Origin of the sequence: Streptomyces orinoci (assembly GCF_003121295.1) — a bacterium.
Taxonomy (GTDB): domain Bacteria; phylum Actinomycetota; class Actinomycetes; order Streptomycetales; family Streptomycetaceae; genus Streptomyces; species Streptomyces orinoci.
Genome location: NZ_PHNC01000029.1, coordinates 112,534 through 168,585 on the forward strand (window position 1 = coordinate 112,534; position 56,052 = coordinate 168,585).

The following is a 56,052-nucleotide window of genomic DNA, read 5'->3' on the forward strand; positions in this document are numbered from 1 at the left end:
TTCGTCCGCAGGGACCTTGACCACCCGGCTACCGCGCCACCCGCCGGTCAAACACCTTGGGGGCAAGGGAACTTGAGCAACCCGCCGGTAAATCGCTAGAGCAGTCCGCGCAGCCGCTCCGCCAACAGGTCCCAGCGCCACCGCTGTTCGACCCATTCCCGGCCGCGCTCGCCCATCCGCCGCCGCAGCGCGGGGTCGTTGAGCAGGGTGACGATCCGCTCCGCGCACTCCTCCGCCGAGCCGCCGCGCACCACATAGCCGGTCTCGCCCTCCAGCACCGCGTCCGGTGCGCCCCCGGAGTCACCGGCCACCACCGGCAGCCCGGTCGCCGAGGCCTCCAGATAGACGATGCCGAGCCCTTCCACATCCAGCCCGCCGCGCCGGGTGCGGCAGGGCATGGCGAAGACATCGCCCGCGCCATAGTGGGCGGGCAGTTCCTCCCACCGCACCGCGCCGGTGAAGCGGACCGCGTCCGCCACGCCCGTCTCCCCGGCCAGCCGCCGCAGGTCCTTCTCATACGGTCCGCCGCCGACGATCAGCAGCACCGCCTCCGGCACCGCGGCCAGCACCGCCGGCATGGCCTTGATCAGGGTGTCCTGGCCCTTGCGCGGCACCAGCCGGGAGACGCACACCACCACCGGCCGGCCGGCCAGCCCCAGCCGGGCCCGGGTCTCGGCGCCGCCGGAGTCGGGGTGGAAGGTCTTCTCATCGACACCGGGCGGGAGTTGGACCATCCGGGCCGCCGCCTCCTCCGTGAGGGCGGTGGCGATCCGGGACCGGGTGTACTCCCCCAGATAGGTGATGGTGTCGGTGCCCTCGCCGATGCGCCGCAGCAGTTGGCGGGCGGCCGGCAGCTGGGCCCAGCCCGCCTCATGGCCATGGGTGGTGGCCACCAGCCGGCGCGCCCCGGCCCGGCGCAGTGCCGGCGCCATCAGCCCCAGCGGCGCGGCGGCCCCGAACCACACCGAGGTACAGCCGTGCCGGCGCAGCAGTTCCACGGCCCGGCGGGTCACCCGGGGGGTGGGCAGCAGCATGGTGGTGCGGTCGCGGACCACGGTGAAGGGCTGCTCGGCGTCGAAGCGCTCGGTGGCCTGACGGCCCTCCGCTCCGCGCTTCCAGGTGGAGGCGTAGACGACGACCTTCTCCGGGTCCAGCCGCAGCGCCATATTGTGCAGAAATGCCTGGATGCCCCCGGGGCGTGGCGGGAAGTCATTGGTGACTATCAGGGTCTTGTGCATCGCCGCCGACAGTACCCGCTCGCTCCGGGCGCCTGGGCGCCACGTACCGCAAGTGCCGCATGCGGGCCGGCCGGCCAGGCATCATGCCTTCCAGTGACGTCCTGGATACGGCGAGTACAGGCTGGTGAGGTCTCGATGATGGCGAGCTCCCCGACGGGCTCTCGGCTGCGGCTGCCGATCGTGGTGTGGGCCCTCACCAGGGCCTTTCTCCTGCTGTGTGTCTTCCGGGTACTGGTGATGCCGGGGTCGGACGTCTCGGTGGACATCAAGGTGATCTACCAGGGCTGGTACGGGGTGCTGAGCACCGGTGTCTTCCCCTTCGACGATGTGACCTGGCAGTATCCGCCGGCCGCCGCGCTGGCGGTGCTGGCCCCGGGCCTGCTGCCGTTCCTGGACTACGCCCCGGCCTTCTTCGTGGTCTGCTTCGCCGCCGACGCGGCCGCCTTCGGGATGCTGCTGTACGCGGCGCGCGGCGGCCGGCGCAGTGTGCACGGGGTGTGGGTGTGGGTGGCCGGGGTGCCGCTGCTGGGCCCGATCGTCTACGCCCGCTATGACGTGATGGTCACCGCGGTGGCGGTGGCGGGCCTGCTGGCCCTGGGCCGACGGGCCCGGCTGGCCGGGGCGCTGGCCGGTTTCGGGGCGCTGCTGAAGATCTGGCCGGTGCTGCTGCTGGTGGGCGTGGAGCGCGGCCCGCGCACCCGTACGGCCTGGACTTCGGCGCTGGTCACGGCGGTGGTGATGGCCATGATGTTCGCGGTGGCCATGCCGGGGGCGCTGGCCTTCCTGACCTTCCAGCGGGACCGGGGCACGGAGGTGGAGTCGCTGGGTTCGCTGGTCTTCCACCTGGGCCGGCACTTCGGCTGGCATGGCCGGGCGCGGCTGCACTACGGGTCGGTGGAGTTCCTGGGGCGCCATGTGCACGCGGTGAGCGCGCTGGCTCTGCTGCTGAGCCTGGTGGCCTTCGGCTGGCTGGTGTTCTGGCGGATGCGGGCCCGCCGGTTCACCGCCTGTACGCCCTCGGACGCCGCCTTCACGGCGGTGCTGCTGTTCACCACCACCAGCCGCGTGATCAGCCCGCAGTATGTGATCTGGCTGATCGGCCTGGGGGCGGTGTGTGTGACCATGCGCGGCAGCCGCCAGCGGCTGCCGGTGCTGCTGATGCTGCTGGCGGCGCCGCTGACCCAGCTGGAGTTCCCCATCTGGTTCCACCATGTGGTGGCCAGCGACAAGCTGGGCGTGGCCACGCTGACGCTGCGCAATGCGCTGCTGGTGGCGGCGACGGTGGTGTCCTGTGCCCGCCTGTGGCGGGAGACGGTCACGGAGGCGGAGCGCACCGATGAGCCCGAGCCTCCGGCGGAGCGGGCGTCTGCTTTGGTGACGCCGTAACGGCGTGTCCGGGTGCGCGCGTGTCCGGGTGCGCGCGTGTCCGGGTGCGCGCGTGTCCGGGTGCGCGCGTGTCCGGGTGCGTTGTCGGCCGCGGGCCGTCGCTGGCTGGTCGCGCAGTTCCCCGCGCCCCTAAAAAGCACCGCGGAACGCTGCCCGCACATAACCGCGCCACCGAGCCGTGAACTCGTCCTCACTCACGCCAAGTACGCTCCGCACGGCAGCCGCCGAACCCCGCGCCCGGTAGAACGCGACCAGCGCAGCCTCCCCCCACCGCTCCGCGATCATCCGGCACGCGAGCCAGCCCCCCTCATAAGCCCGCGCCAGCGTCCCGGAGTCCCCGGTGAACCGGAAATCCCCGTCGGCGGGCAGCTGTTGCGGCACGGCACCCGAACGCACCGAGCGCCCCAGCTCGGGCGCGACCTCCGCAGCCGTACGCCCCGTACCCCGGTACGCCGCCCAGTCCGCGAACCCCTCCGACAGCCACAGCGGCGTGGCCGCCGAAGTCCGCTCCCGGGTGGCCACATGGGCCGTCTCATGGGTGAGGACAATCTGCCGCCCGAAGTCCGAGAGGCTGCCATACGCCTCCGGGTTGACCACGATCCGGTCGGCGGGGGCGGCCCCCGAGTTGCCCACCTCCCCGCTGGTGACCGCCGCGATGCCCCGGTAGTTCGCGGCCGGCGCCCCCAGCAGCTGCCCCATCCGCTCCAGCGAGGCGGGCAGCTCCACCACCACCCGTCCCGGCCAGTCCCGGGCCTTCCAGGCGTCGGCCACCCGTGGCACCGCCCGGTCCGCCATCCCGGCCAGGGCGCGCAGCCGGGTGTCGTCCTGGCCGACGCCCAGCACCAGGCTGTGGTCGCCGCGCACCACGGTGACCGGGCCCTGGTCCCACAGCTGCCGGGCGCCCTGGCCCGCGTCCTGCCCGGCCAGGTACCAGTGCCCGTCCCGCCGTACCGCGGTCAGCCGCACCGCCGCGGCGACCGGGGCGGTGTCATAGCCGGCCAGCCGGTAGCGCAGCTCGGCCTCGACGGCCACCCGGTGTCCGTCCCCGGGCAGCGGGGCGAAGCCCCCGGTGCGCAGCAGCCGGTAGTCCCAGGAGGACAGCGGGACATGGGCCAGGTTGGCGAAGACCCGGGCCTGCTCGGTCCGGTAGCCGGTGGCCCGGGGATCCACGGCGGCCAGATAGCGGTGCCGGTCGCGGTCCCGTACCGCCGCGGCCCAGCCGTCCAGCAGGCTCCGTACCGCGGTCCGTTCGCCGCCGGTGCCCCCGCCGGAGCCCAGGGAGCCGCCCGCCCCGCAGCCCGCGCAGGCGAGCAGCACAAGCAGCGCCGCCAGCAGGCGGCCGCACCGCATCCGGCCGTTCACGCCCCGCATGCTACGAGGCGGCCGGACGGACCGCCGTCGTCAGGGTCGGGTGACGGAGGAGATGGGCATCATGTCCGCCCGGTCGTAGCGCACCCGGGCGCCCGGGTAGGGGGCGTGCACCACCTGGCCGTTGCCGACGTACATGCCCACATGGCTGGCGTCGTCCCGGTAGATCACCAGGTCACCGGGGCGGGCCTCGGCCAGCGGCACATGGCGTCCGGCGTTGCGCTGGGCCTGGGAGGTGCGCGGCAGGCCCACTCCGGCCCGGCCGTAGGCCCACTGCATCAGCCCGGAGCAGTCGAAGGCACCGGGACCGGTGGCGCCCCAGGAGTAGGGGGAGCCCACGGCGGAGCGGGCGGCCCGCACGGCGGCGGCGCCCCGGGCCGAGGCGGCCAGGTCGGCCAGGCCGGAGCGGCCCGGCCGGTCCAGGTCGGGCCGGTAGGACGAGCCGGAGCGGGAGGCCCGCCCGTACTCCTCGCGCTCCGGCTCGGGCAGCGCGTTCAACAGCCGCTGGGCGGCGGCCAGTTTGCGCTCCACCTCGCGCTTGTGCCGCTGCACCGCCCGCCGGTTGTCCTCCAGTTCGCCCAGCGAGCGGGCGGCCTCCGCACGCTCCTGGCGCAGGGTGCGCTGGGCGGCCTGGAGCCGGCGCAGCTGCTCGGCCTGCCGGCCGCTGACCCGGTCCAGGGCGGCGGCCCGGTCGAGGTAGCCGTCCGGGTCCGAGGAGAGCAGCAGCCCGATGACCGGGTCCACGGCCCCGGACCGGTACTGGGCGGCGGCGAACATGCCCAGGGCGTTGCGCATCCGGTTGACCCTCTCCTGGCCGCGGGCGACCCGGTCGGCGGCCTCCTCCACCTTCCGCCGCAGGGCCGTGGCCCGTTCGTCGGCGGCGTTGAACTTCTCGGTGGCCCGCTCCGCCTCCTCGTAGAGCCGGTCGATCCGCGCCCTTACCGCGCCGGCCGGGTCGCCGGGGGCGGCGCCCGCCGGGCCCGCCGTGAGGGCGGCGGCCGCGGTGGCCATGGCGGCGGACAGAACGGTGACCCGGACGGTCTGGCCGAGACTCCGGCCGAGGCCATGGCCCGGACTGTGGCCGGGGCTCCGGCCGGGACCGGACCGGGCGGGACGGCGATGGAACGCCACGGGCTGCCGCACTCCTTCCTGCTGGTGCGGCGCCCTGCCGCCCCGGAGGGACGGATCGCTGAGCGGGGCACCGCGCGCCGCAGACAGTAGCGGTGCGCTCACCGCGGGTTCAAAGACCGTCTGACCGGGGGTTCCGCGGGAAAGCCGGACGCCCCGCCGACAGACGCAGGTCATCGGCGGGGCGTGCGGTCAGGACGGTGCCCTGGGATTCCCCCGATCGGGCGGGTGTGGCAGCGCGAGGAGGGGGTCAGCCCACCCGGACGCCGAACTGGAACGGCATATTGCCCATGGCCTCGTAGCGCACAAAGGCCCCGGTGTGCGGGGCGTGCAGCACCATGCCATTGCCCGCGTAGAGGCCGACGTGGTGCAGGTCGCCATAGAACAGCACCAGGTCACCGGGCTGCAGCTGGCTGGGGTCGGAGATGCGGGTGCCGTAGTTGGCCTGCTCCTCGGAGGTGCGCGGGATGTCCACGCCGGCCTGGGCGTACGCCCAGGAGGTCAGCCCGGAGCAGTCATAGGAGTCGGGGCCGGTGGCGCCATAGACATAGGGGCTGCCGATCTTGGACTGGGCGGCGGCCAGCGCGGCGGCGGCCCGGCCCGAGCTGGGCACCTGCTTGCCCAGGTCCGGCTTGCTCTGGCCGTCGGAGCCATTGCTGCCGTTCTTGCCGTTCTCCTGCTGCTCGATCGCGGCGCGGTCCTGTGCGTCAAGGGAATTGAGCAGGTCGCGGGCGTCCGAGAGCTTGCCCTGGACCTCGGTCTTGTGGTCGGCCAGCGCCTTGCGGGTGGACTCCAGGTCGGCCAGCTTGCCGGCGGCCTCCGCCCGCTGCTGCTTGAGCGCGCGCTGCTTGGCGGATATCAGCTTGAGCGTCTCCGCCTGCTTGCCGGTGACCTGGTCCAGGGTGGAGACCTTGTCCAGGTAGCTGGCCGGGTCGGAGGAGAGCAGCAGTTGCAGCGAGGGGTCCACCGAGCCGGAGCGGTACTGGGCGGTGGCCACCGAACCCAGGCTGTCGCGCAGCTTGTTGAGCTCGTCCTGGCCGCGGGCCACCTGGTCCTGGATCTCGCCGACCTGCTTCTCCAGCTTGGCCTGCTTCTCCTTGGCGCCGTTGTACTTCTCGGTCGCCTGCTCGGCCTCATCGTAGAGCTTGTCTACCTTGGCCTTGACTTCGCTCCTGGAAGGCTTGGGGTCGGCGTGCGCGGCCTGCGAGGAGAGGGCGACGGCCGCGGCGGCGGTCGCGGTGAGCACGGTCACCCGAGTACGGCCCGGCTGCTTGGGACGACGGTGGGACGCCACGGAGTCGAGCTCCTTCACTCTCAAAGCACTCTCAAAGAACGGCACCCGCGCGGCATTCAGCGAGGCATGGCCAGGGCATTCCCGGGCATTCCGAATGGGTGATCACCGTTTGCGGGTTCGAGGCCCGACCTTAGTGACCTCTCAGTGATCGGTTCAAATCCCTCTGCAAAAAAAGCGCCTCAGCAGTACATCCTTTACCAACGCGAAACGGTCAGTAATGGCCAGTTGACGCTTAGGTACGAGCAAGTCGCTTGAGCAGCAAGGCCGATGCCACCGGCCGCGCCCCCGCCTTGGCCACCCCGTCCGCCACCTCGCGGTCGGTGGAGACCACCACCACCGGACGGCCCGGCGGCTCCGCGCGCACCAGTTGACGGATCAGCTCGTCCGCGGTCACCCCCGGCTTGCTGAACAGCACCCGCACCCCGCGCGGCGGCGCCAGCAGCACCGGCGCCGCCAGCTCCGCGCCGTCGAAGACACAGGTGACCTCCGCACCGCTCTGCGCCGCCAGCATGGCCAGCCCGCCCAGCAGCCGCAGCCGCTGCTTGTCCAGCGGCATGGTGGGATAGCCGGTCTTGGTCACGTTGTAGCCGTCCACCACCAGATGCGCCTGGGGCAGCGCCAACAGCTGGTCCAGCAGCGCCGGATCGGTCTCCGAAAGCGCCCGGGCCGCGATGTCCTTGGGCGACATCCGCCCCGGCTCCACCGCGTCCACCAGATCCGCCGGGTGCACCGAGGCGGGCGGCAGGGCCAGCTCCCGGCGCAGGCCCTGCGCCGCGTCCAGCACCGTGTCCAGCAGCAGCCGCAGCCGCATGTCCTCCACGCTGCGCCCCTCGCGCACCGCCCGCCGGCTCGACTCCAGCGCCGACTCGGCCTCCGCCAGCCGCGCCTTGACCCGCCGGGTCTCCCCCAGCGCCGCCGCCAGCTCCGCGGACGCCTCCGAACGCAGCGCCTCCAGCTCCTCCCGCGCCTTGCGCAACGCCGCCTCGCCGCGCCGCACATCGCTCTGCGCACTGCGCAGCTTGCGCTGCTGGGCCTCCGACTCCCGCCGCGCGGCGTCCAGTTCGGCGCGCAGGCGCTCCACCTCGCCACGGGCCTGGGCGCGCGCCTCGGCCAACTCCTCGCGCAGCCTGCGCAACTCGCGCTGCGCCTCCTCACCGGCCCGCTCCGCGCCGGCCCGCTGCGCCTCCTCACCGGCGGCGGTGACCAGCTTCACCCAGCCCGGCGGGCGCAGTACAAAGGCCATGGCCGCCACGTCCTCCGGGTCCGCGGCGGCCGGCGCCGTACCGGCGTCCAGCGCCTCGGCCAGCTCCGAGCCCATCTCCCGCAGCCGGGCGGAGATCCGCTGTCTGAAAGCGGTGTCGCTCTCCACCGCGGTGGCCATGGCATTGCCCGCGAACTTGGCCCGGCGGCTGGGGGTGAAACGGGCGTACTGCCGCAGCGAGGCGGGCAGTTCGGACACGGTCAGCCCGCCGAAGGCGTCGGCGACCAGGGCGATGACCCGCCGCCGGATGCCCTCGGGCAGCGGACGCTCCAGCACCTCGGCGGCACCGCCGGCGTCACCGGCCGCCGCGGAAGGATCCGGCGCGCCGGCCCCACCCGTCGGCTGGGAAACGCTCATGGTGTCGTCCGTCCTGTTCATGGGCTACGGGGTGCTTTCCGTAACCCTACGGCCTGGTGTCCCCACGGCGGGGCGCCTACCGGACCACCCGGCGAGGCACTCCGCCCGGCTTGCCCCGGTAAGCCATCATCTGCCCATGATCGCAAAAGCAGGCCGGGCGGGACGAGCCGGGCCCCCGTGGATCACCTACGCCCTCCTCACCATCTGCTGCGCGGTCTTCCTCCTCGGCCCGGCCTCCGGCCTCGATCCCGGCTACGGTGCCGGAACCCGGCTGCTCACCGCGCAGACCGCCTACTTCGCCCGCTGGGGAGTGGTGCCGGCCGAGCTGTGGCACGGCCCGGCCACGGCCTGGCTCACCCCGCTGACCGCCCTGTTCGTCCATGGCAACTGGCTGCATCTGCTGGGCAATATGCTCTTTCTCCATGTCTTCGGCGCCATGACCGAGGAGCGCCTGGGCCGGCTCGCCTTCGCCCTGTGCTACCTGGCCACCGGCTATCTGGCCCTGCTCGGCTACGCGGCCGCGCACACCGGCTCCGGCCAGCCGCTGGTCGGCGCCTCCGGGGCCATCTCCGGGGTGCTCGGCGCATTCCTGCGGCTCTTCCCCCGAGCCAGGGTGACCAGCCTCTTCCCCTTCCTCTTCTTCGTCCCGCTGCGTTTTCCCGCCTGGGCGGTGCTGCTGTTCTGGTTCGCCCTCCAGTGGCCGGGCGCGGGCGCCTCCGCGGACCGGCCCGGGGTGGCCTATCTGGCCCATGTGATCGGCTTCTCGCTGGGCTTCGGGCTCGCCTGGGGGTGCGGGGCCCCTGCGGTTAGAGTGAGGGACGCAGCCCGGTCCACCGAAGGAGACGACCCCTCATGATCACCTCGATCGTGCTCATCAAGACGGACGTGGACCGGATCCCGGAGATCGCCGAGCGGATCGCCGCGATCGAGGGCGTCAGCGAGGTGTACTCGGTGACCGGCGTCTACGACCTGATCGCCCTGGTGCGGGTGGCCCGGCACGACGATCTGGCGGAGGTCATCCCGGGCCGCATCAGCAAGGTGGAGGGTGTCGCCTCCACCGAGACGCATATCGCGTTCCGCACGTACTCCCAGCACGACCTGGAAGCGGCTTTCGCCATCGGCCTGGAGAGCTGAGCGCTCCGCGGGTTACGGGGTTCTTCGTCTGCGGGTTGGCTTGGGGTTGCTCACGGGGTTGGCTTGGGGTTGCTCGCGCAGTTCCCCGCGCCCCTTACGGGGCGGCCCCTACGGGGCCAACTCCCTTACCGCTCGCAGGAAGCGCTCAATGTGCTCATCCGGCGTGCCAACGCCAAAGCTGACGCGTACCGCGTTGAGGGAACCCCCACACTCCTCGGGCTCACGCCCCAGCAGCACCCGCACCAGCGGATGAGCGCAGAACAACCCGTCCCGCACCCCGATCCCGTACCCCTCCGACAGCGCCGCCGCGAAGCGACCGCTGTCCCACCCCTCCACCACAAAGGAGATCACCCCCACCCGGGGCGCCCCCTCCCCGAACAGCGAGAGCACCCGGACCCGCGGCAGCTCCGCGAGTTCCGCCCGTACCCGGTCCACCAGCGCCCGCTCGCGCTCCACCAGTGCATCGAACCCCGCCTCGGTCAGCGCCTTGCACGCGGCGGCGATCGCATGGACCCCGATCACATTGGGCGAGCCCGCCTCATGCCGGGCGGCGCCCTCCTGCCACTCCACCCGCACCAGGCCCCGCCCATCCCGCACCACCCGGCGGCTCGCCCCGCCCCCGGCCAGATAGGGCTCCGCCTCCCCCAGCCAGTCCGCCCGCCCGGCCAGTACCCCCGCCCCGAAAGGGGCGTACAGCTTGTGCCCGGAGAAGGCCACCCAGTCCACGTCCAACTCGCTTATGTCCACCGGGTGATGGGGCGCCAGCTGGGCCGCGTCCAGCACGATCCGCGCACCATGCGCATGGGCTGCGGCGGCCAACTCCCTTACCGGCCACAGCTCTCCGGTCACATTGGACGCGCCGGTGACACAGACCAGGGCGGGACCATGGGGGTCGCGGGCGGCCAACGCACGCTCCAGGATGTCCACGGCCTCACCCGGGGCGCGCGGCGCGTCCAGCCAGGTGACCCGGACATCGTCCCGCCGCCCCCAGGGCAGCAGCGCGGCATGGTGCTCGGTCTCGAAGACAAACACCCGGGTGCGCCAAGGCAGCGCGCCGGCCAGCAGGTTGAGCGAGTCGGTGGTGGAGCGGGTGAAGACCACCTGGTCGTCCGGGCGGCAGCCGAGGAACTCCGCGACGGTGCGGCGGCTGTTCTCGAACAGTTCGGTGGACAGCCTGGAGAGGTAGCCCGCACCCCGGTGCACACTGCCGTAGTACGGCGCGTACGCGGCGACTTCGTCCCATACCCGTTGCAGGGCCGGTGCGCTGGCCGCGTAGTCCAGCGCCGCGTAGGTCACCTCGCTTCCATCGGCCAGCGGCACCAGGACATCTCGCCCCAGAACGGGCAGCGGGGCGGAAACGGCAGCGGACAGCGGCATGGTGAACTCCCGTAAGGGGCAAGCGAAGCGGGTGCGTTGGTGAAGGGGGTGCGGAATAGGGCTTGCAAGGGGCTTGCAGCCCTAGCGCATTCGCTGGTTCACGGAAGGATCTCCCTCGACGACCAGGATCCCTGGCGAGGGATCCGCGCTTGCCGCAGACCTCGCTGCCTGCGGCCCGGTCATCACCCGGGGCACCCCGCCACGGACGGAGGGTTGCCGGACAGCGGGCCGGGGCCTGTGTCGCTGTCACTCGTGACCTGGCCGGGAGTATGCCATACGCTTCGCCGGGTTCGCCAAAGAGCTGTCCGCATAGTGGGCTTGGGGTTCCCCCGTCGCCTTGCGGGTGCGGCCCGCCCGTGGTTGCTCGCGCAGTTCCCCGCGCCCCTGACGGGGCGCACCCGTCGCGTTCTGGGTGCGGCCCGCCCGTGGTTGCTCGCGCAGTTCCCCGCGCCCCTGACGGGGCGCGCCCGTGCTACGCGTTGCTGGCCGTTACCCAGCGGTCCAGGACGCGGCGGGCCGCGCCCGAGTCCAGGGAGTGGGCCGCGCGGTCGAGGGCCGCCGCGATCTGCTCGGTCAGCGGTGCGTCCGCCGGCGACAGAGCCACCAGCGCCGCCGCCGAGTTGAGCAGCACCGCGTCCCGTACCGGACCCCGCTCCCCGGCCAGCAGCCGGCGGGCCACATCCGCGTTGTACGAGGCGTCCGCACCGCGCAGCGCCTCCACCGGCACCAGGTCGATGCCCACCTCGCGCGGGTCGAAGGGCTCCTCGTGGACGCGGCCATCGCGGACCACCCAGACCCGGGAGGTGGCGGTGGTGGTCAGCTCGTCCAGCCCGTCGTCACCCCGGAACACCAGCGCAGAGGAGCCCCGTTCGGCCAGCACCCCGGCCAGGATGGGTGCCATCCGGGCGTCCGCCACCCCGGTGGCCTGGGCCTTCACCCGGGCCGGGTTGGTCAGCGGACCGAGCACATTGAAGGTGGTGCGCACCCCCAACTCCCGCCGGGCCGCCGCCACATGGCGCAGCGCGGGGTGGAAGTTCACCGCGAAGCAGAAGGTGATCCCGGCCTCCCGGGCCACCTCGGCCACCCGCCGCGGACTCAGGTCCAGGTTGACGCCCAGCTTCTCCAGGACGTCCGAGGCGCCGCTGGCGGAGGAGGCCGCCCGGCTGCCGTGCTTGACCACCGTGGCGCCGGTACCGGCCACCACGATGGCGGACATGGTGGAGATATTGACGGTCTTGGCGCCGTCGCCGCCGGTGCCCACGATGTCCACGCTGGGCCCGGGCACCTCGATCAGCCGGGCGTGCTGGTACATCGCCCGGACCAGCCCGCTGATCTCGGCCACCGTCTCACCCTTGGCCCGCAGCGCCATGGCGAACCCGGCGATCTGGGCGTCGGTGGCCTGGCCGCGCATGATGCGGTCCATCGCCCAGGCGGTGCTGTCCGCGTCCAGGTCCACCCGGTTGAGCAGGGCCTCCAGCACGCCCGGCCAGGAAAGGGCCACCGCGCGCTCGCCGCCTGCCGGGGTCGCAACGTTCATGGTCCACACTCCTGGTTTCGGGCACGCGCCTCGGGTGCCGTTCCGTGCCGTCCAGCCTATCCAGCCCGGGAACGGCGAAGAGCCCCGTCCATACAGTGGACGGGGCTCTTCGCTGTGGCGGTCAGCGGGGTCGGATCAGTCGATCAGTGGTGGCCGTGGCCGCTGGTGATCTCCTGGTATTCCTCCGCGGTGGGCTTGGGGATCTGCGATCCCTCGCCGTAGAAGCCCCGGGACAGCTTGACCCGCAGCTTCTGGCCGGCGCCCGCCTTGCGGGCGACGCCGTTCTCATCCACCTCGGGCTCCAGCTCGAGCGGCCTGGGCTGCTCATGCGCGGTGAGGGTGTGCAGCTGGTCCTGGCTGAGCGGCTCGTGCACCTCGATGAACTCACCGTGCGGCAGGCGCTTGATGATGCCGGTCTCGCGACCGTGCAGCACCTTGTCCCGGTCACGCCGCTGCAGGCCCAGGCAGACCCGCTTGGTGGCGATGAAGACCAGCACCGGCACCACGAAGAACGCGATCCGGACGAACCAGGTGATCGAGTTGATCGACAGGTGGAAGTGGGTGGCCCACAGGTCGTTGCCACCACCGATCAGCAGCACAAAGTACTCGGCGATCCAGGCGGCGCCGAACGCGGTGCGGGTCGGGGCGTTGCGCGGGCGGTCCAGCAGGTGGTGCTCCCGCTTGTCGCCGGTGACCCAGGACTCGATGAAGGGGTAGATGCCGATGGCGATCAGCACCAGCGGGAAGATCACGATCGGGATGAACACACCCAGGACCAGGGTGTGGCCCGCGACATTGATCTCCCAGCCCGGCATCACACGGACCAGGCCCTCGGCGAAGCCCATGTACCAGTCGGGCTGGGCGCCGGTGGACACATGGTCCGGCCGGTACGGGCCGAAGTCCCAGATCGGGTTGATGGTGGCCAGTGCCGCCACCGCCGCGATCACACCGAAGACCAGGAAGAAGAAGCCTCCGGCCTTGGCCATGTAGACCGGCAGCAGCGGCATGCCGACCACGTTCTTCTCGGTCCGGCCGGGGCCGGGGAACTGCGTGTGCTTGTGGTAGATGACCAGGATCAGGTGGGCCACCACAAGGCCGAGCATGATGCCCGGCAGCAGCAGGATGTGGATCGAGTAGAACCGCGGCACGATGTCCGCGCCGGGGAACTCGCCGCCGAAGAGGAACATCGAGATGTACGTGCCGACCACCGGCACGGACAGGATGGCGCCCTCGGTGAAGCGGACACCGGTGCCGGAGAGCAGGTCGTCCGGGAGCGAGTAGCCGGTGAAGCCGGTGAACACGCCGAGGACGAACAGCAGGAAGCCGAACAGCCAGTTGATCTCACGCGGCTTGCGGAAGGCGCCGGTGAAGAAGACGCGCATCATGTGCACGAACATGCCGGCCAGGAAGACCAGCGCGGCCCAGTGGTGGATCTGACGGATCAGCAGACCACCGCGCACATCGAAGCTGATGTGCATGGTGGAGTTGAACGCCTCCGAGACCCGCACGCCCTGCAGGGGCACATAGGAGCCGTGGTAGACGACCTCTTCCATGCTGGGGTGGAAGAACAGCGTCAGATACACACCCGTGAGGATGATGATCAGGAAGCTGTAGAGGCAGACCTCGCCCAGCATAAAGGACCAGTGGTCCGGGAAGATCTTGCGCATATTGGCCTTGGCCAGGCTGTAGATGCCCAGTCGGCCATCCGCCCAGTCGGCCACCCGCTCGCCGGCGGGCGCCTTGCGGCGCTGCTCTGTAGTACTCATCCGCGCTCCCAGAAGGCAGGACCGACGGGCTCCGGGAAGTCGCCCATCGCCTCGAGGTAGCCCTTGTCGTTGACCTTGATCTGCAACTGCGGCAGCGGGTGTCCGGCAGGGCCGAAGATCACGCGTCCGCCGTCCGAGAGGTCGAAGGTGGACTGGTGACACGGGCACAGCACATGGTGCGTCTGCTGCTCGTAGAGGCTGATCGGGCAGCCCACATGGGTGCAGATCTTGGAGAAGGCGACAATGCCGTCCACCGACCAGTCCAGCTCACGCTTGTCCTTGATGTTCTCCGGACGGAGCCGGACGATCATCAGGGCCGCCTTGGCGATCTCCTGCTGGAAGTCGTGGTCCTCCTCCGACATGCCCTCGGGCATGGCGAAGGTCAGCGAACCGACCTGGACGTCCTCCGGACGCAGCGGCTGCATGGTGTTCTGGTTGATCAGCATCTTGCCCGCGGACCACTTGGTCTTGCGGAGCTTGGTGCCCGGCTTGGGGCCGAGACCGCCCAGCAGGAACACGCCGGAGAGCGGGAACATGGCCAGCGCACCGAACATGGTGTTGCGGATCAGCTTGCGACGGCCCAGCGCCGACTCCCGGGCGCCGTCCGCGAAGTCGGCCAGAACCTTGGCCTTGACCTCGGGCGAAGCCTCGATCGGGTGACGCTCGTCGGCGACCTCGACATCGGACATCAGGGTGCGCGCCCAGTGGACGGCGCCCGCGCCGATGCAGAACAGCGCCACGCCCAGGGACAGGCCCAGGGAGAAGTTCAGCGCGCTGATGTGGCCGATCGGGAACACATAGATGTTCTTGTCGACCGGGATGGCCAGGTAGGCGACGATAAAGCCGACCGTGGCCAGCATGGACAGGGTGAACAGGAACGCGACCACGCGCTCGGAGCGCTTGGCGGCCCGTTCGTCGATGTCCTGGATGCGGTGCTCGTGCGGCGGCAGGCCCGGGTCGGCGAAGGGGTCTTCGCCACTGACCACGGCACCTTGGTGCGCGGCGCCCTGCGTGCTGGGCAGGGACTCTTCTGGAATGTCTTGGCTACTCATGACTTCTTGGCCTTTGCGGTCCGGGCGGCGACCCAGATGGCGACGGCGACCAGAGCACCCAGGCCGAAGATCCACGCGAACAGACCCTCACTGACCGGGCCGAGACCGCCCAGTTCGAGACCGCCCGGGTTCTCCGACTTCTTGGTGTCTACCGCGTCGAGGTACGCGATGATGTCCTTCTTGTTCTTCTCCGACATGGTCGTGTCGGGGAAGGAGGGCATGTTCTGCGGGCCGGTCTGCATGGCCTCGTAGATGTGCTTGGGGTCGACGTCCTCAAGGCTCGGCGCAAACTTGCCGTTCGAGAGGGCGCCACCCTTGCCGGTGGCGTTGTGGCACTGCGCGCAGTTGGTACGGAAGAGCTCCCCGCCCTTGGCGATGTCCGCACCGTTCGGGCTGTACTGGTCCTTGGTCGGAACCGAGGGACCGGCGCCCAGGGAGGCGATGTACGCGGCCAGCTGGTCGATCTCGGCCTGCGAGTAGATCTTCTTCTTGCGCGGCACCTGGGCACCGGGCTGCTGGGCCGGCATACGGCCGGTGCCCACCTGGAAGTCCACGGCCGCGGAGCCCACACCGACCAGGCTGGGGCCGTCAGAGGTGCCCTGACCGCCGATGCCGTGGCAGGTGGCGCACCCCGTCGAGTAGAGCTTCTTGCCCTCCTCGATGGCGAGGGACTGGGCGGAATCATCGGCCTTGGCCGTGCTGGCCGGCGCGAACGCGGCGTACAGCCCCCCGGTTACCGCCAGCGCGAAGAGTAGGACGACGACCGCCGCCAGCGGATGGCGTCGTCGTGCGGAGAGCTTTTTCACGGATTACCCCGGTGTCAGGATCTTCTGCGTCGATGCGGGTCTGGTTGGTCCGGTGACGGGACCGATTACTTGATCAAGTAGATCGTGGCGAAGAGGCCGATCCAGACCACGTCGACGAAGTGCCAGTAGTAGGACACGACGATGGCCGCCGTCGCCTGGTGGTGCGTAAACCTCTTGGCCGCGTACGTCCTGCCCAGGACCAGCAGGAAGGCGATGAGGCCGCCGGTCACATGCAGTCCGTGGAAGCCGGTCGTCAGATAGAACGCCGAGCCGTACGGGTCGGAGGAGAGCGAGAGCCCGTCCTTCTTGACCAGGTCGGTGTACTCGAAGATCTGGCCACCGATGAAGATGGCGCCCATCACGAAGGTGATCGCGAACCAGGTGCGCAGCTTCTTCACATCACCGCGCTCGGCGGCGAAAACGCCGAGCTGGCAGGTGAGCGAGGAGAGCACCAGGATCGTGGTGTTAGTCGCCGAGAACGGAACGTTCAGTGACGACGCCATGTCCTTCCAGTGGGCGGCGCCGGTCACCGAACGAAGGGTGAAGTACATCGCGAAGAGGGCCGCGAAGAACATCAGCTCGGAACTCAGCCAGATGATGGTTCCGACGCTGGTGAGGTTCGGTCGGTTGACCGAGGGGTGCGCGTGCCCGGTATCTACTGCTGTTGCTGTCGCCACGACCGACATTATGTCGGTCGCTTATCTCGCGCTCACTCCGGGGGGTGCCGTTCGGTGTGTCAAGAGCGTATGCCCTGCTCGTACGGCGGAGCCCACCGGTCATACAGCGGTCCCTCTTAAGGGGGAAGGGCGGCCGGGGCAGGCCGCGCTGACGGCCCGTCGGGGCTTTTCCACCGCTTGACGCACCCTCCTCCGGCGGGGATTTCCCCAGTAGCATCCGGCGCAGCAGTCCGCCCTTGCCGAACAAGCACGGAGGAACGATGCAGCCGACGGCCACGGTCCTGGTCTACAGCGATGACTCGAGCACCCGCGAGCAGGTGCGGCTGGCCGCCGGGCGCCGTCCGGCGCCGGATCTGCCGGAGCTGGAGTATGTGGAGTGCGCCACCCTTCCGGCGGTGCTCAGCACCCTCCAGGAGCGCCGGATCGATGTCTGTGTGCTGGACGGGGAGACCGCGCCGGCCGGTGGCATGGGGGTCTGCCGGCAGCTCAAGGACGAGATCTTCCGCTGCCCCCCGGTGGTGGTGCTGATCGGCCGGCCGCAGGACGCCTGGCTGGCCACCTGGAGCCGGGCCGAGGCGGCGGTGACCCACCCCATCGACCCGGTGGCCCTGGCCGAGGCGCTGGCGCGGGTGCTGCGCCAGCGGCTGGCGGTGGCCTCGTAGGAGCGGTCCGGCCGGCGGGCGTCCCGTCAGAGGGCGGGGCGCAGGCGGGCCGCGTCCGCCGGAGAAGAACCCTCCCGCTTGCCCGCCGCCAGCGCGCTCCCCTGCCGCCACTCCTTCCACGACATGTTCCAGTCGCCGAAGCCGTTGTCGAACGGCGTCATCGTGGCGCCCGCGCTGTTGATCACCCGGACCACATCGCCGACCCGGACATTGTCGAAGAACCACTTGGCGTTCTCGGTGGACATCCCGGTGCAGCCATGGCTGACGTTGTCCGCGCCCTGGGAGCCCTCGGACCAGGGCGCGGCATGGACGTACTCACCGCTCCAGGTGACCCTGGTGGCCCAGTAGACCGGCAGGTCGTAGGAGTCCTCGCTGCCCTCGGCGATGCCGATGGTGGCGCCGCGCATCCGTACGAAGGATTCCTGGCCGAGGACCACCTTGACCCCGTTGCGGGTGGCGTATCCGGGCTTGCCGGTGGTGACCGGGATGGAGCGGATCTCCTCGCCGTTCTTCAGCACCGTCATATAGTGCCCGGCGGCGTCGGTGATGGCCTCCACCCGGTCGCCGGTGGTCAGCCGGATCGGCTTGGCCGGGCCGCCGTAGAGGCCGCCGCCGATCCTGATGCCCTCCAGGGCGGCATGCACATCGATGACCGCGTGCGCGGGCCAGAACTCCTTCGGCCGGTAGTGCAGCACCCGGTTGTTGACCCAGTGCCAGGCGCCCTGCACCCGGGGCTGGGACTCCACCCGCAGGGCGTGTTCGATGACCGCCCGGGAGGCGGGGTCCTGGATGGGGGTGCTCAGTTCGGCGGTGACGGGCTGTCCGACGCCATAGGTGCCGCTCTTGGGGCCGAAGGTGACGGTGAGCAGGCGGGTGGCCGGGCCGGTCTCGAAATCCAGCGTACGGCGCCCCTGGGCCCCGTCCTCGTCCTCCGTGCTCACCCGCACCGTGTAGCGGGCGCCGGCCGCCAGCGCGGCGGTGCTGTGCCAGCGTGAGCCGTCCGGGTCCAGCTCCCCCGCCAGATAGCGCCCGGCGGCGTCGGTGGCGGTGACATCGGTGATCCGGTCGTCGCCGCTGGCGGTGACCTCCAGCGGCTTGCTGGGGTCGGCCTTGCCGCCCTCCTGGCCGGCGGCCAGCGAGACCTGGTCGGTGGCGTCGTAGGGCTGTTCGGCGAGCGGGTTGGCGGAGCCGCACCCGGTGCCCCCCAACGCCAGGCAGACCAACAGCAGTACGCCGCCGGACACCGTGCGGCGGCGAGGTGAGTGGCTCATGGTCCAACCGTAGGAAGGTTCCCGCCCGGCGGCCCGTGGGGTGACTGCAAACGGGTAACGCCCCATGAAATGCACCGGGCCCCGCACACCCTGACGGATGTGCGGGGCCCGGTGGAGCGTCGCGGAACCTACTGGTTCTGGTTCTCGCCGCGGTAGAACTCGAAGACCCAGCCGAACAGGCCGACGGCGATCAGCGGAGCCGAGAAGTACAGCAGCCACCAGCCCAGCGCGAGGGCCAGGAAGGCGAAGGCACCACCGATGGCCAGGAACAGCGGCTGCCAGCTGTGCGGGGCGAAGAAGCCCAGCTCACCGGCGTCGTCGGCGACGTCCGCGTTCTTGTCGTCCTGGGCCCCGGCGTCCACCCGGCGCGCGGTGAACGCCAGGTAGTAGCCGACCATGACGCACAGGCCGAAGGCCAGGAAGAGCGCGGTGGCACCCGCGGGCTCCTTGGACCACACGCCATAGACGATCGCCATGGCGAGGATGAAGACGGAGAGCCAGAGGAACATCCGGCCTTGGATCTTCACTTGCCGGCCTCCTTGCCACCCACGAGGGCCTTGTCAGCGAGGTTTTCCTCGAGTTCGAGCGCCGCGATCTCGGGGTGGTGCAGGTCGAACGCCGGGGATTCGGAACGGATCCGCGGCAGGGTGAGGAAGTTGTGCCGCGGCGGCGGGCAGGAGGTCGCCCACTCCAGCGAACGGCCGTAGCCCCACGGGTCGTCCACCTCGACCTTCTTGCCGTACTTGGCGGTCTTCCAGACGTTGTAGAAGAACGGCAGGATCGACAGGCCCAGCAGGAAGGAGCTGATGGTGGAGATGGTGTTCAGCGTGGTGAAGCCGTCGGCGGCCAGGTAGTCCGCGTAACGGCGGGGCATGCCCTCGGCACCCAGCCAGTGCTGCACCAGGAAGGTGCCGTGGAAGCCCACGAACAGCGTCCAGAAGGTGATCTTGCCCAGGCGCTCGTCCAGCATCTTGCCGGTGAACTTCGGCCACCAGAAGTGGAATCCGGAGAACATCGCGAACACCACGGTGCCGAAGATGACGTAGTGGAAGTGCGCGACCACGAAGTACGAGTCGGAGACGTGGAAGTCCATCGGCGGCGAGGCCAGGATGACACCGGTCAGACCACCGAAGGTGAAGGTGATCAGGAAGCCGACGGCCCAGAGCATCGGAGTCTCGAAGGACAGCGAGCCCTTCCACATGGTGCCGATCCAGTTGAAGAACTTCACACCGGTCGGGACCGCGATAAGGAACGTCATAAAGGAGAAGAACGGCAGCAGTACACCGCCGGTGACATACATGTGGTGCGCCCACACGGTCACCGAGAGACCGGCGATGGAAATCGTCGCCGCGATCAGACCCCAGTAACCGAACATCGGCTTACGGGAGAAGACCGGAATGACCTCGGAGATGATGCCGAAGAACGGCAGCGCGATGATGTACACCTCTGGGTGGCCGAAGAACCAGAAGAGGTGCTGCCACAGCAGTGAACCGCCATTGGCCGGGTCGAAGATATGGGCCCCGAACTTGCGGTCCGCCTCCAGGGCGAACAGCGCGGCGGCCAGCACCGGGAAGGCCAGCAGGACCAGCACACCGGTCAGCAGCACGTTCCAGACGAAGATCGGCATGCGGAACATGGTCATGCCCGGTGCGCGCATGCAAATGATCGTGGTGATGAAGTTGACCGAGCCGAGGATGGTGCCGAAGCCGGAGAAGGCCAGACCCATGATCCACATGTCGGCACCGACGCCCGGCGAGTGGACCGCGTCGGACAGCGGCGAGTAGGCGAACCAACCGAAGTCGGCCGCACCCTGCGGGGTGAGGAAGCCGCCCACCGCGATCAGCGAGCCGAACAGGTAGAGCCAGTAGGCGAACATGTTCAGCCGCGGGAACGCCACATCGGGGGCGCCGATCTGCAGCGGCATGATCCAGTTCGCGAAACCGGCGAACAGCGGCGTCGCGAACATCAGCAGCATGATCGTGCCGTGCATCGTAAACGCCTGGTTGAACTGCTCGTTCGACATGATCTGCGTGCCGGGACGGGCGAGTTCGGCGCGCATCAGCAGCGCCATCACGCCGCCGATGCAGAAGAACGCGAACGACGTGACCAGGTACATCGTACCGATGGTCTTGTGGTCCGTGGTGGTCAGCCACTTGACCACCTGGTTGCCTGGCTGCTTGGTGCGTACAGGCGGTGCTGCCGTGGCTGATCCGGCGGCACCCTGGGGTTCGTTGAGGATGCTCACTTGTTCTTGGTCTCCGCGTTCTTCGCGTGATCCGTCTGCGCGATGCCGGCCGGGATGTATCCGGTCTGGCCCTTCGCGGCCAGGTCCTTCAGGTGCTGCTGGTAGCGCTGAGGCGAGACGACCTTGACGTTGAAGAGCATCCGCGAGTGGTCCTGTCCGCAGAGCTCGGCGCACTTGCCCCGGAAGGTGCCCTCCCTGGTCGGGGTCACCGTGAAGCTATTGGTGTGACCCGGGATGACGTCCTGCTTCATCAGGAACGGGAGCACCCAGAAGGAGTGGATGACGTCCCGCGAGGTGAGCACGAACTCGACCGACTCGCCCTTGGGCAGCCACAGGGTCGGGCCCGGCATGTTGTTCTGCGGGTTCCGGGTGCCCGGAATGCCGTAGTCGTAGACGCCGTTGGCGTTGGCCGGGGCCTTGTTCAGGAACCGGTCCGGGACCGCGTCCAGCTCCTTGATCTTGCGAAGCGGCTGGCCGGCGGGCTGGCCCTGGACGTTCTCCAGGTAGTTGAAGCCCCAGCTCCACTGGTAGCCCACCACGTTGATGACGTGCTTGGGCTTGTCCGGGTTGGTGAGGAGCTTGTTCTCATCGCGAGCGGTGAAGTAGAAGAGCACCGAGACGATGAGGATCGGAACCACGGTGTACAGCGCCTCAAGAGGCATGTTGTACCGGGTCTGGACGGGAACCTCGACCTTGCTCCGGCTGCGCCGGTGGAAGATGACGCTCCACAGGATCAGACCCCACACCAGGACGCCGACCGCGAGGGCGGCGGCCCAGGAGCCCTGCCACAGGGAGAGGATCCGCGGCGCCTCTTCCGTGACGGGAGTGGGCATTCCGAGGCGGGGGAAGTCCTTCGATGTGCAACCGGTGGCGGTCGCCAGGACAGCGCCCGCGGCCAGCGCCTGCAGCAGCTTCCGCCGCACCGGGCGCCGCGACGAGCGGTCGGAGCCGTTGGGACTCACGTAGCGCCTTCCCGAGAGTCTCGCCCGCGCGGCCGGCTGCGGCCGTCTGTTTCGGTCGCCGGCCCGCTGCGGGCAGGGTTTGGATGTTTATGCGGACCAAACCCTACTGGACGCTATTTGGGGCCGCGCGGGGAGGGTGCCCAACGCGCCGGACCGATGCCCGAACCGGTGGAATCTCCCGCTCCGGGGGCTGTCCGGCGGTCCGTCAGCCCTTGGGGAGACAGCCGTGACATGGGGAGTTAGCGTTCCCACGTGCCTTACTTCGATGCCGCTTCCGCCGCTCCCCTGCACCCCGTGGCCCGGCAGGCGCTGCTGGCCGCCCTGGACGAGGGCTGGGCCGACCCGGCCCGCCTCTACCGCGAGGGGCGCCGGGCCCGGCTGCTGCTGGACGCCGCGCGGGAGGCCGCCGCGGAGGCGGTGGGCTGTCGCCCGGACGAACTCGTATTCACTCCTTCGGGGACGCGCGCCCTGCACGAGGGGATTGCCGGGGCGCTGGCCGGGCGCCGCCGGGTGGGCCGCCATCTGGTGGTCTCGGCGGTGGAGCACTCCGCCGTACTGCACTCCGCCGAGGTGCTGGAGGCCGCGGGGGGCACGGTGACCAGGGTGGCGGTGGAGCGCACCGGGCGGGTGGGGGTGGGCGCCTACGCCCAGGCGCTGCGGCCGGACACCGCGCTGGCGGTGCTGCAGTCCGCCAATCATGAGGTGGGCACCGAGCAGCCGGTGGCCGAAGTGGCCGAGGCCTGCCGGGCGGTGGGGGTGCCGCTGCTGGTGGACGCGGCCCAGTCGCTGGGCTGGGGGCCGGTGGCCGGTGACTGGTCACTGCTGGCGGCCAGCGCGCACAAATGGGGCGGGCCCTCGGGGGTGGGGCTGCTGGCGGTGCGCAAGGGGGTGCGGTACGCGGTTGCCGGTCCGTCCGACGAACGGGAGTCGGGGCGGGCGCCGGGCTTCCCCAATCTGCCCGCCGTGGTGGCGGCGGCGGCCTCGCTGCGGGCGGTGCGGCAGGAGGCGGCCCAGGAGGGCGCCCGGCTGCGGGAGTTGGTGGAGCGGGTGCGGGTACGGGTGCCGGAGCTGGTGCCGGATGCGGAGGTGGTGGGCGATCCGGTGCGGCGGCTGCCTCACCTGGTGACGTTCTCCTGTCTGTATGTGGACGGGGAGGCGCTGCTGCATGCCCTGGACCAAGCGGGCTTTTCGGTTTCGTCCGGGTCGTCCTGCACCTCCAGCACCTTGACACCCAGCCATGTGCTGCGGGCGATGGGGGTGTTGTCGGAGGGGAATGTGCGGGTTTCGCTGCCCTGGGGGACGGCCGCGGAGGATGTGGAACGGTTCCTCGATGTACTGCCGGGGGCGGTGGCGGGGGTGCGGGAGCAGCTGGGGGTGCGGACGGGGGTTCCCACTTCTGCCAGTGGCGATCCGGCTGAGCTGGTGCTCGACACGCTCGGGAAGCGGTGTCCGATTCCGGTGATCGAGCTGGCGAAGGTGATCGGTTCCGTGGAGGTTGGGGGTGTCGTCCGGGTGCTGTCCGATGACTCCGCGGCGCGGCTGGATATCCCGGCGTGGTGCGAGATGTGCGGCCACGAGTATGTGGGCGAGGAGGCGGTGGAGGGCGGGGTCGCGTACCGGGTGCGGCGCCGGGTCTGAGTCCGCCGCTCCGCGGCGGGTTTCACCCACCCGCCCGCCCGTTACCGCCAACGTCACCGGGCTGCAGGGCAATCGGGCGGGTGGGCGGACGGCGCCCCGCAGGGGCGTGCCCGCCCACCGGGCGGTCAGGCCAGGTGCGCCTGGACCTCGGCCGCCGCGTCCGCCCCGTACGCCTTGGCGAAGCGCTCCATGAAGTGGCCGCGCCGCAGCTCGTACTCCTGGGTGCCCAGCGTCTCGATGACCAGGGTCGCCAGCATGCAGCCCACCTGGGCGGCCCGCTCCAGGGACAGCTGCCAGGTCAGCCCGGCCAGGAAGCCCGCGCGGAAGGCGTCGCCGACGCCGGTCGGATCGACCTTGGCCTCCTCCTGGGCGCAGCCGACCTCTATGTCCGGCTCCCCCACCCGCTCGATGCGCACCCCGCGCGAGCCCAGCGTGGTGATCCGGGTGCCCACCTTGGCGAGGATCTCCTCGCCGGTCCAGCCGGTCTTGGTCTCGGTCAGCGCCCGCTCGTACTCATTGGTGAACAGATAGGTGGCGCCGTCGATCAGCTGCCGGATGTCGTCACCGTCCATCCGGGCCAGCTGCTGGGAGGGGTCCGCGGCGAAGGGGATGCCCCGGGTGCGGCACTCCTCGGTGTGGCGCAGCATCGCCTCGGGGTCGTCGGCCCCGATGAGCACCAGGTCCAGGCCGCCGACCCGGTCGGCCACCGGCTGCAGCTCGATCTGGCGGGCCTCGCTCATGGCGCCGGTGTAGAAGGAGGCGATCTGGTTGTGGTCGGCGTCCGTGGTGCAGACGAAGCGCGCGGTGTGCAGCACCTCGGAGATATGCACCGAGGCGGTGTCCACGCCATGGCGGTCCAGCCAGGCCCGGTAGTCGGCGAAGTCCTGGCCGGCCGCGCCGACCAGCACCGGGCGCAGGCCGAGCACGCCCATGCCGAAGCAGATGTTGGGGCCGACGCCGCCGCGACGGACCTCCAGCTCGTCTACGAGGAAGGAGAGGGAAACCGTGTGCAGCTGGTCCGCCACGAGCTGATCGGCGAAACGGCCGGGGAAGGTCATCAGGTGGTCGGTGGCGATGGAGCCGGTGACGGCGATACGCACGAGGGTCTGCTCCCTGCGGGGCGAGTCGGTGGTGGAGTACGGGACAAAAGCCAGACCACGCTACAGCCTCCCCGCTGGAGCATCGATGGAGGATCCGGCGCCGGCCGCCCAAGAGTGGCCGGATCTGCCCGGCGGGCGGCCTTTCTCCGGGCCGCGGACGGTGAGTACGGTGCGGGCATGCCGAAGCCTGTGAAGCACATCACTCCGGTCCTGTCCGAGCCCGAGTCGCTGGCGGACCTGCGCAGGGACTGTGCCCGGATGGCACCGCACTGGGCCGGCCACGGCCCGTCCGCCCCGCGCGGCCCCTTGCCGGAGGGCACCTCGCTGTCGCTGATCCGGGGCGTGGTGGTGCCCCCGCGTTCGGCCCGGCTGCTGGACGGGATGTCGGAGTACGGGGACTGAGGCCCGGTCCAACGGGGTGGAACCGGCCGCTCCCGTCCTCCGTCCAACTGCCGTTCCAGGCACGGGCGGAGGGAAGGAGCGATGCGGTGAGCACCGAGGACACCACCCCGGAGGAACGGCGGCGCGGGCATTCACCCTGGCTGGTCGCCTCGGTCGCGGCGGCGGTGCTGCTGGCCGGGGGCGGCGGCGCGTACTGGGCCGCCACGGCGGGCGGTGGCGGTGGTGACGGCGGCCGGGCCACCGGCGGCGAAGCGGCGGCGCCCCCGCCGCTGGCGCTGGACGGTTACCGGCCGGGCGGCGGGCCGCCGCAGGGCATCGCGGTGGGCGAGCCCGACCCCAACGGGGTGCGCTACCGGGCCGAGGGCAGGCTGCCGGACGGCCCGCGCAGCGCCCCGGTGTACCGGTCCGCCGAGGTATCCCGGGAGGCGGTGGCGGCCCTGGCCCGGGCGCTGGGCGTGGACGGTACGCCCCGGCAGGCGGCGGGCGTCTGGACGGTGGACGGTGCCTCGGGGCCGGTGCTGCGGGTGGACGGCCGGGGCCACTGGTCGTACGCCCGTCAGGGCCTGCCCGGCGGCAAGCCCTGTGAGCGTCCGCCGGGCGCGGGGCCCGAGCGGCGCGCCGGGGACGCCTGCCCGGTTCCGCACGATCCCCCGGGCGGTCCCGGGGAGCCGGCGGCGGCGCATCCGGTGCCGGAGGAGAAGGCGAGGAGCGCGGCGCTGCCGGTGCTCAGGGCGCTGGGCCAGGAGGGTGCCGCACTGGACGCCCATCGCACCTTTGGCACGGTGCGGCTGGCGGACGCCGATCCGGTGCTGGACTCGGTGCCCACCCATGGCTGGCGGACCACCCTGGAGATCGGCCCGGACGGGCGGCCGTCCGGTGGCAGCGGGCAGCTGGTGATGCCCCGTAAGGACGCGGTGTATCCGCTGGTTCCGGCGGACCGGGCGCTGGCGGAGCTCAACCGGGGGGCCGGTACCGGCCAGGGCGGCATCGGCGGCTGTGCCACTCCGGTGCCGCTGGGGCAGGACCCCGGGGACGGCCGTCCCACCTGCGGGGCGCCAAGGGATCCGGTGCCGGTGACGGGCGCCAGGTATGCGCTGGCCGCCCTTGATGTCGCCGGGCGCCCGGCCCTGGTGCCGTCCTGGCTGTTCGAGGTGCGGGTGCCGGGCGCGGCGGACAGCCAGGGCACGGTGACCGTGGTGCAGCCGGCCGTTGATCCCCGCTCTATACGGGTGCCGTCCGCCCCGGCTTCCGGCGGGCCCTCGTCGTCGCCGCCGAAGGTGACCCCGATGCGGGTGGAGTCCTATGGGGTGGACGGCAGGCGGCTGACCCTGCGCTTCTGGGGCGGGGTGTGTGCCGACTACTCGGCCTCCGCCCAGGAGTCCTCGGCCGCGGCGCTGGTGCGGGTGACGGGGGTGCGGCAGCGGCCGGAGCGGCCCTGCATCATGATTGCCAAGCGGTTTGAGCAGGTGGTGAAGCTGGACCGGCCGCTGGACGGCCGCCGGGTGGTGGACGCGGTGACCGGGGAGCCGGTGCCGCAGCGGGCCTGAGGCCCGGGATACACCCGAGGGCGGCCGCCCGGGGTCCGGGGGCCGCCCTCAGGGGTGTGGTACGGCTCAGCTGAAGGAGTCGCCGCAGGCGCAGGAGCCGGTGGCGTTGGGGTTGTCGATGGTGAACCCCTGCTTCTCGATGGTGTCCACAAAGTCGATGGAGGCGCCGCCCAGGTACGGGGCGCTCATCCGGTCGGTGACCACCTTGACGCCGTCGAACTCCTTGACGACATCGCCGTCGAGCGAGCGCTCGTCGAAGAAGAGCTGGTAGCGCAGGCCGGAGCAGCCACCGGGCTGAACGGCGACGCGCAGGGCGAGGTCATCCCGGCCTTCCTGCTCCAGCAGGCTCTTGACCTTGGCGGCCGCGGCGTCGGACAGGAGGATGCCGTCGCTCACAGTGGTCTTCTCGTCCTGAACGGACATCTGCTTCACTCCCGGGTTGTTGCGGACTGCTTGGACTGCTTGCCCTTGGCTGCAACCGGCGGTGCCGCGGATTCATTCCGGGCTCGGACCGTTCTCCGCAGTCGTCTTCGTCATCGTCCATGCTCGCACACGATGGCGCCGCATCGCGTGGGCCAGGAATGCGTCACATCGACGCAATGGCCATCGTCAAACTGACACGAAGCGGTTATGATAAATAGCGTCAAATTGACGACAAGGCCGTCCCGGCCGTCCCGCAGAACAGAAAGGGTGCGTGTCGTGACCACCGCCCAGCCCTTGGATGTCCAGCCCACCCCCCTCGCCCTCCTGCTGCTGGGCCGGGAGTCCGACCCCCGGAGCGAGCGAGGCGTCGAGTGCCCCGGCGATCTGCCGGCGCCCTCCGACCCGGACCTGGTGGAGCGGGCCCGCGCGGCCAAGGCGAAGCTCGGGGACAAGGTCTTCATCCTGGGCCACCACTACCAGCGCGACGAGGTCATCGAGTTCGCCGATGTCACCGGCGACTCCTTCAAGCTGGCCCGGGACGCGGCCGCCCGGCCGGAGGCCGAGTACATCGTCTTCTGCGGTGTGCACTTCATGGCCGAGTCCGCCGACATCCTGACCAACGACCGCCAGCAGGTGGTCCTCCCGGACCTGGCCGCCGGCTGCTCGATGGCCGACATGGCCACCGCGGAGCAGGTCGCCGAGTGCTGGGACGTGCTCACCGAGGCGGGCATCGCCGAGACCACGGTGCCCGTCTCGTATATGAACTCCTCCGCCGACATCAAGGCCTTCACCGGCAAGCACGGCGGCACCATCTGCACCTCCTCCAACGCCCAGCGGGCCCTCAACTGGGCCTTCGAGCAGGGCGAGAAGGTGCTCTTCCTGCCCGACCAGCACCTGGGCCGCAACACCGCCGTCCGCGACCTGGGCATGTCCCTGGAGGACTGCGTCGTCTACAACCCGCACAAGCCCAACGGCGGGCTGACCGCCGAGGAGCTGCGCGGCGCCAGGATGATCCTGTGGCGCGGCCACTGCTCGGTGCACGGACGGTTCTCGCTCGACTCGGTCAACGACGTACGCGAGCGCATCCCGGGCGTCAACGTCCTGGTGCACCCGGAGTGCAAGCACGAGGTGGTGGCGGCCGCGGACTATGTGGGCTCCACCGAGTACATCATCAAGACCCTGGAAGCCGCCCCGGCGGGCTCCAAGTGGGCCATCGGCACCGAGCTCAACCTGGTGCGCCGGCTGGCCAACCGGTTCGCGGACCAGGGCAAGGAGATCGTCTTCCTGGACAAGACGGTCTGCTTCTGCTCCACCATGAACCGGATCGATCTGCCGCACCTGGTCTGGGCGCTGGAGTCGCTGGCGGACGGCAAGGTGGTCAACCGCATCGAGGTGGACCCCGAGGTGGCCGCCTTCTCCAAGCTGGCGCTGGAGCGGATGCTGGCGCTGCCGCAGGGCTAGCCGCGCGGCCGTACCAGGCCCGACTCATAGGCGATGACCACGAGTTGGGCCCGGTCGCGGGCGCCGAGCTTGGCCATGGCGCGGTTGACATGGGTCTTGACGGTCAGCGGGCTCACCGAGAGCCGGATGCCTATCTCGTCGTTGGACAGCCCGGCCGCCACCTGCGCCAGCACCTCGCGCTCCCGGCCGGTGAGCACCGCCAGCCGGGCGCCCGGCTCCCCCTCCGTCTCTCGGTCGCCCTGGGCCAGGAAGCTGGCGATCAGCCCCTTGGTGGCGGCGGGCGACAGCAGCGCCTCGCCGCCCGCCGCGATCCGGATCGCGGCCAGCAGCTCATCCGGTTCGGCGCCCTTGCCCAGGAAGCCGCAGGCGCCCGCGCGCAGCGAGCGCACCACATAGTCGTCGATCTCAAAAGTGGTCAGCATGACCACATGTACGGAAGCCAGTTGGGGATCGGAGCAGATCTCCCGGGTGGCGGTCAGCCCGTCCGTACCCGGCATCCGGATGTCCATCAGCACCACATCCGGCCGCTCGCTGCGGGCCAGCCGCACCGCCTCCGCGCCGTCCGCGGCCTCCCCCACCACCCGCATATCCGGCTCGGAGTCCACCAGGACCCGGAACGCGCTGCGCAGCAGCGCCTGGTCGTCGGCGAGCAGGACGCGGATGGCGGAGGACGGGTCGGTCATGGGGTCAGCCTAAGCAGACCGCCGGGCGGTCAACTTCCCAGGGTCAGGGGCGGATTGCGGCCGGAAGCGGAAGCCGTACTTCCACCCGGAAGCCGGGGACGTCCCGGCGCGGGCCGGTCTCGATGCCGCCGCCCAGCGCGGTGACCCGCTCCCGCATCCCGGTCAGCCCATGCCCGCCGGCCGGCGGCGCCGGCGCCGCCCCGGCCCGCCCGCCGTCGTCCAGCACGGTCAGCACCAGCTCCAACGGCCCGCGCCGGATGGTCACTTGGGCCCGGGCACCGGGGCCCGCATGCTTGTGCACATTGGTCAGCGCCTCCTGGATCACCCGGTAGGCGGTCAGGTCCATCGCCGCGGGCAGCCCGTCGCCGGCCCCCTCGGTACGCACCTCGACCTCCAGCCCGGCCCGGGTGAGCCCGTCCACCAGCTGCCCCAGGGTGCCCAGCCCGGGGGCCGGTTCGGTGGGCGCCTCGGGATCGCCGTACTGCCGCAACAGCCCCACGGTGGTGCGCAGTTCCTCCAGCGCCGAGCGGCTGGCCTGGCGCACCTGGGCCAGCGCCTCCTTGGCCTGGTCCGGGCGGCTGTCCATGACATGGGAGGCCACCCCGGCCTGCACATTGACCAGCGCGATCAGATGGGCCACCACATCGTGCAGCTCCCGGGCGATACGCAGCCGCTCCTCGGCCACCCGGCGGCGGGCCTCCTCCTCCCGGCCGGCCTCGGCCCGTACCGCCCGTTCCTGGATGGCCGCCACAAAGGCGCGGCGGCTGCGCCCGGCGTCCCCGATCGCCGCGGCCATACAGATCCAGGCGACCAGGCCGATGTTCTCCTGGGAGTACCAGGGCGGCGGCCCCAGCAGCATCACCGCCGGGGGCAGCGTGCCCACCGTCGCGGCCGTGATCCACCAGGCGGCGGGCCGCTCGGTGCGGAAGATGACGATGAACAGGGCCATCGCCACGGTGACCGCGATCTGGGTGTGCGGCCGGCCGTCCCTGGTGAGCACCGCCGCCAGCGCGGTGCACCCACAGGTCAGGGCGAGCACCAGCCGGGGCGCCCGGCGGTGCGCCAGCAGACAGGCCGAGGCCGCCACGGACAGCGCGACAAAACAGGGCGGCAGCGGATCGCCGGAGACATTCCGGCCCAGCACCGAACTCACCAGCACGGCCACCAGGACCGCCAGGGCCAGCAGGGCGTCGGCGGCCGGCGGATGGCGGCGCAGCCAGTTCACCACGTTCCCTCCGGGACATACGGCGGCATACGGCGGCACCCAGCGGCATACGGCGGCGCCCCCGTTCCGGCGGAACGAGGGCGCGGGGTGCGGGAACCGGGCGGTCAGCCCGGGATCAGGCCGTCCTCGCTGAGCATCTCGCGGACCTCCTCCAGGGAGGCGTCCGGCGACGGAAGGATCAGCTCCGAGGGCTCCAGGGCATCGTCCGGCAGCGGGCTGCCCAGCCGGCGCACCGCGTCCAGCAGGGCGCCCAGGACGCGGCGGAAGCCTTCCTCGTCACCGCCCTCCATCTCCTCCAGGAGCTCATCGTCGAGCTTGTTGAGCTCGGCGAAGTGGCTGTCGTCCAGCTTCCACTGGCCCTCCCCCATGATCCGCACGATCATGACGGTCTCCTGTCTCCTGTCGGTCGGCCTGTCTGCCGGAGGGTCACTGCTTGTCGAAGTGCGGGCGGTCCTGCGGCTGGGCGGCGTGGTTCTGGCCGGTCTGGCCGCCCTCGATGGCCGGCTTGGCGGCGCCGCCGCCCGCCAGCTCCGCCTTCATCCGCTGCAGCTCCAGCTCCACATCATTGCCGCCGGAGAGGCGCTCCAGCTCGGCGGTGATGTCGTCCTTGGCCAGGCCCGAGGGGTCGTCCAGGGCACCGGAGGCCAGCAGTTCATCGATGGCACCGGCACGCGCCTGCAGCTGCGCCGTCTTGTCCTCGGCGCGCTGGATGGCCATGCCGACGTCACCCATCTCCTCCGAGATACCGGAGAAGGCCTCGCCGATGCGGGTCTGCGCCTGGGCCGCGGTGTAGGTGGCCTTGATGGTCTCCTTCTTGGTGCGGAAGGCGTCCACCTTGGCCTGCAGCCGCTGGGAGGCCAGGGTGAGCTTCTCCTCCTCGCCCTGGAGCGTCTGGTGCTGCGTCTGCAGATCGCTGACCTGCTGCTGGAGCGCGGCACGGCGGGTGAGCGCCTCCCGGGCCAGGTCCTCCCGGCCCAGGGCCAGCGCCTTGCGGCCCTGCTCCTCCAGCTTGGCCGACTGGCCCTGGAGCTGGGTCAGCTGGAGCTCCAGCCGCTTACGGGAGGTGGCCACATCGGCGACGCCACGGCGCACCTTCTGCAGCAGCTCCACCTGCTTCTGGTACGAGTAGTCGAGGGTCTCGCGCGGATCCTCGGCCCGGTCCAGGGCCTTGTTGGCCTTCGCGCGGAAGATCATCCCCATACGCTTCATCACACCGCTCATGGGCTTCGCGCGCCCCCTTCTGACGGACTTCGGCTCCAGCACCATCTAACAGAACCCACAGTACGGGCCCTGTCCCCATTACCGCACTGTTCGGGCGCCGATGCGCTCCTCCTCCAGAACGATCGGGAATCGTCCTTCTCCGGCCCGAGGAGTAGGCGCACCCCGGGTCCGCAGGGGAGACGGCCCCGCTCTTCTCCAGACGGTTATCCGAACGGAATCGTTCCAGGCGGCGCCCACCCCGTACCCTTGGGTCCCGTGTTCCGAAGCCGTTCCAAGGAAGAGCGGTCCGCCAAGACCACCGATGACAAGGTGACCGCGGACCAGCCCCAGCAGCCCCGTGACCCGCAGGCCCCCAAGGGCCGTCCCACCCCCAAGCGCAGCGAGGCCAACGCGCAGCGCCGCAGCACGGCGAGTACGCCCGCCAACCGCAAGGACGCCACCCGCCGGGCGCGCGACGCGCGGCGGGCGGACCTGGCCAGGCAGCGCGAGGCCCTGGCCAACGGGGACGAGCGGTTCCTGCCCGCCCGTGACAAGGGCCCCATCCGCCGCTACTGCCGCGACTTCGTGGACGCCCGCTACTCGGTGGCGGAGTTCTTCCTGCCGCTGGCCGTGCTCATCCTGGTGCTGAGCATGATCAACCGCGGTTCGTTCCAGGCCTATGTGCTGCTGGCCTGGCTGGTGGTGATCGTCCTGATCGTCATCAACTCGGTGATTACCGCCGTCACCCTCAAGAGCGCACTGAAGAAGAAGTTCCCCGGCGAGAATCTGCGCGGCGCCGTGCCCTATGCGCTGATGCGCACCCTGCAGATGCGCCGGCTGCGGCTGCCCAAGCCCAAGGTCGCCCGCGGGGAGAAGCACTGAGCGGCTTCCCGCCGGGCTTCGGCGGCGGCGCCGAGGGCTGGCTGCGGGGGCTCGGCGGGTTACGGAACACCGTGCGCCAGGAACTGGTGGCACGTCAGCTGGACGAGCAGATAGCGGCCCGCTTCCCGGTGGGCCGCCGGCTGCGGGTGCTGGACGTCGGCCCCGGCCAGGGCACCCAGGCCCTGCGCCTGGCCCGCGCCGGGCACCAGGTCACCGGCCTGGAACCGGATCCGCGGATGCTGGCCGTACTGCGCGAGACGCTGGCCGCCGAACCGGCCGGCATCCAGGAGCGGGTGCGGCTGCTCCAGGGGGACGGCCGGGACACCGGCGCGCACTTCCTGCCGGGCACCTTCGATGTGGTGCTCTGCCACGGGGTGCTGATGTACCTGCCGGAGCCGGACGCCATGCTCGCCGGGCTGGCCCGGGTGCTGGCCCCCGGCGGCCTGCTCTCCCTGCTGGTGCGCAACGCCGACGCGCTGGCGCTGCGGCCGGGACTGCTGGGCGACTGGGACACCGCGCTGGCGGCCTTCGACTCCCCCGCCTACACCAACCGGCTCGGCCTCGCGGTACGGGCCGACCGGCGCGAGACCCTGACCGCCACCCTGGCGGGGATCGGCGCCCCGCTGTACGCCTGGTACGGGGTACGGGTGTTCACCGACGTCGCCGGGGACGAGCGCCCGCCGCCGCACGCCGACGAACTGCACCGCCTGCTGGCGGCCGAGGAACGGGCGGGACGCACGGATCCCTACCGGTCGGTGGCGGCGCTGCTCCACCTGTGCGGGGTGCGAGGCGGCTGAGCCGCGCCCCGCAGGGACGCGGGGAACTGCGCGAACAACCACAACCGGCCCGCACCCGGCGGCGAACCCCAATCAACCCCAGGGGCGCGGGGCGGTATTCAATATGCCGCTCCGCCGCGTGGGCGCGACCAGCCGACCGCGGCCCGCGGTCGAACGACGGGGAGCGTCCCGTTTCGTCGCCGAGTGCCGACCGTCCGTTGCTGATCGCGCAGTTCCCCTCGCCCCCATCCGCACCCGTACGGCCCCGGCCCGGCGACAAGCCACCCCCCGCCCCGGATACTCAGTCGCATGGACGTCTTCCGCCGACTCCTGCCACTGCTGGCCACCGCCACCCTCCTCGCCGGCTGCACCAGCCCGTCCTCCGACTCCGCGGCGCCCGCCAAAACCACCCCCGCCCCCGCCCCTTCTGTGGGCGGCCCCGCCGGCGACCTGCAGGCCGCCTACGAGAAGGTGGTCAAAGAAGTGCTCCCCTCCGTGGTGCAGATCACCACCGAGCGCGGCCTGGGCTCCGGCGTGGTCTATGACGACAAGGGCGACATCGTCACCAACGCCCATGTCGTCGGCGACTCCACCACCTTCAAGGTCACCATGGCCACCGGCGGCACCACCGTGGGCGCCCGGCTGATCTCCAGCTACCCCGACCAGGACCTGGCCGTGGTGCGGCTGGACTCCGTACCCAAGGGCCTGCACCCGGCCACCCTGGGCGACTCGGCCAAGGTGGAGGTCGGCCAGATCGTGCTGGCCATGGGCAATCCGCTGGGGCTGTCCAGCAGTGTCACCCAGGGCATTGTCTCGGCGGTCGGCCGCACCGTCAGCGAGGGACGCGGCGGGGGCGGCACCGGGGCGACCATCGCCAACATGGTGCAGACCTCGGCCGCCATCAACCCCGGCAACAGCGGCGGGGCGCTGGTCAACCTCGCCGGGCAGGTCATCGGCATCCCCACCCTCGCGGCCACCGACCCCGAGCTGGGCGAGGGCGCCGCGCCCGGCATCGGCTTCGCCATCCCGGCCGCCACGGTGAGCCGGATCGCCGACCAGATCATCAGGAGCGGCCGGGTCACCGACTCCGGACGGGCCGCGCTCGGCATCACCGCCCGCACCGTGGTCGGCTCCGACTTCAGCCCCAACGGCGTGGCGGTGGTCTCGGTCAGCCGGGACGGCCCTGCGGACCGCGCCGGGCTGCGGCCGGGCGACATCATCACCCGGGTCGGCAAGACCCCCATCACCACCATGCAGTCCCTGTCCGAGGCGCTGGCCGCGCTGAAGCCGGGCGACAAGGCCGAGGTGACCTATGAACGGGACGGCGCGGAGCGGACCGCGAACGTCACCCTGGGCGAGATGTGACGCCCGCGGCCGGGCCCGGAACCACCGGCTACCCCACTGCCGGCTACCCCTCCTCGGCGTGCAGGCTCATCGGCGCCGGGTAGATCTCCGTACCGTCCTCGAACAGCCTGACCTGGTCCACCCCGCCCTCCAGCAGTGCCCGCCACTCCTCACCGATCCAGGACTCCGCGTCCCCCTGGGTGGTGAACTCCTCCGGCTCCACCGGCGGCGGGACCTCCGTGCCGTCGGCCTTCTCGAACCGCCACACCCACGCCATGTCCGCCTCCCGAGTGCTGTCCTGTGCTGATGTCGCGCAGCCTAACGGGCCGTCACCCGCATGGCAGGGTGATCCCGGCGCGCTGCCCGCAGCGGGACGCGAGACGATCGGGGCGTGGAACTGACACTGCTCGGCACCGGGGCCCCTCAGGGGCTGCCGCGCCCCGGCTGCCCGTGTGCGGCCTGCGCACTGGCCGTCGGCGAGGATGCCCGGGCGGCGACCGCGCTGCTGGTGGACGGCGCGCTGCTGCTGGATCTGACCCCGGGGCCGGCCTTCGCCGCCGCCCGCGCGGGACGCTCGCTGGCCGGGGTGCGCCAGGTGCTGCTCTCGCACCCCAATGACGGCCCGCCCCTGGAACCCCCGGCCGGGCTGCCCGCGCCGGGGCGGGTGCCGGACGGGCGCGAGCTGTCGGTGATCAGCGGGCACCGGGTACGGGCGATGGCCCTGGACGCGCCGGGCACCGGCTATGAGGTGCAGGGCCCGGAGGGCGGCCGGCTGCTGTACCTGCCGCCGGGCGGGGCGCCGGCCGGGCTGATGGCGGTGCCCGTCCCGTACGACATAGTCCTGCTGGATGTGGCCGGGCGGCCGGACGCGCTGGCCCGGCTGCGGGAGGCGGGCGCGGTGGGGGCCACCACCGATGTGATCGCGGTGCACCTGGACCATGACGTCCCGCCGGGGCGGGAGCTGCACCGCCGGCTGGCGGCGGCGGGCGCCCGCGCAGTGCCGGACGGCACCACGCTGACCGTGGGCGACTACCACGCGGTGCCCGACCTGCCGCGCCGCACCCTGGTGCTGGGCGGCGCCCGTTCGGGCAAGTCGGTGGAGGCCGAGCGGCGCCTGGAGTCCTTCCCGCGGGTGCTCTATGTGGCCACCGGCGGCACCCGGGACGACGACCCGGACTGGGCGGCCCGGGTGGCGCTGCACCGGGAACGCCGGCCGGCCTCCTGGCGCACCACCGAGACCTGCGACCTGGTGCCGCTGCTGGCGGCCGAGGGCCCGCCGCTGCTGATCGACTGCCTGGCGCTGTGGCTGACCCATGTCATGGACGAGGCCGGGGCCTGGGACGACGCCTCCTGGGAGGGCGGCGGCCGCAAGGCGGTGGCGGAGCGGGTGCGGGAACTGACGGCGGCGGTACGGGCCACCGGGCGCACGGTGGTCGCGGTCAGCAACGAGGTGGGTTCCGGGGTGGTCCCGGCCACCTCTTCCGGGCGTCGCTTCCGCGACGAACTGGGCCGCCTCAACGCGGCCTTCGCCGCCGAGTGCGAGCACGTTCTCCTGGTCGTCGCGGGCCAGGCCCTCCCCCTGCGCAACTGAACACGAACGCCCCACCAGGGGCGCCCCCAGGGGCGCAGGGCGGTATTCAATATGCCGCTCCGCCGCGTGGGCGCGACCGGCCACAACCGGCCCGCACCCGGCAACGAACCCGCCCTGACCCAGGGTTAGCCCACCCCCCACAGCGGTAGTGTGTGGCGGATGAGCGGTCTGAATCTGGATGACTTCGCCACGCTGATCGAGCGCCCCGACCCGGGCGTACGGCGTGAGGCCGAGGAGCACCGGGAGCGGCTGGTGCCGCGCCCGGGCGCCCTGGGACGGCTGGACGAACTGGGCGAGTGGCTCGCCGCCGCACAGGGGCAGGTCCCGGTCAAGCCCGTGGAGCGGCCCAGGGCGATCCTGTTCGCGGGCGACCACGGCGTGGCCTCGCTGGGCGTCTCCGGCGGCCCCGAGGCCGGGGCGTACGACCTGGTACGGGCCACTCTGGACGGCGGCAGCACCGCCGCCGTCCTGGCCCGCCGCTTCGGGGCCGGGCTGCGGGTGGTGGACATGTCCCTGGACTGCGACCCGGAGCTGCTGCCCAAGGAGGTCACCCGGCACCGGGTGCGGCGCGGCAGCGGCCGGATCGACATAGAGGACGCGTTGACCGCCGAGGAGGCGGAGCAGGCGTTCCGGGCCGGGATGGCCATCGCCGACGAGGAAGCCGACTCCGGCACCGACCTGGTGGTGCTGGGCGACCTCAGCGTCGGCGGGACCACCGCCGCGGGCACCCTGATCGGCGCGCTGTGCGGCACCGACGCCTCGGTGGTCACCGGGCGCGGCGGCGCCGGCATCGACGACCTGGCCTGGATGCGCAAGTGCGCGGCCATCCGGGACGCGCTGCGCCGGGCCCGCCCGGTCCTCGGCGACCAGCTGCAGCTGCTGGCCGCCACCGGCGGCGCCGACCTCACCGCGATCACCGGCTTTCTGCTGCAGAGCGCGGTGCGCCGCACCCCGGTGATCCTGGACGGCGTGGTCTCGGCGGCCTGTGCCCTGGTGGCGCAGCGGATCGCGTTCCGGGCGCCGGACTGGTGGCTGGTGGGCCAGTCCGGCGGTGAGCCGGCCCAGGCCAAGGCGCTGGACCGGCTGGCGCTCAACCCGCTGCTGGATCAGGGCGTCACAGTGGGGGAGGCCACCGGCGCCCTGCTGGCCCTGCCTCTGGTGCAGGCGGCCGCGGCCCTGGCGGCGGAGCTTCCCGAACGGTCCTAGGGCCGGGGGCCGGCATCCGGCCCCGGCCACCGCCCCGGGCCACGGCCGCCGCCGTCAACCACGCCCATACGTTTCACTCTTCAGGGGAGAGGTCCGCTTGACTCCGGATGACGAGGCGCGCAGCGGCGGCACCCGGTCCGGCCGCTCGGCCGGCTTCGCGGTGTGGTACCTGCGTGCCGTCACCTTTCTCAACCTGCTCAGCGCGGTCTGGGTGTCCCTCGGCGCGGGCATCCGCCGGCACAGCATCGACGAGTACTTCACCCCCTATCTGCTGGACGCCGGCTTCACCTCGGCGGTCACCTCCTGGTTCATGGCGGTGACCCTGGGCCGGCGCAAGCGGGCGGCGTGGATCCTCAATCTGGTGCTGGCCGGCCTGGTGCTGCTGGTGATGGTCTTCTATCTGGCCGACCCGCAGATGCGCGGCCATCTGCAGAACTGGGCCTCCGCCCTGGTCACTGCCCTGTTCGTGGTGGCCCTGCTGGTGGGCCGCAAGGAGTTCTACGCCAAGGGCGACCGCTCCAATCCCAAGCTGGCCGCGGCGGTCGCGGCCGGCGGCCTGCTGGTCTGCTCGCTGATCGCCGCGCTGCTGGTGACCGTCACCAACCAGGCGGCGGACGACTACCGCTCGACCTTCCTGGACCGCTGGCGCTATGGCGCCATGCGGTGCGTCTGGCTGGTGGTGGACGAGAGCCACTACACCGGCATCGACGCCCCGGGCTGGGTGGATGTGGTGATCAATGTGATGAGCACCGCCCTGCTGGTGCTGGTGGTGTACGCGGCCTTCCGCTCCCGCCGGGCCACCGACCCGCTCACCCCGCAGGACGAGTCCCGGCTGCGCGCCCTGCTGGAGAAGTACGGCGACCGGGACTCGCTGGGCTACTTCGCGCTGCGCCGGGAGAAGAGCGTGGTGTGGTCCCCCTCCGGCAAGGCGGCGGTGACCTACCGGGTGGTGGGCGGGGTCTCGCTGGCCTCCGGCGATCCGCTGGGCGACCCGGAGGCCTGGCCCGGTGCCATCGAACCCTGGCTGGCCGAGGCGCGGGCGCACGGCTGGATCCCGGCGGTGATGGGGGCCAGTGAGGAGGCGGGCACCGTCTACGCCCGGCATGGCATGGACGCCCTGGAGCTGGGTGACGAGGCCATCGTGGACACCGCCGAATTCACCCTGGAGGGGCGCGCGATGCGCACCGTACGCCAGGCGTTCAACCGGGTGAAGCGCGCCGGGTACACCGTGCGCATCCGGCGCCATGACGAGATCCCCGAGCAGGAGATGGCCGAGCTGCTGCGGCGTGCCGACGACTGGCGCGACGGGGCCACCGAGCGCGGCTTCTCCATGGCGCTGGGCCGCCTCGGCGACCCGGAGGACGGGCGCTGTGTGATGCTCGAATGCCATGACGCCAAGGGTGAGTTGCGGGCGATGCTGAGCTTTGTCCCCTGGGGGCCCAAGGGCCTGTCGCTGGATCTGATGCGGCGTGACCGGGAGTCCGAGAACGGCCTGATGGAATTCATGGTCATCGAACTCCTGCAGCGTTCCAGGGAGTTGGGCATCACCCAGGTCTCGCTGAACTTCGCCATGTTCCGCTCGGTGTTCGAGCGCGGCTCCAAGCTGGGCGCGGGGCCGGTGCTGCGCGCCTGGCGTTCGCTGCTGTCCTTCTTCTCCCGCTGGTGGCAGATCGAGTCCCTCTACCGGGCAAATGCGAAGTACCGCCCCATCTGGGAGCCTCGTTTCATGCTGTTCGAGAAGAGCAGTGACCTGCTGCGGATCGGCATCGCCAGCGCCCGCGCGGAGGGCTTCCTGGAAGCCCCCGGCCTGCCCAAGTGGCTCAACCGCAAACACCTGGAGAGCCGGCGATGAACCGCGCGGCGCTGCGACGCGCCGCGCGCACCGAATGGGGACCGCTCTTCGGCACCGTGGGGCACGCGCTCGTCACCGAGCGCTGGCGCGCCATCCCGATGACGCTCACCGCGGTCGCCCTCACCGCGCTCTTCCAGATCGTCCAGAACCAGCCCTGGGGCTTTCACCCGGTCCAGCGGCTGGGCTCGGTCCAGGCGCAGCTGCCCTGGTGGCTGGCGCTGCTGCGGACCCCGCTGTCGCTGTTCGTACCCGCCCTGGACCTGCCGGTCTGGGGCGCGCTGGCCCAGCTGCTGATCGTCTTCGGGATCTCGGAGATCTGCCTGGGCCGGTGGCGGACCCTGACAGTGGCCTATCTGGCCACCGTGGCCGGGACCATGTACGCCCGGCTGGGCGTCTGGCTGGGCCCGGGCGGGGTGCTGGGCCTGCCCCCGGACGCGGCCCGGGTCATCGACACCGGCCCCTCGGCGGCCGTGGTGGGCCTGGCGGTGTACGTCTCCTGGCGCTACCGCGCCTGGGGCACCTGCGCCGTGGTGCTGCTGGCCATGGTGGCGGAGGCGGTGGCCAAGCCCAATCTGGCCGGCAAGGAGCACATCGCCGCCCTGCTGGCGGTGCTGGCGCTGTGCGCGGCGGACGAGCTGCGCCGGCGCCGCAAGCCCCGCCAGGACCGCTACCGGGGCCGCGATCAGCGGTCGGGGGCGCCGGCCACCAGGTCGTGAAGCCGGTTGCGTACCGCCGCCCAGCGGGCGTCGTGCCGGTAGGCGCGCACCCGGGCCTTGCGCCGGGCGCGCGGACGGTGCCGGTAGAAGCGCCGGGCCCAGGGCGAGCCGGGCCGGGCCAGCCGTACCGCCCCCACCAGGGCCACCAGCGGCACCACCGCCCCGATCAGGGCGATCCGGGGCTTGCCCTTGGCCAGCGCGAACAGCGCCACCAGAAAGTTGATCAGGGTGTTGGTGACCACGATGCTGCGGCTCTGCAGCTCGTCCGGGGTCAGCTCGTTCACCCCGAAGGGGGCGAAGCCCGCCAGCACCAGCCCCACCAGCGCGGCCGTGAGCACCACGATCTCCACGCTCTTGCGGCCCTGCTCGGTCCAGTAGACATCGTCCAGGTGCAGCACCAGGGCGAACTCGTCCAGCACCAGCCCGGCGCCGCAGCCGAAGAGCACCGCGGAGACCACCGCCCCCGGCCCGTGCCCGCGCACCGCCACCGCGCCGAAGCCGCCGACCACCATCAGCACAATGCCGGGCACCACATGGTGCACATGCAGCCCGCCGGGCCGGATATTGCCGAACGGGCCCCGGCCCGCCCGGATCAGCCGGGTGATCACCCGGGTGACCAGGAAGGTCAGCACAAAGGCGGCCAGTGCCAGCAGCAGCGGCAGCTTGCCCGGCTCGACGATGTTGCGGTCCAGCCAGTGACCCATGGAACTCCTAGCCCCCGTTCGCCTTGCACCTTATCCGCCAGGGGATGTCCTCACCGGGCGGGATACCCTCCCGCGGTGACCGACACCTCCCCCGCCCGGACAACCCCCGCGCACGCCCTGCGGTTCGCCTTCGGCACCCTCACCGTGCTGCCGGTGCCGCTGACCCGCTGGGACCGGCCCACCGCCCGCGGCGGGATGCTCGCCGCCCCGCTCGCCGGACTGCTGGTGGGCGGCTGCGCGGCGGCGGCCGGCGGGCTGTTCCTGCTGCTGGGCGGCGGACCGCTGCTGGCCGCGGTGGCCACCGTGGCGGTGCCCGCGGTGCTCACCCGGGGGCTGCACCTGGACGGGCTGGCCGATGTGGCCGACGGGCTGGGCAGCGGCAAGCCCGCCGGCCAGGCCCTGACGATCATGAAGCGCTCGGACATCGGCCCCTTCGGGGTGGTCACCCTGCTGCTGGTCCTGCTGGGCCAAGTCGCCGCGCTCACCGCCCTGTTCACCGCCGGCGGCGCCCGGGGAGCGCTGGCCGCGGTGACCGCCGGGCTCACCGCACGCGGTGCGCTGACCCTGGCCGCCCGGGCCGGGGTGCCGGCCGCCCGCCCCGAGGGGCTGGGCGCGGCGGTGGCCGGAGTGGTGCCGGTGCCCGGCGCCCTGGCGGTGGCGGCGGCCTGCTGTGCGCTGGCCGCCGGTGCGGGCGCGCTGCTCGGCCCGTACCCGGCGATTCACTTCGCCCTGGCGGCGCTACTGGCCCTGGGCGGCGGGGAGTTGATGCTGCGGCACTGCCGGCGCCGGTTCGGCGGCGTCACCGGCGATGTGTTCGGGGCGCTGGCGGAAACCACGTTGACGATCACGCTCATCGGTCTGACCCTGGGCTGAACGCCCGCCCGGGGATAGGCTCTCGGGTTACCCGGCGGCCCGGTAGGACGCCGGTGGAATCCCGGCGCATACGATGCGCTCGGTGCGGCCGGACCGGCCCCGTTCGCGCCACCCCAGGCTTGCCAAACGCCACAACAACGGAAGTAGGGACACCCACCACCGTGACTGCTCTCACTCTCAGCACCTCCAGCGCGGCGACGCTGCGCGCCGATGCCGTCGTCATCGGTGTGGCCAAGGGACCCAAGGGCCCGGTCGTCGCCCCCGGCGCGGAAGCCGTGGACCAGGCGTTCGACGGAAAGCTGGCCGCCGTCCTCGACACCCTCGGCGCCGGTGGCGACGAGGGTGAGGTCACCAAGCTGCCCGCCCCCTCCGGCGTCAAGGCCCCGGTCGTGCTGGCCGTGGGCCTGGGCGAGCTGCCCGCCGAGGACGAGGAGTACACCGAGGAGGCGCTGCGCCGCGCCGCCGGTGTCGCCGCCCGGGCGCTGACCGGCACCAAGAAGGCCGCCTTCGCGCTGCCCGTGGCCGACGCCGAGGCCGCCGCCGCCATCGGTGAGGGCGCCCTGCTCGGCGCGTACACCTTCACCGCCTACCGGGGCGAGAAGAACGGCAAGGACGGGAAGTCCGGCAAGAACGGCAAGGGCGAGCCGCTGGGCGAGGCCACGATCCTGGGCGCCAAGCCGCGCGACAAGGCGTTCAAGGCCGCCGCCGAGCGCGCCGTGGCCGTGGCCGAGGAGACCAACCGGGCCCGCGACCTGATCAACACCCCCTCCAACGACCTCTACCCGGCCTCCTTCGCCGCGCTGGCCCAGCAGGCGGGCAAGGAGCACGGCCTGAAGGTGGAGGTGCTGGACGACAAGGCGCTGCTCAAGGGCGGTTACGGCGGCCTGATGGGCGTCGGCCAGGGCTCCGCCAACGGCCCCCGTCTGGTGCGCATCGGCTACACCCACCCCAAGGCGGAGAAGACCCTGGCCCTGGTGGGCAAGGGCATCACCTATGACTCCGGCGGCATCTCGCTCAAGCCGGCCGGCCACAACGAGACCATGAAGTGCGACATGAGCGGCGCCGCCGCGGTGTTCGCCGCCGTGGTGGCCGCCGCCCGGCTGGGCCTGAAGGTCAATGTCACCGGCTGGCTGGCCCTGGCGGAGAACATGCCTTCCGGCACCGCCACCCGTCCGGGCGATGTGCTGAGGATGTACAGCGGCAAGACGGTGGAGGTACTCAACACCGACGCCGAGGGCCGCCTGGTGCTGGCCGACGCGCTCACCCGCGCCTCGGAGGAGAACCCCGACGCCATCGTGGACGTGGCCACCCTCACCGGCGCCATGGTGATGGCGCTGGGCAACCGCACCTTCGCGGTGATGGCCAACGACGACGCCTTCCGCACCACCCTGCACGAGATCGCCGAGGAGGTGGGCGAGCAGTCCTGGCCCATGCCGCTCCCCGCCGACCTGCGCAAGGGCATGGACTCCCCGGTGGCGGACATCGCCAATATGGGCGAGCGGATGGGCGGCGGCCTGGTGGCCGGCCTGTTCCTCAAGGAGTTCGTGGGCGAGGACATCCCCTGGGCGCACCTGGACATCGCCGGCCCCGCCTTCCATGAGGGCGCCCCCTACGGCTACACCCCGAAGGGCGGCACCGGCTCCGGTGTCCGTACCCTCGTCCGGCTGGCGGAGCGCACCGCCGACGGCGAGCTGGGCTGAGTCCGCGTGTACGGCGCGGCCCCGGAATGCTCCGGGGCCGCGCCGTGTTCGCTGTGGACGAAAACCCACATACGTACGCACGAGTAACCCCCTGAAGGTGACGCATCAGTCGTCCCTCAGCCCGGCCCGGCGTCCCGCCGTCCGTCAACAAGTGCGAAGATGTTGTCTCGGCAGGACAGGGCCCCCGTTAAGCACAGGGCCGAAGCAACAGCGGCCGAACGACAGCCGCCGCCCGGTCACCGGTGACCGGCAACGGCGTATCCATGCATGGAGGACGTGACGTGGCGAACGACGCCAGCACCGTTTTCGACCTAGTGATCCTCGGAGGCGGTAGCGGCGGTTACGCCGCTGCCCTGCGTGGCGCGCAGCTGGGTCTTGACGTCGCCCTGATCGAGAAGGACAAGCTGGGCGGCACCTGCCTGCACCGCGGCTGCATCCCCACCAAGGCGCTGCTGCACGCCGGCGAGATCGCCGACTCGGCCCGTGAGGCCGAGCAGTTCGGTGTCAAGACCTCTTTCGAGGGCATCGACATCGCGGGCGTCCACAAGTACAAGGACGACGTGATCTCCGGCCTCTACAAGGGCCTCCAGGGCCTGGTCGCCTCCCGCAAGGTCACCTATGTGACCGGCGAGGGCCGCCTGTCCTCCCCCACCTCGGTGGACGTCAACGGCCAGCGCTACACCGGCCGCCACGTCCTGCTGGCGACGGGCTCGGTGCCCAAGTCGCTGCCGGGTCTGACCATCGACGGCAACCGGATCATCTCCTCGGACCACGCGCTGGTCCTGGACCGGGTGCCCAAGTCCGCGATCGTCCTGGGCGGCGGCGTCATCGGCGTGGAGTTCGCCTCCGCGTGGAAGTCCTTCGGCACCGACGTCACCATCGTCGAGGCGCTCCCCCACCTGGTCCCGGTCGAGGACGAGAACAGCTCCAAGCTGCTGGAGCGCGCCTTCCGCAAGCGCGGCATCAACTTCTCGCTCGGCTCCCGCTTCTCCGGTGTGGAGTACACCGAGACGGGCGTCAAGGTCTCGCTGGAGAACGGCAAGACCTTCGAGGCCGAGCTGCTGCTGGTGGCCGTCGGCCGCGGCCCGGTCTCCCAGGGCCTGGGCTACGAGGAGGCCGGGGTCGCCATGGACCGCGGCTATGTCCTGGTGGACGAGTACATGCAGACCAATGTGCCGACCATCTCGGCCGTCGGCGACCTCGTCCCGACCCTCCAGCTCGCGCACGTCGGCTTCGCGGAGGGCATCCTGGTGGCGGAGCGGCTGGCCGGGCTCAAGCCCGTGCCGGTCGACTACGACGGTGTGCCGCGCGTCACGTACTGCCACCCCGAGGTCGCCTCGGTCGGCCTCACCGAGGCCAAGGCCAAGGAGCTGTACGGCGCCGACAAGATCGTCGCGCTGAAGTACAACCTCGCGGGCAACGGCAAGAGCAAGATCCTGAAGACCGCGGGCGAGATCAAGCTCGTCCAGGTGCGGGACGGTGCCGTGGTCGGCGTCCACATGGTCGGCGACCGCATGGGCGAGCAGGTCGGCGAAGCCCAGCTGATCTACAACTGGGAGGCACTGCCCGCCGAGGTCGCGCAGCTCATCCACGCGCACCCGACGCAGAACGAGGCTCTGGGCGAGGCCCACCTGGCCCTGGCCGGCAAGCCGCTGCACTCGCACGACTGAGTCCCGAGCGCACCACCATCCGCACTACTCGTAAGGAGCAACCGCACCATGGCGGTTTCCGTAACCCTGCCGGCGCTCGGCGAGAGCGTGTCCGAGGGCACCGTCACCCGCTGGCTCAAGGCCGAGGGTGAGCGAGTGGAGGCCGACGAGCCGCTGCTCGAGGTCTCCACCGACAAGGTCGATACCGAGATCCCCGCCCCGGCGTCCGGGATCCTCGCCTCCATCAAGGTGGCCGAGGACGAGACGGTCGAGGTCGGCTCGGAGCTGGCCATCATCGACGACGGCACCGGCGCCCCCGCCGCTGCCCCCGCCCCGGCCGCTGCCGCCGCCGAGGCCCCCGCCGCGGCTCCGGCCCCGGCGCCCGCCGCCGAGGCCCCGGCCGCTCCGGCCGAGCCCGCCCCGGCCCCCGCCGCCGCCGCCCCGGCCGGTGGCGCCACCGGCACCGACGTTGTGCTGCCCGCGCTGGGCGAGTCGGTCACCGAGGGCACCGTCACCCGCTGGCTGAAGGAGGTCGGCGAGTCGGTCGAGGCCGACGAGCCGCTGCTGGAGGTCTCCACCGACAAGGTGGACACCGAGATCCCCGCCCCCGTCTCCGGCACCCTGCTGGAGATCCTGGTCGGCGAGGACGAGACCGCCGAGGTCGGCGCCAAGCTGGCGGTGATCGGCGCCGCCGGTGCCGCTCCGGCCCCGGCCGCCGCCCCGGCCGCTCCGGCCCCGGCTGCCGCGCCCGCCCCGGCTCCGGCTCCCGCCGCCGCCCCGGCCCCCGCGCCGGCTCCGGCCCCGGCCCCGGCCGCTGCTCCGGCTCCCGCGCCGGCTCCGGCCGCCGCCCCGGCTCCGGCGCCCGCCCCGGCTCCGGCACCGGCGCCCGCCGCCGCCCCGGCCCCGGCCGCCACGGCCACCACCGAGGGCGCGTATGTCACCCCGCTGGTGCGCAAGCTGGCGGCCGAGAGCGGTGTCAACCTCTCCTCGGTCCAGGGCACCGGCGTCGGTGGCCGCATCCGCAAGCAGGACGTCATCGCCGCCGCCGAGGCCGCCAAGGCTCCGGCCGCCGCCCCGGCCGCCGCCGCCCCGGCTCCGGCCGCCAAGGCCGCCCCGGCGCTGGAGGTCTCGCCGCTGCGCGGCCAGACCGTCAAGATGCCGCGGATGCGCAAGGTCATCGCCGACAACATGATGAAGGCGCTGCACGGCCAGGCTCAGCTGACCTCCGTGGTCGAGGTGGACATCACCAAGATCATGCGGATGCGCGGCAAGGCCAAGGACGCGTTCGCCGCCCGCGAGGGCGTCAAGCTGTCCCCGATGCCGTTCTTCGTCAAGGCCGCCGTCCAGGCGCTGAAGGCCCACCCGGTCATCAACGCCCGGATCAACGAGGACGAGGGCACCATCACCTACTTCGACTCGGAGAACGTCGGCATCGCCGTGGACTCCGAGAAGGGCCTGATGACCCCGGTCATCAAGGGTGCGGGTGACCTCAACATCGCGGGCATCGCCAAGAAGACCGCGGAGCTGGCCGGCAAGGTCCGCACCGGCAAGATCAGCCCGGACGAGATGTCCGGCGCGACCTTCACCATCAGCAACACCGGCTCGCGCGGTGCGCTGTTCGACACGGTGATCGTGCCCCCGAACCAGGTCGCCATCCTGGGCATCGGCGCCACCGTCAAGCGCCCCGTGGTCATCGAGACGGAGGAGGGCACCAACATCGGTGTCCGCGACATGACCTACCTGTCGCTCTCCTACGACCACCGTCTGGTGGACGGCGCCGACGCGGCCCGCTACCTGACCACGGTCAAGGCGATCCTGGAGGCCGCCGAGTTCGAGACCGAGATCGGTCTGTAACTCCCGCCACTCCCGCGATCGTCGCAGGTCCTCAAGGGCGCGGCCCCGGCTTCGTACTCGCTACGAGCCGGGGCCGCGCCCTTGTGACATGCCGGGATAATGACCCCGTTCACCCGCCCGCTAGGAGCGCCCATGTCACCACCCGTCGTCCACTCGCTGCGCGAGCAGATCCGCGAGCACATCCTGGAGGGGATCGTCAGCGGCCGCTGGCAGCCGGGCGAGCGGATCGTCGAGCGCCGGATCGCCGCCGAGCTGCTGGTGAGCCAGACGCCGGTCCGCGAGGCGCTGCGCGAGCTGGAATCGCTCCGCCTGATCGAGTCGGCCCCCAACAAGGGCGTCCGGGTACGCGAACTGACCCCCGCCGACCTGCGCGAGAGCTACCCGGTACGGGCCGGCCTGGAGCAGGTGGCCGCCGAACTGGCCGCCGGGGCGCTGGCCGAGGATGCCTCCGCGCTGGACCGCGAGGTGGCGGCGCTGTGCGAGGCGGACCGCACCGCCGACGGCGAGGCCCAGGTCCGGCACACCGTGGCCTTCCACCGGGAGATCGTCCGTGCCGCGGGCAACAGTGTGCTGCTGCACACCTGGGAGTCGCTGGGCATCGAGGTCTGGACCACTCTCTCCATCCGCTGGCTGAGCCCGGAGCCCTGGCCGCAGGCCGAGGAGCACGCCCGGCTGGTGGCCGCCTTCCGGCGCCGGGACCCGGACATCGGCGAGGTCCTCAAGACCCATGTGCTGGGCTGCGCCCCACGCATCTGAACGGCCGGTTCCGGTTCCCGTTTCAAAGAATTCTTTACGCGGGATTGATCGATCATCGATCAGAGGCGTATCGTCTCCGCCGGAGCCGCACTCGACCGCCCTGTCCTGTGTCGGGGCGCGGCTCAGGGGTACCGACGACAGGGCCCGTACGTCATCCGTTGCCCTGGCCGGCGCACGGAGTCCTGTCGTCCGCCCCCATCATGGAGGGATGCGAGCGGCCCGACTGATCAAGCTGGTGCTGCTGCTCCAGTCCCGGTCGTCCATGACCGGCGCCGAGCTGGCCCAGCAGCTGGAGGTCTCCGAGCGCACCGTCGCCCGGGACGTCCTCGCCCTCTCCGAGGCCGGGATCCCGGTCTACGCCGACCGCGGCCGCACCGGCGGCTACCGCCTGGTCGGCGGCTACCGCACCCGGCTCACCGGCCTGGGGCGCACCGAGGCCGAGGCGCTCTTCCTCTCCGGAGTCCCCACCGCCCTGCGCGATATGGGCCTGGCCGACGCCGCCTCCGCCGCCCGTCTGAAGGTCTCCGCGGCCCTGCTGCCCGAACTGGGCGATGCTCCCGCGAGCGCGGCCCAGCGCTTCCATCTGGACGCCCCCGGCTGGTGGCAGCCCGCCGACCCGCCCGCCCTGCTGGCCACGCTCGCCGACGCGGTCTGGGACGACCGCGTCATCACCGCCGCCTACCGCCGCCGCGACAAGGAGGTGGAGCGCCGGCTGGAGCCGTACGGTCTGGTCCTCAAGGCGGGCATCTGGTACCTGGCCGCCCGGGTGGACACCGGCTACCGCACCTACCGGGTGGACCGCTTCTCCTCGGTGGCCGTCTCCGCCGAACGCTTCCGCCGCGACGGGGACTTCGACCTCGCCGCCTTCTGGGACGACCACGCCGCGCGCTTCGCCCGCTCACTGCTCCGGGAACGGGTGGTGCTCCGCCTGACGCCCGAGGGCGCCCGCCGCCTGCCTCAGGTGACCGACCGCGCGGCCGCGGAGGAGTCGGTGGCCGCTGCCGAGGCCCCCGACGGACAGGGGCGGATCACGGTCACCCTGCCCGTGGAGTCCCTTCCCGTCGCCTACGAACAGCTCCTCGCCCTGGGCCCGGAGGCGGAAATCCTCCAACCCCCGGAACTCCGGGCCCGGTTCGCCCGGGCGGCGAGCCGCAGCGCGGCGCTGTACGAGGGCCCCTGACGGGGCCGGCTCCACCGGCTGCGGGCCGTCCGTGGCTTGTCGCACAGTTGCCCGCGCCCCTTACGGGGCGCGGGTCCCCCTCAGGGGCGCGAGGAACTGCGCGAGCAACCCCCAACTACCCGCAGCCACACAACCAGCGGGCCGCCCCCATCCCCAGGGGCGCGGGGAACTGCGCGAGCAACCACCCCGAAACCCGCACCCGGGAACGCACCCAAATACACCCGCCCCCTACCGGTAATCCTCCGCCGAGGCAGCCCTCCCCCCATGCACCACCTCCTCGAAGTACCCGGCCACATCCGGCCGCGACCCATCCACATCCGTGAAGCCATAAACCTTCGCCAGGTCCCCGCTGAACACCGACTTCCCGCTCCACCGCTGCCGGTCGGGATCCGCGGCCAGGGCCACCAGCGCCCGGGCCACAAACACCGGCGACTCCGCGATGGCGAAGTGCGGCTCCTTCGCCACCGCGTCCCGCCAGTTCTCCTCCCGCACCCCGAAGTGATCCAGCATCTCCTCCGACCGCAGAAAGCCCGGGCTCAGACAGACCGCCGTCCCCCCGTACTCCCTGAGCTCATGGGACAGGCTCCAGGCCATCCGGATGGGGCCGTACTTGGCCAGGTCCAGGAAGAACAGCTCCCGGTAGTGCGCGGTATTGGCCTCCTCCGTGCCATCGGTGATCTCCACCAGCAACCCGCCCGGCCGCCGGATCAGCAGCGGCAGGGCACAGTGACTGGTGATGGCGTGCGCGTCAATGGACAGCCGGATCATCCGCAGCCCGTCCCGGAGGTCCGCCTCCCACGCCTTCTGACCGAACTTCAGCAGATGGTCGCCGCCCCAGACGTCATTGACCAGGATGTCCAGCCGCCCCTGCTCCCGGTCGATGCGTTCGACCAGCGCCGCCACCTGCTCCGGCACCAGATGGTCCACCGGCACCGCGATCCCCGTGCCGCCCGCCGCGGTCACCAGTTCGGCCGTTTCCTCGATGGTCTCCGGCCGGTTGACCTCGCTGCGCCGCTCCCGGGTGGTGCGCCCGGTGGCGTACACCACCGCCCCGGCCCGGCCCAGCTCCACCGCCATGGCCCGTCCCGCGCCCCGCGTGGCGCCCGCGACCAGGGCCACCTTTCCCTTGAGTACCTGCTCCGTCGTCTCCATGCGCCGCACCCTGCCACCGATACCGGACACCTTCTGTCGGGTATTCCGGAACGCCCTCCGCAAAGAGCGCTTGCGAGGCCGCTAAAGAGCGCTTGCGAGGCCGCTTCCCGCCCCCTCCACGTGCGCCCACCGCCCGGACGACGGATGCTGTTGGCGTGATGGACGAGACGGAGTTCTGGGAACTGATCGACAGCGCCCGCGAGACCGCCGGCGGCGATGCCGTGGCGCAGGCGGACGCCCTGGTGGACCGGCTCCTCCAGCTCGATCCGGACGGCGTGCTGGACTTCGCCCGGCACTTCGAGGCGCGCTACAACCGCGCCAACCTCTGGGACCTCCGGGCGGCGGCCGCCATCCTGCTGGACGGCTCCGGGAGCGCCGGCGGCGCCGACGACGACGCCTTCGACTGCTTCCGCTGCTGGCTGATCGGCCAGGGCCGGAAGCTCTTCGAGGGCGCGGTGCACGATCCGGACAACCTGGCGGAACTCCTGGAGGACTTCGACCCGGAGGTGGACGGCGACGGTGAAGACCTGGGATTCGCGGCCGACGAGGCGTACGAGCAGCTCACCGGTACCGAAACCCCGGACCTGGGGCTGCCGCCCCAGCCGCCGGAGCCGCTGGGCACCCCCGTCAACCTGGAGGACGACGCGGCACTCGCCGAGCGCCTGCCCGCCCTCTGGGACCGCTTCCGGGCCTGAACGCCCACCTTCCCGGCAAGAGCTAAGGCACCAGCGCCCGCCCCATCAGCACATCGTCCACATACTCCCCGTCCAGGAAGAACTCCCCCGGCAGCAGCCCCTCCTGGACGAACCCCTCCGTCTCATAGAGCCGCCGGGCGGCCGTGTTCCCGCCCAGGACCCGGAGCGTGAGCCGCCGCGCCCCCTCCCGCCGTGCCTCCGCCACCACCGCGCCGAGCAACGACCGCGCCAGCCCCAGCCCGCGGAACCGGTTATCCACCAACAGCCCCTGGATCTGCCGCACATGGGCATTGGATGGCACCGGCACCGGAGTGGTGAACCGCGCATACCCCGCGACCGTCCCCGCCACCTCACCGACCAGCACCCGCTCGGGCCGGTCGCCTTCACCGAAGAATGGCGGGTACGGCGCCTCCGGCCGGGGCCCCACCGCATGCCGGGGCGACCAGCACCGCCGGTCCATCTCGGCCAGCGCGGCCTCGTCCGCCAATGTGGCGGCCCTTACTGTCAGTTGACTCATGCGCCCAGTGTTCCCCCCGGGATCCCCCGGCACCATGGACCGCACGGCGAAGATCCCCGCGCCGCACGCGCCGTACGCACGGCGCTCCTTGACGCCCACCGAAGCCCACCGTGCGACCGTCATGCGACCGTGCTCTTGCCGTGCGCGACTGTTATTGACCGGAATTCTCTCTACGGTCGAGGCCAACTCGCGCATCGTCCCCGTCGGTTGAGGGCATCAGGCCCCCGAGCGAGCGGACCGACACCCCGGGAGGGCACGTGGCACAGCATGCCGATGTCGTCATTGTGGGAGCCGGACTGGCCGGCCTCTCCGCGGCGCATCAGCTCACCAGCGCCGGAGTCACCGTCACGGTACTGGAGGCCGCCCCGCGGCCGGGCGGCCGGATGGCCACGGACCAGGTGGACGGCTTCCGCCTGGACCGCTCCGGCCAGCTGCTCAACACCTCCTATCCCGACCTGCTGCGCGCACCCGGCCTCGGCGGCTTGACTCTGCGGCCGTTCATCCCCGGGGTGCTGGTGCACGCCGACGGCCGCAACCACCGCATCGGCGGCGCCAAGCGGGCCTTCAGCACTGCCCGGGCGCTGGCCCGCTCCCGTACCACCGGCCTGGACCAGGCACGGCTGAGCACGGCGCTGGCCCGGCTGGCCGCCCAGCCGGTGGAGCGGATGCTGGCCCGCCCGGACCGTCCCACCGCGGCCACCCTGGCCGGCCGGGGCCTGCCCGCCCGTACCGTGGAGGGCTTTCTGCGCCCCCTGCTGGCCTCGCTGCTCTCCGATCCGGAGCTCACCACCTCCAGCCGCTGCGCCGACCTGGTGCTGCGCGGCTTCGCCCGTGGCCGGCTGTGCATGCCCGCGGGCGGCGCGGCCACACTGCCCGGGCTGCTGGCGGCCCTGCTGCCGCCGGGGACGGTACGCACCGGGGTCCAGGCCGTCTCGGCCTGCACCACCTCGGTGACCACCGCGGAGCACGGCGTCTTCTCCTGCCGCTCGGTGGTCATCGCCACCGGCGCCCGGGACGCCGCCGAACTGCTGCCCGGGCTGCGGCTGCCGGACTTCCACCCGGTGACCGTGCTGCACCACACCACGGCCGGCCCGCCGGCCCGGGACGCCTCGCTGATCCTCACCGCCGGACGCGGCGGACCGGTGGCCCACACCACCGTCGCCAGCGAGGTGGACCCCGCACGCGCCCCCGCCGGACGGACCCTGGTGACCTCCACCGTGCTGGGCGCTGCCGCCGGGATCCCGCTGACCGAGCTGGACCGGGCGGCCCGCGCCCAGCTGGCCCGGGTCTACGACCTCTCCCCCGGCGACTTCGAACTGCTCGCCGGGCACCACGATCCGGACGCGGTACCGGCCATGCCCGCGCCCCATGACGCCCGGCGGCCGGTGCGGCTGCTCTCCGGCCTCTATGTCTGCGGCGACCACCGGGACACCAGTACGGTCCAGGGCGCCCTGTTCTCCGGCCGCCGCGCGGCCCACGCCCTGCTCCGAGACCTGGGCATCCGCCCCGGCTACGGCGCACCGACCCTCCGCGCGGCCTGACCCCTCAACGCCCCTTCACGGGGGGCACCTCAGGGGCGCGGGGAACTGCGCGACCAGCCACCAACAACCCGCACCCGAACAACAACACCCCTGACGGTCAAGCCGGCACCGCCCCCCGGGTGGGGGCAGCCAAGCCACCCCCACCCCTAAAGAGCAGCCACTTTCTCCCGATAGGCCCGCACCGCCGCCGCATCCCGATACGGCTCCAGCCGCCGCTCGAAGTCACGGACGTACTCCACTGCCCGTACCGACCGCATCTCCGCGGCCGCCGCGGCGGCCTCCGCCCCCAGGGCGCAGGCCTGCTCCAGCTCGCCCAGCCCCAGCCGGGCACAGCCCAGCACCACCCGGCAGAACAGCCGGCTGCGCGCATAGGCGGGACTGCGCAGTTGCAGGGAGCGCTCGGCGTGCTGGGCGGCCGCCCGCCACTGCTGGAGATCCCGGTGGCAGTGCGCGAAGTCGTCCGCCAGCTGGGCCTCGTCATGGAAGCGGATCCAGTACGGCACCTCGTCGCCCGGCCGCGCGGCCTCCAGCGCCCGCTCGGCCCTGGCCATGGAGGCGGAACAGGCCCGTACCTCGCCCAGCACCGCATTCCCGCGCGCCTCCACCGCGTGCAGCAGCGACTGCACCACCGGCGGGGCGCCGGAGCCCACGCCCTGCTGGGCGACCCTGGCCAGCTGCACCGCCTCCCGGCCGTGCCCCAGATAGACCGCCTGCCGGCTCATGGTCACCAGGACATAGCTGCCATAGGCCCGGTCCCCGGCCGCCTGGGCCAGCCGCAGCGCCTGTACGTAGTAGCGCTGGGCCAGACCGTGCGCGGCGATGTCATAGGAGGTCCACCCGGCCAGCCGGGTCAGATCCGCCGCCGCGCCGAACAGCCGCCGCCCGGTGGTCTCCCCATAGGTGCCGCGCAGCATCGGCTCGGCCTCGTGCTCCAGGTAGCGCACCAGGGCCTGGCGGGCATGCCCGCCGCCATAGGCGTGGTCCAGCGTGCGGAAGAGCTCGCCCACCGAGCGCAGGGCCGCGATGTCCCCCATCGTGACCCGTCCGCCGGGGGAACGGTCCGCCCGCTGGCGCGGCACCGCGGCCCGGGGCGGTGGCGCCGTACCGGACGCCGGGGCGCTGGTGCCGCCCGCGCCCGGCGCGGGGGTGGCATTGCGCGCCACCCGGTCGTCCGCCCGCCCGATCAGCCAGTCCCGGCTGGGCACCACCAGTCCGGCCGGGGTGAACGCGATCTTCCGCAGCTCGGTATGGCTGCCGGAGTCCTTGCGCCACAACCCGCTGACGATGTCAATGGCCTCGGCGGGTGAGGCGGCGAATTCCAGCCCGGCGTACACCGGAGCGCAGGCGTCCAGCCCCAGATCCTGGGCGGACAGCCGCCGGCCCAGCCGCCGGGTGAAGACCTCGGCGATCAGCGCCGGGGTGGTGCCGCGCGGTTGCTGGCCCCGCAGCCAGCGGGTGACCGAGGTCTTGTCGTAGCGCAGGTCGAGGCCGTGCTCCAGCCCTAATTGATCGACGCGACGTGCGAGCCCCGCGTTGGAGAAGCCGGCCTCCGCGATAAGCGCGGCGAGCTGGCGGTTGGGAATGCGCTGTGGGGGTCGTTCCGTCATCAACCTGCCCGGTCTCCCTGATCGCCATTCTGGGAACGGCGTGAATTTAGCGGTCCCCGACGCCCTGAACGCCGCCTTCGCCCCGCATTCATCCGATCGTGTGAGGACAGATCAAAGACAGATCAAATAGGCACGGAAACCGCCAGCAGCCGATCTTGCGACGGACGCGCCCGCAGCGCTTTGGGACCGCCGCCGTACAGTGGCAGGGTTCGAAAAGGTCCGAAGAGGAGCTGCCGTGAGTGAGCTGCGCTTTGTCCACCTGGGATTCGGGACGGACGCCGTCGAGTACCAGGAGGCCTGGCAGGAGCAGCGAAGGGTGCACGCCGCTCGCTTCGCCGACGAGATTCCGGACACCTGTCTGCTGCTGGAGCACCCGGCGGTCTACACCGCCGGACGGCGCACTGAGCCCAGCGAGCGCCCCCTGGACGGGACCCCGGTGGTCGATGTGGACCGCGGCGGCAAGATCACCTGGCATGGCCCCGGCCAGCTGGTCGGCTATCCCATCCTCAAGCTGCCCCGCCCGGTGGATGTGATCGCCCACGTCCGGCGCCTGGAGGAGGCCCTGATCCGCACCTGCGCCGAGCTGGGCCTTGAGACCACCCGGGTGGAGGGCCGCAGCGGCGTCTGGGTCCTCGGCGACCCACTGGACCAGCGCCCCGCCATCCCGGGTCTCGACCTGGACTTCGACCCCCGGCTGGCGGACGAGGAGTTCGACCCCCGCCTCAACGGCCCCGAGTACGCCCCCTCCAACGCGGGCCAGCGCCGCGAGGACCGCAAGCTGGCGGCCATCGGCATCCGCATCGCCAAGGGCGTCTCCATGCATGGCTTCGCCCTCAACTGCAACCCGGACAACACCTGGTTCGACCGCATCGTCCCCTGCGGCATCCGGGACGCCGGTGTGACCTCGCTCTCCAATGAGCTGGGCCGCGAGGTGACCGTCCAGGAGGTGGTGCCCCTGGTGGAGAAGCACCTTCATGAGGTCCTGGAGAGCCAGGAGCCCCTCCCGCGCGCCGTCTGAGACCCGTCAGGCGAACCCTGCCGAGTATCCCGACGGATTTCTACCCGCGACTTATCCGCGCGAGCGGAATGCGCCCGACGCCTCACAGGTTCCCCGAGCGCAAGACGTACGAACGAACGGGCGTACCCTGGTGTCCGCCGAAGAATCGAAGCCATAGGGAGCCGGAGTGTCCGCTGTCGCACCCGACGGACGCAAGATGCTGCGCTTGGAGGTCCGCAACAGCCAGACCCCCATTGAGCGCAAGCCCGAGTGGATCAAGACCCGCGCCAAGATGGGCCCGGAGTACAAGGAGCTCCACGGCCTGGTGAAGCGCGAGGGCCTCCACACGGTGTGCCAGGAGGCGGGCTGCCCCAATATCTATGAGTGCTGGGAGGACCGCGAGGCCACCTTCCTCATCGGCGGCGACCAGTGCACCCGGCGCTGTGACTTCTGCCAGATCGACACCGGCAAGCCCCAGGCCCTGGACCGCGACGAGCCGCGCCGGGTGGGCGAGTCCGTGGTCACCATGGACCTCAACTACGCCACCATCACCGGCGTCGCCCGCGACGACCTGCCGGACGGCGGCGCCTGGCTGTACGCCGAGACCGTGCGCCAGATCCACCTCCAGACCGCCGGCCGCGCGGGCGGCCACACCAAGGTCGAGCTGCTGGCCCCCGACTTCAACGCGGTGCCCGAACTGCTCACCGAGGTCTTCGAGTCCCGCCCCGAGGTCTTCGCCCACAATGTGGAGACCGTCCCGCGGATCTTCAAGCGCATCCGTCCCGGCTTCCGCTATGAGCGCTCCCTTGAAGTGATCACCAAGGCCCGGGAGTTCGGCCTGGTCACCAAGTCCAACCTGATCCTGGGCATGGGCGAGACCCGGGAGGAGATCAGCGAGGCCCTGCAGGACCTCCATGACGCGGGCTGCGAGCTGATCACCATCACCCAGTACCTGCGCCCCTCGGTGCGCCACCACCCGGTGGAGCGCTGGGTCAAGCCGCAGGAGTTCGTGGAGCTCAAGGAGGAGGCCGAGGAGATCGGCTACGCCGGGGTCATGTCCGGCCCGCTGGTCCGCTCCTCCTACCGGGCCGGCCGCCTCTACCAGCAGGCGATCGAGCGGCGGAGCCAGGCAGCCGCCTGACGCGTCCTGATGTGCCCTTGACGCGGCCCCCGCCCTCCGGCGGGGGCCGCGTCAACGTTTCATAGCGTTTGACCAACAGGTCATCCATTGGTAACACCTTTCGGTAACGATGGAAGCAC

General features: G+C 71.7%; 51 protein-coding genes and 1 riboswitch. Of the genes, 25 read left to right on the plus strand and 26 right to left on the minus strand.

The annotated features are described in order from the left end of the window. Nucleotides 1–95 precede the first annotated feature (95 nt). Entirely contained in the window at nt 96–1,238 is a 1,143-nt protein-coding gene (locus CV755_RS15135) for a glycosyltransferase family 4 protein (RefSeq protein WP_109280768.1), read from the minus strand. Between the two features lie 135 nt (nt 1,239–1,373). Between CV755_RS15135 and CV755_RS15140 the strand changes: the two genes are divergently transcribed. Further along, nucleotides 1,374–2,624 (plus strand): glycosyltransferase family 87 protein, encoded by a 1,251-nt coding sequence (locus CV755_RS15140; RefSeq protein WP_109280769.1) that lies wholly within the window; start codon nt 1,374–1,376, stop codon nt 2,622–2,624. A 129-nt stretch (nt 2,625–2,753) separates the two neighbouring features. Here the strand turns inward: CV755_RS15140 and CV755_RS15145 are convergent, their stop codons facing one another. From CV755_RS15145 to CV755_RS15160, 4 genes are all read right to left on the minus strand, one after another. Continuing rightward, nucleotides 2,754–3,995, minus strand: a complete 1,242-nt coding sequence (locus tag CV755_RS15145; protein WP_109280770.1) for a gluzincin family metallopeptidase — start codon at nt 3,993–3,995, stop codon at nt 2,754–2,756. Between the two features lie 30 nt (nt 3,996–4,025). Continuing rightward, a complete protein-coding gene (locus CV755_RS15150) occupies nt 4,026–5,123 on the minus strand; it encodes an NlpC/P60 family protein (RefSeq protein ID WP_422070553.1) in 1,098 nt (365 codons plus the stop codon). A gap of 247 nt (nt 5,124–5,370) precedes the next feature. Further along, complete coding sequence (locus CV755_RS15155; protein ID WP_109280772.1) at nt 5,371–6,414, minus strand: C40 family peptidase; 1,044 nt, start codon at nt 6,412–6,414, stop codon at nt 5,371–5,373. Between the two features lie 232 nt (nt 6,415–6,646). Further along, a complete protein-coding gene (locus CV755_RS15160; RefSeq protein WP_109281882.1) occupies nt 6,647–8,032 on the minus strand; it encodes an NYN domain-containing protein in 1,386 nt (461 codons plus the stop codon). Between the two features lie 136 nt (nt 8,033–8,168). Between CV755_RS15160 and CV755_RS15165 the strand changes: the two genes are divergently transcribed. Both CV755_RS15165 and CV755_RS15170 read left to right on the plus strand, forming a co-directional pair. After that, nucleotides 8,169–8,888 carry a rhomboid family intramembrane serine protease gene (locus tag CV755_RS15165; protein ID WP_109280773.1) on the plus strand — a complete coding sequence of 240 codons (720 nt, stop codon included), beginning with the start codon at nt 8,169–8,171 and terminating at the stop codon, nt 8,886–8,888. Further along, the gene (locus tag CV755_RS15170) at nt 8,885–9,166 is read left to right on the plus strand and encodes an Lrp/AsnC ligand binding domain-containing protein (RefSeq protein ID WP_109280774.1); all 282 of its coding nucleotides are present in this window, start codon (nt 8,885–8,887) and stop codon (nt 9,164–9,166) included. The genes CV755_RS15165 and CV755_RS15170 overlap by 4 nt, the downstream gene beginning before the upstream one ends. A 108-nt stretch (nt 9,167–9,274) precedes the next feature. Here the strand turns inward: CV755_RS15170 and CV755_RS15175 are convergent, their stop codons facing one another. The 6 genes from CV755_RS15175 to ctaE form a co-directional block, all read right to left on the minus strand. Next, complete coding sequence (locus tag CV755_RS15175; RefSeq protein ID WP_109280775.1) at nt 9,275–10,543, minus strand: aminotransferase class V-fold PLP-dependent enzyme; 1,269 nt, start codon at nt 10,541–10,543, stop codon at nt 9,275–9,277. Between the two features lie 140 nt (nt 10,544–10,683). Beyond that, a riboswitch (SAM riboswitch) is annotated at nt 10,684–10,801 on the minus strand. A 214-nt stretch (nt 10,802–11,015) separates the two neighbouring features. After that, nucleotides 11,016–12,080 carry an anthranilate phosphoribosyltransferase gene (trpD, locus tag CV755_RS15180; RefSeq protein ID WP_109280776.1) on the minus strand — a complete coding sequence of 355 codons (1,065 nt, stop codon included), beginning with the start codon at nt 12,078–12,080 and terminating at the stop codon, nt 11,016–11,018. 143 nt (nt 12,081–12,223) lie between these two features. Next, complete coding sequence (gene qcrB / locus CV755_RS15185; RefSeq protein WP_109280777.1) at nt 12,224–13,846, minus strand: cytochrome bc1 complex cytochrome b subunit; 1,623 nt, start codon at nt 13,844–13,846, stop codon at nt 12,224–12,226. Continuing rightward, on the minus strand, nt 13,843–14,898 hold the full coding sequence (qcrA, locus tag CV755_RS15190) for a cytochrome bc1 complex Rieske iron-sulfur subunit (RefSeq protein WP_109280778.1): 1,056 nt from the start codon (nt 14,896–14,898) through the stop codon (nt 13,843–13,845). The genes qcrB and qcrA overlap by 4 nt, the downstream gene beginning before the upstream one ends. Continuing rightward, complete coding sequence (gene qcrC, locus CV755_RS15195; RefSeq protein ID WP_109280779.1) at nt 14,895–15,704, minus strand: cytochrome bc1 complex diheme cytochrome c subunit; 810 nt, start codon at nt 15,702–15,704, stop codon at nt 14,895–14,897. The genes qcrA and qcrC overlap by 4 nt, the downstream gene beginning before the upstream one ends. Before the next feature lie 65 nt (nt 15,705–15,769). Beyond that, nucleotides 15,770–16,390, minus strand: a complete 621-nt coding sequence (ctaE, locus tag CV755_RS15200) for an aa3-type cytochrome oxidase subunit III (protein ID WP_109280780.1) — start codon at nt 16,388–16,390, stop codon at nt 15,770–15,772. 251 nt (nt 16,391–16,641) lie between these two features. Between ctaE and CV755_RS15205 the strand changes: the two genes are divergently transcribed. Beyond that, nucleotides 16,642–17,043 carry a DNA-binding transcriptional response regulator gene (locus CV755_RS15205; RefSeq protein ID WP_109280781.1) on the plus strand — a complete coding sequence of 134 codons (402 nt, stop codon included), beginning with the start codon at nt 16,642–16,644 and terminating at the stop codon, nt 17,041–17,043. A 26-nt stretch (nt 17,044–17,069) separates the two neighbouring features. Here CV755_RS15205 and CV755_RS15210 read toward each other — a convergent pair whose 3' ends face one another. The 4 genes from CV755_RS15210 to ctaC all read right to left on the minus strand — a co-directional run bounded on the left by CV755_RS15210 (nt 17,070) and on the right by ctaC (nt 21,521). Beyond that, complete coding sequence (locus CV755_RS15210) at nt 17,070–18,314, minus strand: L,D-transpeptidase (RefSeq protein ID WP_109280782.1); 1,245 nt, start codon at nt 18,312–18,314, stop codon at nt 17,070–17,072. A gap of 128 nt (nt 18,315–18,442) precedes the next feature. Continuing rightward, nucleotides 18,443–18,841: a cytochrome c oxidase subunit 4 gene (locus CV755_RS15215; RefSeq protein ID WP_109280783.1), complete on the minus strand. Its 399-nt coding sequence runs from the start codon at nt 18,839–18,841 to the stop codon at nt 18,443–18,445. Further along, on the minus strand, nt 18,838–20,559 hold the full coding sequence (gene ctaD, locus CV755_RS15220) for an aa3-type cytochrome oxidase subunit I (protein ID WP_109280784.1): 1,722 nt from the start codon (nt 20,557–20,559) through the stop codon (nt 18,838–18,840). Before ctaD ends, CV755_RS15215 begins: the two co-directional genes overlap by 4 nt. Continuing rightward, a complete protein-coding gene (ctaC, locus tag CV755_RS15225; RefSeq protein WP_109280785.1) occupies nt 20,556–21,521 on the minus strand; it encodes an aa3-type cytochrome oxidase subunit II in 966 nt (321 codons plus the stop codon). The genes ctaD and ctaC overlap by 4 nt, the downstream gene beginning before the upstream one ends. A 252-nt stretch (nt 21,522–21,773) precedes the next feature. Here ctaC and CV755_RS15230 point away from each other — a divergent pair, with 252 nt between their 5' ends. After that, on the plus strand, nt 21,774–23,159 hold the full coding sequence (locus tag CV755_RS15230) for a cysteine desulfurase/sulfurtransferase TusA family protein (protein ID WP_109280786.1): 1,386 nt from the start codon (nt 21,774–21,776) through the stop codon (nt 23,157–23,159). Between the two features lie 125 nt (nt 23,160–23,284). On the opposite strand, the gene CV755_RS15235 is transcribed toward CV755_RS15230, so the two are convergent. After that, nucleotides 23,285–24,259: a carbohydrate kinase family protein gene (locus CV755_RS15235; protein WP_109280787.1), complete on the minus strand. Its 975-nt coding sequence runs from the start codon at nt 24,257–24,259 to the stop codon at nt 23,285–23,287. 177 nt (nt 24,260–24,436) lie between these two features. Between CV755_RS15235 and CV755_RS15240 the strand changes: the two genes are divergently transcribed. Both CV755_RS15240 and CV755_RS15245 read left to right on the plus strand, forming a co-directional pair. Then, entirely contained in the window at nt 24,437–24,661 is a 225-nt protein-coding gene (locus CV755_RS15240) for a hypothetical protein (protein WP_109281883.1), read from the plus strand. A gap of 86 nt (nt 24,662–24,747) precedes the next feature. After that, on the plus strand, nt 24,748–26,208 hold the full coding sequence (locus CV755_RS15245; RefSeq protein ID WP_109280788.1) for a hypothetical protein: 1,461 nt from the start codon (nt 24,748–24,750) through the stop codon (nt 26,206–26,208). 66 nt (nt 26,209–26,274) lie between these two features. Here the strand turns inward: CV755_RS15245 and erpA are convergent, their stop codons facing one another. Beyond that, entirely contained in the window at nt 26,275–26,631 is a 357-nt protein-coding gene (gene erpA / locus CV755_RS15250; protein WP_109280789.1) for an iron-sulfur cluster insertion protein ErpA, read from the minus strand. Between the two features lie 276 nt (nt 26,632–26,907). Between erpA and nadA the strand changes: the two genes are divergently transcribed. Continuing rightward, the gene (nadA, locus tag CV755_RS15255; RefSeq protein ID WP_241561219.1) at nt 26,908–28,092 is read left to right on the plus strand and encodes a quinolinate synthase NadA; all 1,185 of its coding nucleotides are present in this window, start codon (nt 26,908–26,910) and stop codon (nt 28,090–28,092) included. Here the strand turns inward: nadA and CV755_RS15260 are convergent. From CV755_RS15260 to CV755_RS15275, 4 genes are all read right to left on the minus strand, one after another. After that, nucleotides 28,089–28,775, minus strand: coding sequence for a response regulator (locus CV755_RS15260; RefSeq protein ID WP_109280791.1), 687 nt, complete (start codon nt 28,773–28,775; stop codon nt 28,089–28,091). The two genes, nadA and CV755_RS15260, sit on opposite strands and share 4 nt — an antisense overlap. Before the next feature lie 43 nt (nt 28,776–28,818). Then, nucleotides 28,819–30,003 carry a sensor histidine kinase gene (locus CV755_RS15265; RefSeq protein WP_338323662.1) on the minus strand — a complete coding sequence of 395 codons (1,185 nt, stop codon included), beginning with the start codon at nt 30,001–30,003 and terminating at the stop codon, nt 28,819–28,821. A gap of 101 nt (nt 30,004–30,104) precedes the next feature. Further along, a complete protein-coding gene (gene pspAA, locus CV755_RS15270; protein WP_109280793.1) occupies nt 30,105–30,383 on the minus strand; it encodes a PspA-associated protein PspAA in 279 nt (92 codons plus the stop codon). A gap of 43 nt (nt 30,384–30,426) precedes the next feature. Beyond that, on the minus strand, nt 30,427–31,221 hold the full coding sequence (locus tag CV755_RS15275; RefSeq protein WP_109280794.1) for a PspA/IM30 family protein: 795 nt from the start codon (nt 31,219–31,221) through the stop codon (nt 30,427–30,429). Between the two features lie 255 nt (nt 31,222–31,476). Between CV755_RS15275 and CV755_RS15280 the strand changes: the two genes are divergently transcribed. From CV755_RS15280 to CV755_RS15290, 3 genes are all read left to right on the plus strand, one after another. Beyond that, the gene (locus CV755_RS15280) at nt 31,477–32,082 is read left to right on the plus strand and encodes a DUF3043 domain-containing protein (RefSeq protein WP_109281884.1); all 606 of its coding nucleotides are present in this window, start codon (nt 31,477–31,479) and stop codon (nt 32,080–32,082) included. Between the two features lie 71 nt (nt 32,083–32,153). Then, a complete protein-coding gene (locus CV755_RS15285) occupies nt 32,154–32,879 on the plus strand; it encodes a class I SAM-dependent methyltransferase (RefSeq protein WP_109280795.1) in 726 nt (241 codons plus the stop codon). A gap of 288 nt (nt 32,880–33,167) precedes the next feature. Next, entirely contained in the window at nt 33,168–34,223 is a 1,056-nt protein-coding gene (locus CV755_RS15290) for a S1C family serine protease (RefSeq protein ID WP_109280796.1), read from the plus strand. A gap of 43 nt (nt 34,224–34,266) precedes the next feature. Here CV755_RS15290 and CV755_RS15295 read toward each other — a convergent pair whose 3' ends face one another. Continuing rightward, nucleotides 34,267–34,479: a hypothetical protein gene (locus tag CV755_RS15295; RefSeq protein WP_109280797.1), complete on the minus strand. Its 213-nt coding sequence runs from the start codon at nt 34,477–34,479 to the stop codon at nt 34,267–34,269. A 114-nt stretch (nt 34,480–34,593) separates the two neighbouring features. On the opposite strand from CV755_RS15295, the gene CV755_RS15300 reads away from it, so the two are divergent. From CV755_RS15300 to CV755_RS35410, 4 genes are all read left to right on the plus strand, one after another. Then, nucleotides 34,594–35,793 (plus strand): bifunctional adenosylcobinamide kinase/adenosylcobinamide-phosphate guanylyltransferase, encoded by a 1,200-nt coding sequence (locus CV755_RS15300; protein WP_161968700.1) that lies wholly within the window; start codon nt 34,594–34,596, stop codon nt 35,791–35,793. Between the two features lie 159 nt (nt 35,794–35,952). Beyond that, a complete protein-coding gene (gene cobT / locus CV755_RS15305; RefSeq protein ID WP_109280798.1) occupies nt 35,953–36,999 on the plus strand; it encodes a nicotinate-nucleotide--dimethylbenzimidazole phosphoribosyltransferase in 1,047 nt (348 codons plus the stop codon). Nucleotides 37,000–37,096: 97 nt separating this feature from the next. Then, a complete protein-coding gene (locus CV755_RS15310) occupies nt 37,097–38,851 on the plus strand; it encodes a phosphatidylglycerol lysyltransferase domain-containing protein (protein WP_109280799.1) in 1,755 nt (584 codons plus the stop codon). Beyond that, nucleotides 38,848–39,567 (plus strand): hypothetical protein, encoded by a 720-nt coding sequence (locus CV755_RS35410; protein ID WP_161968701.1) that lies wholly within the window; start codon nt 38,848–38,850, stop codon nt 39,565–39,567. The genes CV755_RS15310 and CV755_RS35410 overlap by 4 nt, the downstream gene beginning before the upstream one ends. Here the strand turns inward: CV755_RS35410 and CV755_RS15320 are convergent. Continuing rightward, complete coding sequence (locus tag CV755_RS15320; protein ID WP_241561220.1) at nt 39,534–40,271, minus strand: hypothetical protein; 738 nt, start codon at nt 40,269–40,271, stop codon at nt 39,534–39,536. The genes CV755_RS35410 and CV755_RS15320 overlap by 34 nt on opposite strands. Before the next feature lie 75 nt (nt 40,272–40,346). Here CV755_RS15320 and CV755_RS15325 point away from each other — a divergent pair, with 75 nt between their 5' ends. The 6 genes from CV755_RS15325 to CV755_RS15350 all read left to right on the plus strand — a co-directional run bounded on the left by CV755_RS15325 (nt 40,347) and on the right by CV755_RS15350 (nt 48,283). Then, the gene (locus tag CV755_RS15325; protein WP_241561221.1) at nt 40,347–41,144 is read left to right on the plus strand and encodes an adenosylcobinamide-GDP ribazoletransferase; all 798 of its coding nucleotides are present in this window, start codon (nt 40,347–40,349) and stop codon (nt 41,142–41,144) included. A gap of 161 nt (nt 41,145–41,305) precedes the next feature. Further along, a complete protein-coding gene (locus CV755_RS15330) occupies nt 41,306–42,844 on the plus strand; it encodes a leucyl aminopeptidase (RefSeq protein WP_109280802.1) in 1,539 nt (512 codons plus the stop codon). Nucleotides 42,845–43,125: 281 nt separating this feature from the next. After that, nucleotides 43,126–44,514, plus strand: coding sequence for a dihydrolipoyl dehydrogenase (gene lpdA, locus CV755_RS15335; RefSeq protein WP_109280803.1), 1,389 nt, complete (start codon nt 43,126–43,128; stop codon nt 44,512–44,514). A 48-nt stretch (nt 44,515–44,562) separates the two neighbouring features. Next, on the plus strand, nt 44,563–46,347 hold the full coding sequence (sucB, locus tag CV755_RS15340; protein ID WP_109280804.1) for a 2-oxoglutarate dehydrogenase, E2 component, dihydrolipoamide succinyltransferase: 1,785 nt from the start codon (nt 44,563–44,565) through the stop codon (nt 46,345–46,347). Nucleotides 46,348–46,479: 132 nt separating this feature from the next. Then, nucleotides 46,480–47,103, plus strand: coding sequence for a GntR family transcriptional regulator (locus CV755_RS15345; protein ID WP_109280805.1), 624 nt, complete (start codon nt 46,480–46,482; stop codon nt 47,101–47,103). A 208-nt stretch (nt 47,104–47,311) separates the two neighbouring features. After that, nucleotides 47,312–48,283 (plus strand): helix-turn-helix transcriptional regulator, encoded by a 972-nt coding sequence (locus CV755_RS15350; RefSeq protein ID WP_109280806.1) that lies wholly within the window; start codon nt 47,312–47,314, stop codon nt 48,281–48,283. A gap of 228 nt (nt 48,284–48,511) precedes the next feature. Here the strand turns inward: CV755_RS15350 and CV755_RS15355 are convergent, their stop codons facing one another. After that, nucleotides 48,512–49,435 (minus strand): SDR family oxidoreductase, encoded by a 924-nt coding sequence (locus CV755_RS15355; RefSeq protein WP_109281886.1) that lies wholly within the window; start codon nt 49,433–49,435, stop codon nt 48,512–48,514. A 158-nt stretch (nt 49,436–49,593) separates the two neighbouring features. Between CV755_RS15355 and CV755_RS15360 the strand changes: the two genes are divergently transcribed. Continuing rightward, complete coding sequence (locus tag CV755_RS15360; protein WP_109280807.1) at nt 49,594–50,130, plus strand: DUF4240 domain-containing protein; 537 nt, start codon at nt 49,594–49,596, stop codon at nt 50,128–50,130. A gap of 22 nt (nt 50,131–50,152) precedes the next feature. Here the strand turns inward: CV755_RS15360 and CV755_RS15365 are convergent, their stop codons facing one another. Further along, complete coding sequence (locus CV755_RS15365) at nt 50,153–50,647, minus strand: GNAT family N-acetyltransferase (protein ID WP_109280808.1); 495 nt, start codon at nt 50,645–50,647, stop codon at nt 50,153–50,155. 257 nt (nt 50,648–50,904) lie between these two features. Here CV755_RS15365 and CV755_RS15370 point away from each other — a divergent pair, with 257 nt between their 5' ends. After that, nucleotides 50,905–52,188 (plus strand): NAD(P)/FAD-dependent oxidoreductase, encoded by a 1,284-nt coding sequence (locus CV755_RS15370; protein WP_109280809.1) that lies wholly within the window; start codon nt 50,905–50,907, stop codon nt 52,186–52,188. Between the two features lie 146 nt (nt 52,189–52,334). Here CV755_RS15370 and CV755_RS15375 read toward each other — a convergent pair whose 3' ends face one another. Next, on the minus strand, nt 52,335–53,795 hold the full coding sequence (locus CV755_RS15375) for an NsdA family TPR-like regulatory protein (RefSeq protein ID WP_109280810.1): 1,461 nt from the start codon (nt 53,793–53,795) through the stop codon (nt 52,335–52,337). A 235-nt stretch (nt 53,796–54,030) separates the two neighbouring features. Between CV755_RS15375 and lipB the strand changes: the two genes are divergently transcribed. Both lipB and lipA read left to right on the plus strand, forming a co-directional pair. Then, nucleotides 54,031–54,813, plus strand: a complete 783-nt coding sequence (lipB, locus tag CV755_RS15380) for a lipoyl(octanoyl) transferase LipB (protein ID WP_109280811.1) — start codon at nt 54,031–54,033, stop codon at nt 54,811–54,813. Between the two features lie 166 nt (nt 54,814–54,979). After that, nucleotides 54,980–55,933: a lipoyl synthase gene (gene lipA, locus CV755_RS15385; RefSeq protein ID WP_109280812.1), complete on the plus strand. Its 954-nt coding sequence runs from the start codon at nt 54,980–54,982 to the stop codon at nt 55,931–55,933. Nucleotides 55,934–56,052 lie beyond the last annotated feature (119 nt).

What these genes read in the sequence shown, in the direction of transcription:
- ctaE (WP_109280780.1), bottom strand. Translation starts at nt 16,390, where the DNA reads ATGTCGGTCGTGGCGACAGCAACAGCAGTAGATACCGGGCACGCGCAC.
- CV755_RS15175 (WP_109280775.1), bottom strand. Translation starts at nt 10,543, where the DNA reads ATGCCGCTGTCCGCTGCCGTTTCCGCCCCGCTGCCCGTTCTGGGGCGA.
- CV755_RS15290 (WP_109280796.1), top strand. Translation starts at nt 33,168, where the DNA reads ATGGACGTCTTCCGCCGACTCCTGCCACTGCTGGCCACCGCCACCCTC.
- pspAA (WP_109280793.1), bottom strand. Translation starts at nt 30,383, where the DNA reads ATGATCGTGCGGATCATGGGGGAGGGCCAGTGGAAGCTGGACGACAGC.
- CV755_RS15165 (WP_109280773.1), top strand. Translation starts at nt 8,169, where the DNA reads ATGATCGCAAAAGCAGGCCGGGCGGGACGAGCCGGGCCCCCGTGGATC.
- qcrB (WP_109280777.1), bottom strand. Translation starts at nt 13,846, where the DNA reads ATGAGTACTACAGAGCAGCGCCGCAAGGCGCCCGCCGGCGAGCGGGTG.
- CV755_RS15295 (WP_109280797.1), bottom strand. Translation starts at nt 34,479, where the DNA reads ATGGCGTGGGTGTGGCGGTTCGAGAAGGCCGACGGCACGGAGGTCCCG.
- CV755_RS15365 (WP_109280808.1), bottom strand. Translation starts at nt 50,647, where the DNA reads ATGAGTCAACTGACAGTAAGGGCCGCCACATTGGCGGACGAGGCCGCG.
- cobT (WP_109280798.1), top strand. Translation starts at nt 35,953, where the DNA reads ATGAGCGGTCTGAATCTGGATGACTTCGCCACGCTGATCGAGCGCCCC.
- CV755_RS15135 (WP_109280768.1), bottom strand. Translation starts at nt 1,238, where the DNA reads ATGCACAAGACCCTGATAGTCACCAATGACTTCCCGCCACGCCCCGGG.
- CV755_RS15160 (WP_109281882.1), bottom strand. Translation starts at nt 8,032, where the DNA reads ATGAGCGTTTCCCAGCCGACGGGTGGGGCCGGCGCGCCGGATCCTTCC.
- CV755_RS15375 (WP_109280810.1), bottom strand. Translation starts at nt 53,795, where the DNA reads ATGACGGAACGACCCCCACAGCGCATTCCCAACCGCCAGCTCGCCGCG.
- CV755_RS15350 (WP_109280806.1), top strand. Translation starts at nt 47,312, where the DNA reads ATGCGAGCGGCCCGACTGATCAAGCTGGTGCTGCTGCTCCAGTCCCGG.
- CV755_RS15320 (WP_241561220.1), bottom strand. Translation starts at nt 40,271, where the DNA reads ATGGGTCACTGGCTGGACCGCAACATCGTCGAGCCGGGCAAGCTGCCG.
- CV755_RS15360 (WP_109280807.1), top strand. Translation starts at nt 49,594, where the DNA reads ATGGACGAGACGGAGTTCTGGGAACTGATCGACAGCGCCCGCGAGACC.
- CV755_RS15145 (WP_109280770.1), bottom strand. Translation starts at nt 3,995, where the DNA reads ATGCGGGGCGTGAACGGCCGGATGCGGTGCGGCCGCCTGCTGGCGGCG.
- CV755_RS15275 (WP_109280794.1), bottom strand. Translation starts at nt 31,221, where the DNA reads ATGAGCGGTGTGATGAAGCGTATGGGGATGATCTTCCGCGCGAAGGCC.
- CV755_RS35410 (WP_161968701.1), top strand. Translation starts at nt 38,848, where the DNA reads ATGAACCGCGCGGCGCTGCGACGCGCCGCGCGCACCGAATGGGGACCG.
- CV755_RS15260 (WP_109280791.1), bottom strand. Translation starts at nt 28,775, where the DNA reads ATGACCGACCCGTCCTCCGCCATCCGCGTCCTGCTCGCCGACGACCAG.
- CV755_RS15170 (WP_109280774.1), top strand. Translation starts at nt 8,885, where the DNA reads ATGATCACCTCGATCGTGCTCATCAAGACGGACGTGGACCGGATCCCG.
- qcrA (WP_109280778.1), bottom strand. Translation starts at nt 14,898, where the DNA reads ATGAGTAGCCAAGACATTCCAGAAGAGTCCCTGCCCAGCACGCAGGGC.
- CV755_RS15345 (WP_109280805.1), top strand. Translation starts at nt 46,480, where the DNA reads ATGTCACCACCCGTCGTCCACTCGCTGCGCGAGCAGATCCGCGAGCAC.
- CV755_RS15210 (WP_109280782.1), bottom strand. Translation starts at nt 18,314, where the DNA reads ATGAGCCACTCACCTCGCCGCCGCACGGTGTCCGGCGGCGTACTGCTG.
- CV755_RS15205 (WP_109280781.1), top strand. Translation starts at nt 16,642, where the DNA reads ATGCAGCCGACGGCCACGGTCCTGGTCTACAGCGATGACTCGAGCACC.
- CV755_RS15355 (WP_109281886.1), bottom strand. Translation starts at nt 49,435, where the DNA reads ATGGAGACGACGGAGCAGGTACTCAAGGGAAAGGTGGCCCTGGTCGCG.
- CV755_RS15240 (WP_109281883.1), top strand. Translation starts at nt 24,437, where the DNA reads ATGCCGAAGCCTGTGAAGCACATCACTCCGGTCCTGTCCGAGCCCGAG.
- erpA (WP_109280789.1), bottom strand. Translation starts at nt 26,631, where the DNA reads ATGTCCGTTCAGGACGAGAAGACCACTGTGAGCGACGGCATCCTCCTG.
- trpD (WP_109280776.1), bottom strand. Translation starts at nt 12,080, where the DNA reads ATGAACGTTGCGACCCCGGCAGGCGGCGAGCGCGCGGTGGCCCTTTCC.
- sucB (WP_109280804.1), top strand. Translation starts at nt 44,563, where the DNA reads ATGGCGGTTTCCGTAACCCTGCCGGCGCTCGGCGAGAGCGTGTCCGAG.
- CV755_RS15140 (WP_109280769.1), top strand. Translation starts at nt 1,374, where the DNA reads ATGATGGCGAGCTCCCCGACGGGCTCTCGGCTGCGGCTGCCGATCGTG.